This window comes from Streptomyces sp. NPDC058326, assembly GCF_042879855.1.
GTDB lineage: Bacteria > Actinomycetota > Actinomycetes > Streptomycetales > Streptomycetaceae > Streptomyces.
Genome location: NZ_JBHVZO010000001.1, coordinates 114,311 through 170,584 on the forward strand (window position 1 = coordinate 114,311; position 56,274 = coordinate 170,584).

The window sequence follows — 56,274 nt, forward strand, 5'->3', positions numbered from 1 at the left end:
GACGCACCTGTCTTGAGACCGGCAGCGGTGGCAGCGCTGTATCGGCAGCTGCGCAAGTCACTGGAGGATGGTAAGAACGAGCCGGACGCCGCCGACTTCTACTACGGCGAATGCGAGATGCGCCGCCGCGACACCACCCGGCCCCGCGGCGAGCGGGTCCTGCTTACTCTCTACTGGGCCCTGTCCGGTTACGGACTGCGCGCCACGCGCGCCCTGGCTTGGCTGGGAGCGGCCATAACTGCCACGATGGCGGTGATGATGCTGTGGGGCCTGCCCGTGGACGATCCGAAACCGACTACCACCGGCCGCCAGGTCGCCATCGGGCAGCAGATCACTCTCACCACCGACACCCCTGAACCGGTCAACCCCGCTAACCGGCTGGCCGACCGCGTCACTACTAAGCGGTTCGAGAAGAGCCTGCGCGTGGTGATCAACTCGGTAATCTTCCGTTCCTCCGGGCAAGGTCTCACCACCATCGGCACCTACACCGAGATGACTTCCCGCTTGGCCGAACCCGTCCTCCTCGGCCTGGCCGCCCTCGCTGTCCGCAGCCGCGTCAAACGCTGACCATGCCCTCGTTGGCCGAGACACGTGACGTCTCAGCCAATCGCCGAAGCGGCCAGTGCGGGCGTGGAACCGCCCGCGCTGGTCTCGCTCGGCTCCTCTTGAGGTGGAGGTGACGTCGCCGAGCGCGGATCCCTCACCGGCACCGAACGCCGACGGCGGTCGTCCGACGTAAGCCCTGTGACGAAGGCACCGAGCCCGGGCTCTGTTCCTGCTCGCGGCCACGAACATCCCCCGGCTGGCTTCTGCCGAGCACCCCGAGAAGGTCGCCCTGATCGGCGAACCGTCACCGGCCCTGCCCTCACACGGAGGACGCTCAGCGACCCGTGACCCCGACTCGGAGCTCTTACCAGGCACCGGTGCTGATCGCCTCGGCCTGCTCGACAAGGGTCGACGGCCGTGAACCCGAAGAGCGCGTCGTCGGAGCGGCCGAGCGCAGGAGCGGGAGGATCCCAGCGGCCGACCGCCCATGGTGCGTGTGGCTGCAAGGCGGACGAACGCCTGCTGGCAGGGCGCGTCGTAGGTGCTCGCGCTACCGGCGAAGAGGTGGCTGATCTCGCCCGCCCTGACGGTGATCTCACACGTGGCCGGCTCCCGCACACCATGCCGGGGCCGGGGCCTTCGCGGCTCCCATGCCGACGACGCTAGGAGCCACCACGGACGCCGGTACCGGGGCTCAGTCAGTACGGATTTACGCCGCCTTGGCTAGGCCCTTCGGGTTCGCAGTGCTCATCGCCCACTCGACGGCTGCCACGACCTCGTCATCCGAGGACTCCAGGAGATGTCCGTACCGGTCGACGGTCGTCGTGATCGACTCGTGGCCGAGGCGGGCCTGGATCACCGGCAGCGGGACCTTGCCGGCGATGAGCCAGGAAGCGTGGGTGTGACGAAGGTCGTGGATGCGCGGGCGCTTGGTGAGGCCGGCGGCGTTGGCTCCGTCCAGCGCGGGCTTCCAGCGGTGCGCGTGGAACACGCCAGAGTGCCAGGCTCCGCCCTCCGGGGCGGTGAACACCAGGTCGGTCGGCTTCTTCCCCTGACAGAGCCGCTGGAACAGCTGCACCTGCTCTGGGGTGAGCACGAGGGTTCGACGCGACTTCTTCGTCTTGGGGGCGCCGAGGAAGGTCCCGCCCTCGCCTCGCCGCTTCCAGGCGCGCTGCACACGGAGCGTCGGCCGCTTGGAGACCAAGGTGAAGTCCCGGGGCTGGAGTGCCGTCACCTCGCCCCACCGGAGGCCGGTACTCACCAGCACGTCGATGATGTCGACGGCATCAGCACGTACGTGCTCGCGCAGGAGGGCGTACTCCTCGGGCTCCAGGAAGACCTCGTCATCCTCCGTGTCGTTCCCTTTAGGCAGCTTGGTGTGCGCGCAGGGGTTCGAGTCACGGAGGGACGGGTCGGCGTCCACGGCGGACTGGAGGATGCTGTAGAGCAGGCCGTGGAGGTTGGCGATCTTCTTCGCCGCGTACTTGCGGCGCTCCGTGCCCGGAGGATGAAGGGGGCCCGGCCTCCCGTCCTGGAGGTCCAGGATCCACCGGCTGACGTGATCGCGGGTGAGCTTGTCCCCTCGGTCGGAGACGGACAGCTCTCCGAACCACGGGATCATGTGGTTGTCGATGAACCTCGTGTAGTTGATCTTGGTGTGGTCGGATATGTCCGTCAGCAGCCCTACGTAGGCGTGGGCGTAGGCCCTGAACTTCTCCACGTCTGGCGCCGGCGACTCGTCGATCTCGACAAAGCCCACACCCTTGACCCACCCCGGCGGCCATTGCTGTCCGTGACCGTTGACCAGGTCGCGGAAACGTTCCGCCTGCGCCTCATCGTCGAACGTCTCACGGCACGTGCGCCCCGTTCGACTCCCGCCCGCCCGCCACATGACGGTGCAGGAGGGGTCTCCGGACAGGCGGGAATTGGTCTTGATGTACGCCATGAGAGTGATCGTACGGCGGGTCCGTGCAGCGTTCGTGCAGCGGACGCCACCGCCGAGCTAGCGTGAAACCCACGTTCTTGCAGGTCACGACGATTCTGCTGTGGTGGGGCGGGTGGGACTCGAACCCACGGCCGACGGATTATGAGTCCGCTGCTCTAACCGGCTGAGCTACCGCCCCGATCGGTGAGGCGCGTACATGTGTGCGCGCCGTCTGCCGCAGCATAGCCGCTCATACGATCTCCTGCTCCGGAAGATCGGCTCTGCTGACCATCAAGACCGCGGCGCGCTCCGCATGGTTCCCGCAGACGCGAAAAAGGACCCCGAAGGGTCCTCTTCCGTCTCGCTCCCCCGGCTGGACTCGAACCAGCAACCCTCCGGTTAACAGCCGAATGCTCTGCCAATTGAGCTACAGGGGATCGCGCTCCCCCGACTGGACTCGAACCAGTAACCTGCCGGTTAACAGCCGGCTGCTCTGCCAATTGAGCTACAGGGGATTGCTGCGTTGCACCGAACGTACCCACTCCGGATGCTCCGGGCGGGCGGTTGCTCGCTGCGACACATACATTAGCGCAAGCAGGGGGGTGCTCCGCCAATCGGTATCGCCGTGGGCACCAGCGATGCATCAGGGAAGCTCTCCAGGGAAGGTGGTGGCCATGCGATACAAGCTGACGTTCGCCATGGGACTCGCCCTCGGTTACGTGGTCGGCACACGAGCCGGACGCGAGCGCTACGAACAGTTGAAGAAGTCCGCCCAGGGGTTCGCCCGGAACCCAGCCGTGCGCAACGCCGCCGAGTCCGCCGCCCAGACCGGGCGTCAGGTCGCGGGCAAGGCCATGCACGTCGTGGGCGACAGGGTGGGCGACCGCCTGCCGTCCTCCGTGACCGACCGGGTCCACGCGATGCGCGAGCGGAGCATGGGCAACGGGAAGGTCGAGGAGGACGAGTGGGGCACCAGCAACACCTGAACCGCCCCGCGTGCGGCAGAATCATGTGTCATGGGGATAGTCGCCGGACTCGACAGCTCAGCGGAGTTCACACGCATCGTCGTCTGTGACACGGACACGGGTGCCGTACTGCGGCAGGGATACGCCCCTCACCCGGGTGAACCCAAGGCCGTCGACGTCGACCCGCAGACCTGGCTGCTCTCCCTCGGGGAGGCCGCGACCGGCGGTCTCCTGGAGGGCGTGCAGGCCATCGGTGTGTCCGCGCAGCAGCACGGACTCGTACCGCTCGACGCGCAGGGCGGCCTCGTGCGGCCCGCGCTCGTCCGCAACGACAAGCGGGCCCAGGTGGCCGCCGCCGATCTCGTCGAGTCGCTGGGCGGCCGCCAGGCCTGGGCCGAGGCCGTCGGCTCCGTGCCGGGCGCCGGGCAGCCCGTCGCCAAGCTGCGGTGGCTCGCCCGGACCGAGCCCGAGCACGCCCGGCGGATCGCGATGGTCCTCCAGCCGCACGACTGGCTGGTCTGGCAGCTCCTCGGCCGGCCCGCCCGCCGCACCACCGACCGCGGCGCCGCCTCCGGCACCGGCTACTGGTCGGCGCGCACCGGCGCGTACCGCCCCGACCTGGTCGAGCTGGCCCTCGGCCACCAGGCCGCGCTGCCCGAGGTCCTCGGGCCCGCCGGTGCCGCCGGCACCACGCCCGAGGGGCTGCTCATCTCCGCCGGCACCGGCGAGACGATGGCCGCCGCGCTCGGTCTCGGTCTCGGTCCCGGCGACGCGGTGGTCTCGCTCGGCGCCTCCGGCTCCGTGATGGCCGTCCACCACGAGGCGCTCGCCGACCCCCACGGCATGATCACCTCCTTCGCCGACGCCACTGGCATGCACCTGCCCGTCGTCCACACCTCGAACGCGGTACGGGCCCTGCGCGGCGCCGCCGAGATGCTGGGTGCCGAGTCCCTCGACGAGCTGTCCGCGCTCGCCCTGAAGTCCACTCCCGGCGCCTCCGGGCTCGTCCTGCTGCCCTATCTGGAGGGCGAGCGGACCCCGAGCCTGCCGCACTCCGCGGGCACGCTCAGCGGGCTGCGGCGCGAGTCGATGAAGCCGGAGCACCTGGCGCGGGCCGCGTTCGAGGGGATGCTCTGCGCGCTCACCGACGCCATGGACGTGCTGCGCGGCCGGGGCGTGGAGGTGCGGCGGGTGTTCCTGCTCGGCGCCGCCGCGGCGCTGCCGGCGGTGCAGGCCCTCGCGCCCGCGCTGTTCGGCGCGCAGGTCGTCGTCCCCCAGCCGGCCGACTACGCGGCGCTCGGCGCCGCCCGGCAGGCCGCCTGGGCCCTCGGGGTGGCGCGGGGCACGCTGTCGCCCTCCGCTCCCCCGGCCTGGCAGGGCGCCGCCGCGCAGATCCTGGAGCCGGGCGATGACCTGGCGGTCGGACAGTCGGTGCGGCAGCAGTACACGGCGACGCGGGAGCAGATCCACCCGGGCGCGTTCGCTTCGTAAGCCCCGCGCGAAGCCACGGTTGGGGAAGACCCGGTGCGCGAGACCCCGGTGCGCGACTCGGTTCGCGAAGACCCGGTGCGCCACTCTGTTCGCGCCCCGATCCGCGAAGACCCGGTTCGTAAAGTCTTTGCCAGGGCTCGCCGCGCCCCCTAAACGAGTCGTAACGTCTCGGGGGCGCGGGCGATAGTAGGAGCCGTGCTCATAAGACTTCTCCGAGCCCACCTCGGGCCCTATCGAAAACCCATCGCCCTGCTCGTGCTGCTTCAGTTCCTGCAGACCTGCGCGAGCCTCTACCTGCCCACTCTGAACGCGGACATCATCGACAACGGTGTCGTCGAGGGGGACACCGGCTACATCCTGCGGTTCGGCGCCCTGATGGTCGGCGTCTCCGTCGTCCAGGTCGTCTGCAACATCGGTGCCGTGTTCTACGGCGCCCGGACGGCCTCCGCCCTGGGCCGGGACGTGCGCGGCGCGGTCTTCGACCGGGTGCAGTCGTTCTCCGCGCGGGAGCTGGGGCAGTTCGGGGCGCCGTCGCTGATCACCCGTACGACCAATGACGTGCAGCAGATCCAGATGCTGGTCCTGATGGCGTTCACCCTGATGGTCTCCGCGCCCATCATGTGTGTCGGCGGCATCGTGATGGCCCTCGGCCAGGACGTGCCGCTCTCGGGTGTGCTGCTCGCCGTGGTGCCGGTCCTCGGGATCTCCGTCTCGCTGATCGTGCGGCGGATGCGGCCGCTCTTCCGGACGATGCAGGAGCGTCTCGACACGGTGAACCGGGTGCTGCGCGAGCAGATCACCGGCAACCGGGTGATCCGGGCGTTCGTGAAGGACACGTACGAGGAGGAGCGGTTCCGCGGGGCCAACGCCGAGCTGACCGACGTGTCGATGGCGACCGGCCGGCTGATGGCGCTGATGTTCCCGACGGTGATGACCGTCGTGAACATCTCCAGCGTGGCCGTCGTCTGGTTCGGTGCGCACCGCATCGACAGCGGCGGGATGCAGATCGGCGCGCTGACCGCGTTCCTCGCCTATCTGATGCAGATCGTGATGGCGGTCATGATGGCCACCTTCATGTTCATGATGGTGCCGCGGGCCGAGGTCTGCGCGGAGCGCATCGAGGAGGTCCTCGGGACCGAGTCGAGCGTGGTGCCGCCGGCCGATCCGGTGCGGACGCTGGACCGGCGCGGGCACCTGGAGGTCAGGGGCGCGGACTTCCGGTACCCGGGTGCGGAGGAGTCGGTCCTGAAGGACGTCGCTCTGGTGGCCCGGCCCGGTGAGACGACCGCGATCATCGGCTCGACGGGCAGCGGGAAGTCGACCCTGCTCGGGCTCGTGCCCCGGCTCTTCGACGCGACCGGCGGAGAGGTCCTCGTCGACGGGGTGGACGTGCGCAGGCTCGACCCCGGACTGATGGCCAGGACCGTGGGACTCGTCCCGCAGAAGCCCTACCTCTTCTCCGGGACCGTCGCCACCAACCTCCGCTACGGCAAACCCGACGCGACCGACGAGGAACTCTGGCACGCCCTTGAAGTCGCCCAGGCCGCCGACTTCGTACGGAGGCTGGAGAACGGTCTGAACGCCCCCGTCGCGCAGGGCGGCACCAACGTCTCCGGTGGGCAGCGGCAGCGTCTCGCCATCGCGCGGACGCTGGTCCAGCGGCCTGAGATCTATCTGTTCGACGACTCGTTCTCGGCGCTCGACTACGAGACGGACGCCCTGCTCCGGGCCGCGCTCGCCGAGGAGACGGCCGACTCGACCGTCGTGATCGTCGCCCAGCGGGTCTCCACCATCCGGGACGCCGACCGGATCGTCGTCCTCGACGAGGGCCGGGTCGTCGGCACCGGACGGCACCAGGAGCTGATGGCGGACAACGAGACGTACCGGGAGATCGTGCTCTCCCAGCTCACCGAGGCGGAGGCAGCCTGATGGCCGGTCCTGGCGGACGCATGATGGCCGGTGGCGGCCCCGACCAGCGGTCGATGGACTTCAAGGGCTCGGGAAAGCGGCTGCTGAAGCAGCTGATGCCGGAGCGCGGTGCGCTGTGGCTGATGCTGGTCGCGGGTGTGCTGTCGGTGGCGGCTTCCGTGGTCGGCCCGAAGATCCTCGGCAAGGCGACCGACCTCGTCTTCGCCGGTGTCATCGGGAACCAGATCGAGGGCGGCACGAAGGCGGAGGCCATCGCGGGGCTGCGCGCCGCGGGCGACTCCGGCATGGCGGACATGCTGACCGGCGTCGACTTCACCCCGGGGCAGGGGATCGACTTCTCCGCCGTCGGCGAGGTGCTGCTCGTGGTCCTCGGCGTCTATGTGGCGGCGGGCCTGCTCATGCTGGTCTCCACCCGTATGTCGATCAAGGTGATCAACCGGACGGTCTACCGCATGCGGGAGGACGTCCAGACGAAGCTGGCGCGGCTTCCCCTGTCGTACTTCGACAAGGCGAAGCGCGGCGAGGTGCTGTCCCGGGCGACCAACGACATCGACAACATCTCGCAGACGCTCCAGCAGTCGATGGGCCAGCTGATCAACTCGCTGCTCACGATCGTCGGCGTGCTCGCGATGATGTTCTGGATCTCGCCGCTGCTCGCACTCGTGGCCCTTGTGACGGTGCCGGTCTCGGTCTTCGTCGCGGCGAGGATCGGCAAGCGCTCACAGCCGCACTTCGTGCAGCAGTGGAAGTCCACGGGCGCGCTCAACGCGCACGTGGAGGAGATGTACAGCGGGCACGCCCTGGTGAAGGTCTTCGGCCGGCAGGAGGAGTCCGCGGCGGACTTCCGCGAGCAGAACGAGGCCCTCTACGAGGCCGGCTTCAAGGCGCAGTTCAACAGCGGTGTGATGCAGCCGGTGATGTTCTTCGTCTCGAACATCAACTACGTCCTGGTGGCCGTCGTCGGCGGTCTCCGGGTGGCGAGCGGCACGCTGTCCATCGGTGACGTGCAGGCCTTCATCCAGTACTCGCGCCAGTTCTCCATGCCGCTGACGCAGGTCGCGTCGATGGCGAACCTCCTGCAGTCCGGTGTCGCATCGGCCGAGCGAATCTTCGAGCTGCTCGACGCCGAGGAGCAGGAGCCGGACGCCCCGAAGAGCGAGAGCGAGACGCCTGCGGACCTCAAGGGCAAGGTCGCCCTCGAGGGCGTCTCCTTCCGGTACGAGGCCGACAAGCCGCTCATCGAGAACCTGTCGCTCACGGTGGAGCCGGGGCAGACGGTCGCGATCGTCGGCCCGACGGGCGCCGGCAAGACAACCCTGGTGAACCTGCTCATGCGGTTCTACGAGGTGACGGGCGGCCGGATCACCCTGGACGGGGCGGACATCGCGAAGATGTCCCGGGAGGAGCTGCGGTCCGGGATCGGCATGGTCCTCCAGGACACCTGGCTGTTCGGCGGCACCATCGCCGACAACATCGCGTACGGCGCCACGCGCGCGGTGACCCGGGCGGAGATCGAGGAGGCGGCGCGGGCCGCGCACGCCGACCGGTTCGTCCGCACCCTGCCCGAGGGGTACGACACGGTCATCGACGACGACGGGGTGGGGGTCAGCGCGGGCGAGAAGCAGCTGATCACCATCGCGCGGGCGTTCCTGTCCGATCCGGTGATCCTCGTCCTCGACGAGGCCACCAGTTCGGTCGACACCCGTACCGAGGTCCTCATCCAGAAGGCGATGGCGCGCCTGGCCCACGGGCGCACCTCGTTCGTGATCGCGCACCGGCTCTCCACGATCCGGGACGCGGACGTGATCCTGGTGATGGAGAACGGTTCGATCGTGGAACAGGGCACGCACGAGGAGCTGTTGGCGTCCGGCGGGGCCTACGCCCGGCTGTACGCGGCGCAGTTCGCGCAGGCGGTCGCCGAGGTCGACTGAACGGGCATGTGACCTGTGACCCGTGCCGCATGATGTGCGGCACGGGTCACATGGCCCGGGGTCGAGGTGGCGGAGGAGGAGCCGGTCACCCGAGGGCCGTCCCCTGCGTATGCGTCTCCAGGCCGGCAACGAGTGGACCCTGCGGGTGAGGCCCGTCGCCGCCGCCCGCCGGCTGGAGGGCATGATCCAGGGGTACTGCTGCGAGGCTCTGCTGTACACGGGCGGACCGGCCGGCCTCCAGGTGGACTTCGAGGGCGACCCGGAGATGAACGGCAGCGGCTACATCGGCATCAACGGCTACGAGGTCGCCGGGCAGACGGACATGACCGGGCCGCGCACCCTGGTCCTGAACTCGCCCGAGGGCAAGGGTCGGCACACCGTCCCGATCCCGGCGGGCCCCCTGCTGCTGCTCCTGCAGGCGGACGGCCCCTGGACGCTCACCGTCCGCGAGGTGGGGTTCAAGACACTCCCTAGTCCAGATAGCCCCGCAGCTGGTCCGCGTAGGCGTGGTCGCGGAGTTTGCCGAGGGTCTTGGACTCGATCTGGCGGATGCGTTCGCGGGTCACGCCGAAGAGGCGTCCTATCTCCTCCAGCGTGCGGGGCCTGCCGTCGTCGAGGCCGTAGCGCAGCTGGACGACCTTCCGTTCGCGTTCGCCGAGGGTGGAGAGGACGTCCTCCAGGTGGCGGCGGAGCAGCAGGAAGGCGGCGGACTCGACGGGTGAGGCGGCGTCGCCGTCCTCGATGAGGTCGCCGAGGGCGACGTCGTCCTCCTCTCCGACGGGGGCGTGCAGCGAGACCGGTTCCTGGGCGAGGCGGAGGACCTCGCCGACCCGCTCGGGGGCCACGTCCAGCTGGGCGGCGACCTCTTCGGCGGTGGGTTCGTAGCCGCGCTCCTGGAGCATGCGGCGCTGGACGCGGATGACCCGGTTGATGAGTTCGACGACGTGCACGGGGACGCGGATGGTCCGGGCCTGGTCGGCGAGGGCCCGGGACATCGCCTGGCGGATCCACCAGGTGGCGTACGTGGAGAACTTGTAGCCGCGCGCGTAGTCGAACTTCTCGACGGCCCGGATGAGGCCGAGGTTCCCCTCCTGGACGAGGTCGAGCATGGTCAGGCCGCGGCCCACGTACCGTTTGGCGACGGAGACGACGAGGCGGAGGTTGGCCTCGATCAGCCTGCGTTTGGCGATGCGGCCGAGGACGACGAGCCGGTCCAGGTCGTGCGCGAGCCGGGAGTCCAGGTCGGGCGTGGTGGCGAGTTTCTCCTCGGCGAAGAGGCCGGCCTCGACGCGGCGGGCCAGTTCGACCTCCTCCTCGGCGGTGAGCAGCGGGATGCGGCCGATCTCGCGGAGGTACTGGCGGAACAGGTCGGAGGAGGGGCCGTTGCCGCCGGGGTCGGGGCGGCGGCGCGGAACGTCCGGCGGCCCGTCCGGTTCGTCGGGGGACGGCTCCTGCGACACGGTCCGGGTCTCGGTCTGCACGACGGGCGACCTCCAGGCGGGGCGGAACGGCACCGTCAACCAGTGTGGGGTACGACACATCGCCGCCACGAGGGGCGTGCGGTGACTTTTTGAGACCGGGGGGTGACGGACCGTACGTCAGAGGGCGGCGGCGCCGTTGTTCCTCAGGGACTGCCCGTACTGGGTGAGGACCCACAGTTCGTTCTGGACGGCCGCGAGCTGCTCCGGATCGCCGTTCGCGCCGAGCCGGGCCAGGGTGCCCTGGACCTCGCGGATGCGGCGGTCGACGGCGCGGAGGCGGACGGTGACGAGCTGGTCGCCGGCGTAGGCCTCGTCGACGGTCTTGGCGAAGATCGTCTCGACGGCGAGTTCGGTGACGAGGGCGCGGACGGTGTCGTTGGGTGCGGCCTCGCGGACGGCGGCGAGGTAGTCGGAGGGGGCGCCGGTGGCGCCGCCCGCGTCCTGGACGCACTGGCGGACGGCCGCGTACGGAGGGGCGGTGAACTCGTCGGCGCCGTAGGCGTCGAAGGCCGGGGAGACGAGTTCGGGCCGCTGGAGGGCGAGCTTGAGGAGTTCGCGCTCGGTGCGGTGGGCGGGGCTGCGGAGGTTGAGCGCGGGGCCCGAGGGCCCGGCGGGTCCGGCGGGCGCCGGCTGGGTGTCGTAGCCGCGCTGGGGGGTCTGCTGCGCGGGGCCCTTGCCGCCGCGGTCACGGGCCCAGCGGGCGAGCTGGGCGACCCGCTTGACGACGAACTGGGTGTCGAGGATGCCGAGCATGCCGGCGAGCTGGACGGCGACCTCGTGCTGCGCGCCGATGTTCTTGATCCGGGCGACGACGGGGGCGGCCTCGTCGAGGGCGGCGGCCCGGCCGGCCGGGGTCTCCAGGTCGTACCGCTTGACGATCTGGCGGAGGGCGAACTCGAAGAGCGGGGTGCGGGGCTGGACGAGGTCGGCGACGGCCTCGTCACCCTTGGCGAGCCGCAGGTCGCAGGGGTCCATGCCGTCGGGGGCGATGGCGATGTACGTCTCGGCGGCGAACTTCTGGTCGTCCTCGAAGGCGCGCAGGGCGGCCTTCTGGCCGGCGGCGTCGCCGTCGAAGGTGAAGATGACCCGGGCCGAGCCGTTGTCCATGAGGAGCCGGCGGAGGATCTTGATGTGGTCGCCGCCGAAGGCGGTGCCGCAGGTGGCGATGGCGGTGGTGACGCCGGCGAGGTGGCAGGCCATGACGTCGGTGTAGCCCTCGACGACGACGGCCCGGCTGACCTTGGCGATGTCCTTCTTGGCCAGGTCGATGCCGTAGAGCACCTGGGACTTCTTGTAGATCGGGGTCTCGGGGGTGTTGAGGTACTTGGGCCCGTTGTCGTCGTCGCGGAGCTTGCGCGCGCCGAAGCCGACGATCTCGCCGCCGACGTCCTTGATCGGCCACATGAGGCGGCCGCGGAAGCGGTCGATGGGGCCGCGGCGGCCGTCCTGGGAGAGGCCGGAGAGGATCAGTTCCTTGTCGGAGAAGCCCTTGCCGCGCAGGAAGCGGGTGAGGTGGTCCCAGCCGGCCGGGGAGTAGCCGACGCCGAAGTGGCCGGCGGCGGCCTGGTCGAAGCCGCGCTCGGCGAGGAACTTCCGGCCGATCTCGGCCTCGGGCGAGTCGAGTTGGTCGATGTAGAACTGGGCGGCGACCTTGTGCGCCTCGACCAGGCGGATGCGTTCGCCGCGCTGGTGGCCGGGGTTGTAGCCGCCTTCCTCGTACCGCAGGGTGATGCCCGCCTTGGCGGCGAGGCGCTCGACCGTCTCCGAGAAGGAGAGGTGGTCGATCTTCATCACGAAGGCGATGGTGTCGCCGCCTTCCTGGCAGCCGAAGCAGTGGAAGAGTCCCTTGCTGGGGCTGACCTGGAAGGAGGGCGACTTCTCGTCGTGGAAGGGGCAGAGGCCCTTGAGGTTGCCGCCGCCCGCGTTGCGGAGCTGGAGGTACTCGGACACGACGGCGTCGATCGGGACCGCGTCCCGGACCGCCTTCACGTCGTCATCGTTGATCCTGCCTGCCACGTGTGAAGTCTACGTGGGGGCGGAGGTGATCAGATCAGGCTCTCCAGGGGTACGGAGGGGTCGGCGAGGGCGTCCGTGTCCACGGCTTTGCGGGCGCGGATCAGCTTCTGGATCGGGTCTGTGACGTCCCACACATTCACGTTCATGCCGGCGAGGATCCGGCCCTCCTTGAGCCAGAAGGCGATGAACTCGCGCTTGCCGGTGTCCCCGCGGACCACGACCTGGTCGTACGAGCCGGGGGGCGCCCAGCCGGAGTACTCCATGCCCAGGTCGTACTGGTCGGTGAAGAAGTAGGGGACGCGGTCGTACGAGACGTGCTGCCCGAGCATGCCGCGGGCGGCGGCCGGGCCGCCGTGGAGGGCGTTGGCCCAGTGCTCGACGCGGAGCCGGGTGTGGAGGAGCGGGTGGTGGGCGGCGGCCACGTCCCCTGCGGCGTAGATCTCCGGGTCGGAGGTGCGAAGGGACTCGTCGACGGCGATGCCGCCGCCGTCGGCGCGGTCGACGAGGGCGAGCCCGGAGTTCTCGGCGAGGGCGGTGCGGGGGGCGGCGCCGATCGCGGCGAGCACGGCGTGCGCCGGGTGCTCCTCGCCGTCGTCGGTGCGGACGGCGAGGACCATGCCGTCCTGGCCGACGATCTCGGTGAGCCGGGCGCCGAAGTGGAAGCGGACGCCGTGGTCGGTGTGGAGGTCGGCGAAGAGCTGGCCGAGCTCGGGGCCGAGGACCCGGTGGAGCGGGGTGGGGTCGGATTCGACGACGGTGACCTCGGCTCCGTAGCCGCGGGCGGCGGCGGCGACTTCGAGGCCGATCCAGCCGGCGCCCGCGATGACCAGGTGACCGTTGTCCCGGCCGAGGCCGGCGAGGACCTGGCGGAGCCGGTCGGCGTGGGCGAGCCGGCGCAGGTGGTGGACACCGGCGAGCTCGGTGCCGGGGACGTCGAGGCGGCGCGGCTCGGAGCCGGTGGCGAGGAGCAGCTTGTCGTAGCGGATGACGGTGCCGTCGCCGAGGCGGACGGTGCGGGCCTCGCGGTCGACGGCGATGACGGGCTGCCCGAGGTGCAGCTCGATGTCGTTCGCCGCGTACCAGGCGGCCTCGTGGACGAAGGCGCTGTCACGTTCCTTGGCGCCCGTGAGGTAGCCCTTGGAGAGGGGTGGGCGCTCGTAGGGGTGGTCGCGCTCGTCGCCGATGAGGATCACCCGGCCGTTGAACCCCTCGGAGCGGAGGGTCTCCGCCGCCTTGGCGCCGGCCAGGCCCCCTCCGACGATGACAAAGGTCTGATCCGCGTCGACCACGTCGTTTCCTCCTCGTTGCGACCGATTCCAACCTACGCCCCCGGGCGTTCGTCCGGCCGTACCGCCCCGGGGCGTGCATGCGAGCGTCCCGCACGGAGGGTGGCGGGGGAAGAGGGCCGTTACGAGGAACGGGGGTGGCGGAGGCGGGCGTGGAGCGCGCGGGCGGAGGCGTCGGTGAGGGAGGCGATCTGGTCGACGATGACGCGCTTGCGGGCCCGGTCGTCGCGCGCGGCGTCGAACAGGGACCGGAACTGCGGTTCGAGTCCGTCGGGGGCGCGGGCGACGAGGGCCTCGGCGAGTTCGGCGACGACGACACGCTGGTCGGCGCGGAGGGCCTCCTGCTGGGGGCGCTGCATCACGTACCGGTCGGCGACGGCCTTGAGGACCGCGCACTCGTTGCGGGCCTCGCGGGGGACGACGAGCTCGGCGCCGTAGCGCGTGAGACGGCCCGAACCGTACGCCTGCCGGGTCGCCCCCTCGGCGGCGAGGCAGAAGCGGCCGATGAGCTGGCTCGTGGCGTCCTTGAGGCGGGCCTGGGCGACGGCCGAGCCGTCGTAGCCGTGCGGCCACCACTCCTGGTCGACGAGCCGGTCGAGGGCCTCGGCGAGCTCCCGCGGGTCGGTGTCCTCGGGTACGTAGCGGCCGACGGCGACGGAGAAGATGTCGGCGCGCTCGGGCTCGGCGAGCAGGAGGTTGGGGTCGATGTGCCCGGCGTGCAGGCCGTCCTCGAAGTCGTGCACGGAGTAGGCCACGTCGTCGGACCAGTCCATGACCTGGGCCTCGAAGCACTTGCGGTCGGCGGGGGCGCCCTGCCGGATCCACGCGAAGACGGGTACGTCGTCCTCGTACACGCCGAACTTGGGCGAGCCGGGGTCCTCGGGGTGGCCGCCGCGCGGCCACGGGTACTTGGTGGCGGCGTCGAGGGTGGCCCGGGTGAGGTTGAGTCCGACGCTGACGAGCTCCCCGTCGGCGTCCTTCACGAAGCGCTTGGGCTCGATGCGGGTGAGGAGGCGGAGCGACTGGGCGTTCCCCTCGAAGCCGCCGCAGTCCTTGGCCACGTCGTTGAGCGCCTGCTCGCCGTTGTGCCCGAAGGGCGGGTGGCCCATGTCGTGGGAGAGGCAGGCGGCCTCGACGAGGTCGGGGTCGCAGCCGAGGGCGGCGCCGAGCTCACGGCCGACCTGGGCGCACTCCAGGGAGTGGGTGAGCCGGGTGCGGGGGCTGGCGTCCCAGGCGTGGCCGCGGGTGCCGGGGGTGACGACCTGGGTCTTGCCGGCGAGCCTGCGGAGCGCGGCGGAGTGCAGCACGCGGGCGCGGTCGCGCTGGAAGGCGGTGCGTCCGGGGCGCTTGTCGGGCTCGGCGGCCCAGCGGTCGGTCGCGGCGGAGTCGTAGCCGGGGGTGTCGGTGAGGTCGCTGATGCCGTCGGTGCCTTCGATGCCTTCCATCTCTCGAAGGTAACCGGAGGGACCGACAGAAGGGCTCAGACGGCGGCGAGTTCCCGCCTGGGGGTGGCCGTGGTGGTGAGGGCCCGGTCGTAGCGGTGGAGGACGAGACGGGCGAGGGCGGGGCGGGCGCCGAGCGGGGCGGCGGCTATCCAGGGGGCGTCGGCGGTGGCGCGGGTGGCGAAGAGACCGGGGGCGGTGAAGCAGGAGGCGACGGCGACCCGGTGGCGTCCCCGGGCGGCGAGGGCGCGGACGGCCTCGGCGACGGTGGGCGCGGCGGCGGAGGCGTAGGCGGGGACGACGGGGGCGCCCCCGAGGCGCTCGCCGAGGAGCGCGGCGATACGGCGGATCTCGGCGCCGGAGCGGGGGTCGCGGGATCCGGCGGAGGCGAGGACGACGCCGGTACCGGGGGCGGCCCCGTCCTCGGGGGCCCAGCCCGCCTGCGCGAGCCGGTCGGCGAGGGCCTCGACGAGGAGCGGGTGCGCGCCGAGCGGTTCGGCGACCCGGGCCCGGAGGGCGGGCACGGCGGCGACGGCGGCGGGCAGGTCGTGGGTGACGTGGTACCCGGGGGCGAAGAGCAGGGGTACGAGCACGGCGTCCCGGTTCTCGGCGGCGAGCTCGGCGAGGACGGTGTCGAGGAGCGGGGCGTTCAGCTCGATGTGCGCGAGCCGTACGTCGAGCCCGGGGCGCAGCTCGCGGACCCGGTCGAGGAGACGGCTCAGGGTCGCCCGTGCGCGGGGGTCGCGGCTGCCGTGGCCGACGGCGACGAGGGTGGGGGCGGGGGGCGGTGCGACGAGGGTGGTGACGTTCATGGGCGGGCGGGCCTCCTCGTCGTGCTTCCGTGGCCGACGGCCGTACGGACGCACGTGGCCGAGCTGGGTCCCGAGCTGCTCGGTGATCCTGCCGAGCAGCTCGGCGGCGCTGTCGAACGTGCTGTCCGGCTCCGTCATGGACCGATCCTGCCGGGGGCGCGTTGCCTGGCCGTTTCGGGCGGGTGACGGGTCTTTGCCGTGACCTCACAGCGCCCGGGCCCGCCCCGCCGGGACGGCGCCTCCCGCCGGGCCCGGGCTTCCGCGCCCGAACCCGGTGCGCGCCGCACAGTTCATGCCGCCCGGCCCCGCACCCCGGGTGCACCGCACAAGTGGGTGCGGGTCCAGGCACAAGGGGCGCAGGCGCCCGCATGGGGCGCCGTCCCGTGTGCCCACCCGTCCCGCCCCAGCGGGACGAATGCCCACACGGGGAGGGTGGGCGGGCCCGGGGCGGATGCCCACACGGAGGTGGGGCGGGCGCGGGTGGGTGCCCGCACGGCGGGCGCGGGGCACGTGCCCTCGCGGGGGGCCGCGTGGGGGTGGGTCAGGTGCTCAGCCAGATCCGCAGTGGGGCGAGGTCCTCGAAGCCGGCGGCGAGGGCGGGGGGCAGGTCGCCGCCGGACTCGTAGCCGACGACCGGGCGGTCCTCGGGGGCGGCGGCGAGGGCGCCCGCCCAGGTGTAGGACGGGTCGGTGTCCCCCGTGGCGAAGAGGTTGGAGAGGCCGGTGACACGGGCGCTCGCGGTGAGGACCGCGCCTCCGAGGATCCGGCCGTCGTCGGCGTACCCGGCGACGATCGTCGTCGCCGGGTCGGCGAGGAGCTCGGGGCGGAACAGCGCCGCGTCCTCGGCGTCGTCACCGCTCCAGGCGAGGGCCCAGGCGGCGAGTTCCTCCGGGGTGCGGACGGGGCGCCAGCCGGGCGCGGCCGGGGGGCGCGGAAGTCCCGCCGCCCGGTGGATCCAGCGGGCCTCGAAGAGGAGGCGGAAGCCCTCGGCGGCCAGGTCGAGGCGGGCGAAGCTGTCCTTCACCGAGGCGCCGGGGGCGGTGCGGTCGATGCCGGCGAGGACGTCCTTCGCGTCCGCGTCCTCCCTGAGCGTCACCGCGTCCGGGTAGTAGAGCGGGGTCCGGTCGGCGCTGGTCCAGGCGCGGGGGGCGAAAGTGCCGGTGAGTCCGTGGGCGGCGCACATGGCCTGGCACCACTCGGCGTTGTTGCGGACCGCGTCCGCGAGGACTGCATCGGTGATCATGCGCGGATCGTACGGGGGCCACGCCCCTCTCCTCCCCTCTTTTTTCCTTCCGAATCACGGAATATCTTTTCCGTTATGAGAATGTCCCCGCCCGCGCTCCCCCGGCGCGCCGCCGCCGAGTTCATCGGCACCTGCGCCCTCGTCGCCGTGATCGTCGGCTCCGGCATCCGTGCCGACTCCCTGAGCCAGGACATCGGCGTCCGGCTGATCGCCAACGCCGCCGCCTCCGCCCTCGGTCTCGGGCTGCTCATCGCCCTCATCGGGCCGCTCTCCGGGGCCCACTTCAACCCCGTCGTGACCCTGTCGGAGTGGTGGTCCCGGCGGCCGCGCCACGAGCGCGGAGGCCGTGAGGCCCTCGCCTACATCGGCGCCCAGCTCGCCGGAGCCGTCGCGGGGGCCCTGCTCGCCGAGGCGATGTTCGGGCGGACGCCCGGCGCCTGGGCCACCGAGTCGCGCTCGGCACTGCACCTGCTGCTCGGCGAGGCCGTCGCGACCGCCGGGCTCGTCCTCGTCGTGCAGGGGCTGCGCCACATCGGCCGGCCCGGACTCGCCCCCGTCGCGGTCGCCGGGTACATCGGCGCGGCGATCTGGTTCACCTCCTCCGGCTCCTTCGCCAACCCGGCCGCCACCGTCGGCCGGGCGTTCTCCGACTCCTTCACCGGGATCGCCCCCTCCTCGGTGCCCGCGTTCGCCGCCGCCCAGCTGCTCGGCATGCTGCTCGGGATGGTCCTGGCCGGTGTGTTGTACGGAACAGACCGGGGCGCCGGCGAACCGAACCCCGCCGATGCGCGTCGGACGGGGTGACAGACCGACACCCGCCCACGCCCACGGAGGTTCCCGCATGCCGGCACGGCTCACCCGGCTGATTCCCCGCACCACCCGGGCCCGCCGCCGTACCGTCCAGGCCGTGGTGGCGGGCGCCGTCCTCGCCCTCCTCCCCTCCACCTGGATGCACACCGCCGCCGCCGGGAAGCTCCGTACCACCGCCGACGTGCCCGCCCGGGACGTCGCCGTCGTCTTCGGCGCCGGCCTGTGGAACGGGCGCCCCACCCCGTACCTCGCGCACCGGCTCGACACGGCCGCCGAGCTGTACCGGACGGGCAAGGTCCGGGTCCTCCTCGTCACCGGGGACAACAGCAGGACCGCGTACGACGAACCCAGCGCCATGCGCGCCTACCTGACCGCGCGCGGGGTGCCGGACGGGCGCATCGTCAGCGACTACGCGGGCTTCGACACCTGGGACTCCTGCGTCCGGGCCCGGAAGGTCTTCGGGGTCGACCGGGCCGTGCTCGTCACCCAGGACTTCCACATCAAGCGGGCCGTCGCGCTGTGCGGCCGCGCGGGCGTCGACGCGTACGGCGTCGGGGTCCCCGAACCCCACGACGGCACCTGGTACTACGGCACCACCCGAGAGCTGTTCGCCGCGGGCAAGGCCTCCCTCGACGCCGCCCTGCGGCCGGATCCGCAGTTCCTCGGGCCGACGGAGAAGGGCGTCACCGAGGCGCTCGCCTCCCCCCACGACCGGCCGTGACCCGGCGCACGCCTCACCTCCCCCGCCGCCGTGAGCTGAGCGGAGAGCACCGCGCCCGTAATACGCGGCGCCGCCCCGCGTAACACGTCTGACGCACGCTTGCGGCATGTCCGAGGTCACCGCCGTACCCACCCACTGCCCCTACTGCGCCCTGCAGTGCGGCATGTCGCTCCGCCCCACCGGCGACCCGGAGCTGCCCGCCGAGGTGGTCGACCGGACCGACTTCCCCGTCAACCGGGGCGCCCTGTGCGGCAAGGGCCGCACCGCCCCCTCCGTACTCTCCTCCCGGGTCAGGCTCACCGAGCCCCTGGTCCGATGCCCTGACACGGGGGCCCTGGCGCCCGCGACCTGGGAGGAGGCACTCGCCGCCGTCGCCGACGGGCTGCGCCGGACCCGCGCCGACCACGGTCCCGATGCCGTGGGGGTCTTCGGCGGCGGCGGCCTCACCAACGAGAAGGCGTACACGCTCGGGAAGTTCGCCCGGCTCGTCCTCGGCACCTCGCAGATCGACTACAACGGCCGCTTCTGCATGTCGTCGGCCGCGGCCGCGCACGGCAGGGCCTTCGGCCTCGACCGGGGGCTCCCCTTCCCCCTGGAGGACATCCCGAAGACCGGGTGCGTCATCCTCGTCGGCTCCAACCTCGCCGAGACCATGCCGCCCGCCCTGCGCTACCTCACCGAGCTGAGGGAGAACGGCGGCAAGCTGGTCGTCATCGACCCGCGCCGCACCCGCACCGCCGAACAGGCCGATCTGCACCTCGCTCCGCGCCCCGGCACCGACCTCGCGCTCGCCCTCGGCATGCTGCACCTCGTCGTCGCCGAGGGCCGGGTCGACGAGGAGTTCGTCGCCGGGCGCACCACCGGCTGGGAGGCCGCGCGCGCCGGGGCCATGTCCCACTGGCCCGAGCAGGTCGAGCGGATCACCGGCGTGTCCGTGCCGCAGCTCCGTGAGGCCGTCGCGATGTTCTCCGACGCGCCCACCGGCATGGTGCTGACCGCGCGCGGCCCCGAGCAGCAGTCCAAGGGGACGGACACCGTCGGCGCCTGGATCAACCTCTGCCTCGCCACCGGCAAGGCGGGCCGACCGCTCAGCGGCTACGGCTGCCTCACCGGCCAGGGCAACGGCCAGGGCGGCCGCGAGCACGGCCAGAAGGCCGACCAGCTGCCCGGCTACCGCAAGCTCGACGACCCGGCCGCACGCGCGCACGTGGCCGGGGTGTGGGGGGTCCCGCCCGAGTCGCTGCCCGGCCCCGGGCGGAGCGCGTACGAACTCCTCGACGCGCTCGGCGGCGACGTGAAGGCCCTGCTCCTCATGGGCTCCAACCCGGTGGTCTCCGCGCCGCGCGCCGCGCACGTCGAGGAGCGGCTGCGCCTCCTCGACTTCCTCGCCGTCGCGGACGTCGTCCTCTCCGAGACCGCCGCGCTCGCCGATGTCGTGCTGCCCGTCACCCAGTGGGCGGAGGAGACCGGCACCATGACCAACCTGGAAGGCCGGGTACTGCTCCGCCGCCGCGCCCTCACCCCGCCCGCCGGGGTCCGCAGCGACCTGGAGGTGCTGCACGCGCTGGCCGGGCTCCTCGGCTGGGAGAAGGGTTTCTCCGCAGACCCGGAGGAGGTCTTCGAGGAGCTGCGGCGCGCCTCGGCCGGCGGCCCCGCCGACTACGCGGGCATCAGCTACCGGCGGATCGAGGAGGAGCAGGGAGTGTTCTGGCCCTGCCCCACGCCCGAGCACGAGGGGACGCCCCGGCTGTTCCTCGACCGGTTCTCGACGCCCGACGGGCGGGCCCGGTTCGTGCCGGTGGTGCACCGGGCGGCGGCCGAGGAGACGGACGCCGAGTACCCGGTCGTCCTCACCACCGGCCGGGTCGTGTCCCAGTACCAGTCGGGCGCGCAGACCCGGCGGGTCGACGAGCTGAACGCGGCGGCGCCCGGCCCCTTCGTGGAGCTCCACCCCCGGGTCGCCGAGCGGCTCGGGGTGGCCGAGGGCGAGCGGGTCGCGGTGGTGTCGCGGCGCGGCCGGGCCGTCGCCCCGGCCCGGATCACCACGGCGATCCGGCCGGACACGGTCTTCATGCCGTTCCACTGGTACGGCGAGGGCCGGGCGAACACCCTGGTGAACCCGGCGCTCGACCCGGTCTCCCGGATGCCCGAGTTCAAGGTGTGCGCGGTACGCCTCGAACGGCTCGCTCCGGAGGAGACTACGGCCGGCTGAACCAGTCGCCGCCCTCGATGACCGGGCCGAGGGGCGCGTCCGGCGCCGCGAGGAACACCCAGGCGGACACCCGCGCCCCGTCCCGTAGCCGTACGACGTCCATCGCCACCCGCTCGTACCCGACTGGCAGCTCAAGGCGGTCGAGCAGCCCGAACAGTTCGCCGTAGGCGCCGGGCGCGGGCGTGAGCAGGGTGCCGGCCACCTGGCCCCCCTCCGCCGGGACGACGTACGGATAGCCGGGGCCGTCGTGCAGGACCGCCCCGTACAGCACGCCGTCCGCCTCGTCGCCGATCCGGCCGCGGAGGAACCGGTCGTGGTTGTACCCGCCGGGGCGGAGCGTCCCGTACACGAAGAACGGCCGCTCGTCGTGCGTCGGCACGAGGCCCTCGATCGCCGGGGCGGGCGCGGTCTCCCGCTCGACCCAGCGGGCGTAGTCCTCGCTGACCCGGGTCACCCGGGTGGCGACGACCTCGGGCGTCTCGTAGTCGTGGGCGGCGAGGAGGTGCGCCTCCAGGGCCGGATAGCGGGCCTCGGTGGTCTTGAGGACCACCTGCCACTCCTCCGCGGACTCGATCGCGCCCCGCCAGTGGTAGACGGAGGTGACGGGCCCCGAGATCTGCGCACAGGCGGCGAGCCGGCTCTCGACGGCGCCGCGCGCCAGGGCCTCGGCCTTGGCGCGCGCGTCGGTGGTGGTGAGGACGGTGACGATCACGCCTCCACCGTACGGGCGAACTGGGCGGCGTGCAGCCGGGCGTACGCCCCTCCGGCGGCGAGCAGTTCCTCGTGGGTGCCCTGTTCGGCGATCGAGCCGCTCTCCATCACCAGGATCGTGTCGGCGTCCCGGATCGTGGAGAGCCGGTGGGCGACGACGAAGCTGGTCCGCCCGGCGCGCAGGGAGGCCATGGCCTGCTGCACGAGGAGTTCGGTGCGGGTGTCGACGGAGCTGGTGGCCTCGTCGAGGACGAGGATCACCGGGTCGGAGAGGAAGGCGCGGGCCAGCGTGATCAGCTGCTTCTCGCCGGCGCTGAGGCCTCCGCCGTCCTCGTCGAGGACGGTGTCGTACCCGGCGGGCAGGGTGCGGACGAACCGGTCGGCGTGCGCGGCCCGGGCCGCCGCCACGATCTGCTCCCTGGAGACCTCGCCGGGCACCCCGTAGGCGATGTTGTCGGCGATGGTGCCGCCGAAGAGCCAGGTGTCCTGGAGGACCATGCCCGTGTGGGAGCGCAGTTCCTCCCGGGTCATCGTCGCCGTGTCGACGCCGTCGAGGGTGATCCGGCCGCCGGTGACCTCGTGGAAGCGCAGGAGCAGGTTGACCAGGGTGGTCTTGCCGGCCCCCGTGGGGCCGACGATGGCGACGGTACGGCCGGGTTCGACGGTGAGGGACAGGTCCTCGATGAGGGGCTTGCCGTCCTCGTAGCGGAAGGCGACCTTCTCGAAGGAGACCTTGCCGCGGAGCTCGGCGGGCCGCTGCGGCTCGGCCGGGTCCGGGGACTCCTCCTCGGCGTCGAGGAGGTCGAAGACCCGCTCGGCGGAGGCCACTCCGGACTGGAGGAGGTTGGCCATCGCGGCGACCTGGGTGATCGGGCCGTTGAACTCGTACGAGTACTGGATGAAGGCCTGCACGTCGCCTACGGACAGCGTGCCGCTCGCCACCCGCAGTCCGCCGACGACGGCGATGGCGACGTAGTTCAGATTGCCGACGACGGTCAGCGCGGGCTGGATGAACCCGGACACGAACTGGGCGCGGAAGCTCGACCGGTACAGCTGCTCGCCCAGCTCGTCGAAGCGGCGGACGGCCTCGTCGCGGCGGCCGAAGGCGACGACCTCGGTGTGACCGGTGATCATCTCCTCGACATGGCTGCCGAGCCTGCCGGTGACCGCCCACTGCTTCACGAACTGGGGCTGGGCGCGCCGCCCGACGAAGGCGGCGACGGTGACCGAGACGGGCACGGTGACGAGGGCGACGAGGGCGAGCAGCGGCGAGATCCAGAACATCATCGCGAGGACGCCCAGCAGGGTCAGCACGGCCCTGATCATCTGGCTGAGGGCCTGCTGGAGGGTCTGGACGATGTTGTCGATGTCGTTGGTGGTGCGGGAGAGGACCTCGCCGCGTGACTGCCGGTCGAGATAGGTGAGGGGCAGCTTCGCCAGCTTGTGCTGGGCCCGCTCGCGGAGCCGGTGTCCGGCCCGCTGGACGACGGTGGTGGCGATGCGGAGCTGGATCCAGGTGAAGAGGGCCGAGCCGGCGACGACCGCGGCGGAGAGGGCGAGGATCCGGCCGACGGCCGCGAAGTCGACTCCGGCGGGGCCGGTGGCGCCGGTGACGACGAGGTCGGTGGCGCGGCCGAGGAGGAGCGGGCCGAGGACGGAGAGGGAGACGGCGGTGACACCGGCGGCGAGGACGGCGAGGAGGAGGGGCTTGTCGGGGGCGAGGGTGCGCAGGAGGCGGAGTCCGGAGGTGCGGAAGGAGAGGGAGCGTTCGAGGACGGCGGCGGCGGGGAGGCCGGGACCGCGCTCCTTGGGGGCTCCTTCGGTGCGGGCGGGGGCGGTGGGCGGTCCCTCCGTGGTGCCGGTGCTTCCGGTGCCGCCGGGGCGGCTCGCCGTGGCGGTACTCATGCCGCTTCCTCCTCGGTGAGCTGGGAGAGGACGATCTCCCGGTAGGTGGCGTTGTCCCGCATCAGCGAGGTGTGGGTGCCGGTGCCGACGTTCCGGCCCCGGTCGAGGACGACGATCCGGTCGGCGTGCCGGATGGTGGAGACCCGCTGGGCGACGATCACGACGGTCGAGTCGGCCGTCTCCTCCCGGAGGGCCTCGCGGAGCCGGGCTTCCGTGCGGGGGTCGAGCGCGGAGAAGGAGTCGTCGAAGAGGTAGAGACGGGGGCGGGCGACGAGGACCCGGGCGATGGCGAGACGCTGCCGCTGGCCGCCGGAGACGTTGGTGCCGCCCTGCTCGATGGGGGCGTCGAGCCCCTTCTCCAGGTCGCGTACGAAGTCGGCGGCCTGGGCGACTTCAAGGGCGTGCCAGAGTTCCTCGTCGGTCGCGTCGGGTTTGCCGTAGCGGAGGTTGGTGGCGACGGTCCCGGAGAAGAGGTAGGGCTTCTGCGGGACGAGTCCCACGGTCCTGGCCATCAGTCCGGGGTCGAGCCTGCGCACGTCCACCCCGTCGACGAGGACCTCTCCGCCGGTCGCGTCGAAGAGCCGGGGCACGAGCCCGAGCAGGGTCGACTTCCCGCTGCCCGTCGAGCCGATGATCGCGGTCGTCTCACCGGGCCGGGCCACCAGAGCGACGTCCTTCAGGACCGACTCCTCCGCACCCGGGTACCGGAAGTCAGCGCCCCTGACCTCCAGGTGCCCGCGCCGGTCCAGCGTCCGCACCGGATCGGCCGGCGGGACGACCGAGGAGCGGGTGTCGAGGACTTCGCGGACACGCTCGGCGCCCGCCTCGGCCCGGGGCATGTGCATGGCCAGGAAGAGGACCATCATCACGGACATGGCGGTCTGGAGCAGGTAGCCGAGGAAGGCGACGAGGCCGCCCGGCTGGAGGGTGCCGGAGTCGATCCGGTGGGCGCCGACGTACACCAGGGCGACGGTGGTGAGCTCCCAGACGATGAGCACCGTCGGGTACATCAGGGCCTGGAGCCGGCCGGCCCGGAGGCCGACCGACAGCAGCTCGTCGTTGGCGGCGCCGAACCGTTCCCGCTCGTGCCGGTCGCGGACGAAGGCACGGACCACCCGGACGCCGGTGATCTGCTCGCGGAGCACCCGGTTGGCGCCGTCGACCTGCTCCTGCATGCCCCGGAACAGCGGCCGCATCCGCAGCACGATCAGGCCGACGGCGCCGGTCATCACGGGCACGAAGAGCAGCAGGACCAGGGCGAGCGGCACGTCCTGGCGCAGGGCCATGGCGATTCCGCCGACGCAGAGGAGCGGCGCGGCGACCAGCATGGTCAGGACGAGGACGGTGAACGTCTGGATCTGCTGGACGTCGTTGGTCGTACGGGTGATGAGGGAGGCGGCGCCGAACCGGCCCCGCTCCCGGGCGGAGAAGTCCTGGACGCGGCGGAACACCTCGGAGCGCAGGTCACGGGCGACGCCCATGGCGATCCTCGCGCCGGTGTAGGTGGCGGCGGCCGCGACCACGCCCTGGAGGAGGGTGACGGCGATCATCACGGCGCCGCCGCGGAGGACCCGGCCGGTGTCGCCCCGCAGGACGCCCTCGTCGATGACGCCGGCGTTGAGAGTGGGCAGGGCCAGGGAGGCCAGGGACTGGACGAGCTGGAGGGCGACGAGGAGGACGAGGAGGGCCCGGTAGGGCCTGAGGCGGGGGGCGAGGAGTCGCAGCAGCATGATGACGGTTCCTCACGCGCCGTAGGGGCGGACCGTCTTGGCGTCCTTGAGGGCCCTGCCCCACCAGCCGAGCTGGTCGAGGAGCACCTTGGCGGCGCCGTCGGCGGGGGCGGGGTCCTTGTGCCGGCCCTCGTCGTCGAACTGTCCGTGGGCGTGGTGGAAGGAGACGGTCTCGCGGACGGTGACGGCGTGCAGTTCGGCGTAGATCTGGCGGAGCTGTTCGACGGCCCGCAGACCGCCGGAGATCCCGCCGTAGGAGACGAAGCCGACGGGCTTGGCCTGCCATTCGGTGTAGTGCCGGTCGATCAGGTTCTTGAGGGAGGCGGGGAAGGAGTGGTTGTACTCGGGGGTGATGACGACGTAGGCGTCGGCGGCGGCGAGGACCGGGGAGACCTTGGCGAGTTCGGCGCGGACGGCCGGGGAGGGGGCGTGGGAGAGGGAGGTGGGGAGGTCGAGTTCGGCGAGGTCGACGACGGAGACGGTGAAGTCCTCGCGCTCGGCGAGGCGGGAGCGGAACCAGTCGGTGATGACGGGGGCGAAGCGGCCTTCGCGGTCGCTCGCGACGACGAGGACGAGGTGCAGGGGCAGGGGCAGGGTCTGGGCGGAGTTCGTGGTGTCCATGTCGACGATCCTGATACCTCAAGTTTGGTTGAGATCAAGCGGTGCTCCGCGTCCGCTCCTCAATGCCCTTTCGCGGCACGTACGGTGAGGGCATGACCACCCCGCCCCACCACATCGAGATCGACGGCGTCCCCGCGGCCGACCCGGCGCTCCTCGCCGCCCTGATGAGCGGCTTCGGCCACTTCACGGCGATGCAGGTACGGGACGGGCGCGTGCGGGGCCTCGGCCTGCACCTGGCCCGCCTCGACCGCTCCACCCACGAGCTCTTCGGCGGGGAACTGGACGGGAAGCGGGTCCGCGGCCTCGTCGCCGGAGCCCTGGAGACGGCCGGGGTCCGGGACGCCTCGGTGCGGGTGTACGGGTACGAGGGCGCCCGCCTCGCGGTGACCGTCGCCCCGCCGGCCCCCGAAGGCCCCGGCGCCCCGCAGCGCCTGACGAGCGTCGAGTACTGGCGCCCCGCGCCCCACATCAAGCACCTGGGCGGCTTCGGCCAGAGCTACCACCGCGAGGCGGCCCGGCGGGCCGGCTACGACGAGGCCCTGCTGACCTCCCCGTACGGTGAGATCGCCGAGGGCGCGATCACCAACATCGCCTTCTGGGACGGGGCCTCCCTGGTCTGGCCGTCCGCGCCCTGCCTGGAGGGGATCACCATGACCCTCCTGACGGCCCGCCTCGCCTCGGTCCGGCGCCCGGTGACCCTGGCCGACCTGTCCGGCTACCGGGCCGCCCTGGTGACCAACTCACGGACCATCGCGCCCGTGACATCGATCGACGAGGTCACCTTCGCGATGGACGAGGAACTCATGGAACGGGTGCGCTCGGCGTACGAAGCGGTGGAGTGGGACGAGCTGTAGGGCGCCTGATCACCCGTTCGGCACGGGGAGTCACCTGACGCCATGAAACCCGCTCTGACCTGCGTAAACATCCGGAACCCAGGCGACACGCCGTATCGGACGGCCCAATCCTGATGCCTCATCAGCAGGCGCCGGGCGCGCGACGGCTCTTATCTCGGTCACAGAAGGCCGTTCCGGGAAGTCCCTCCCGGGAGGCCGATCCGCTCGACCGCTCGCGCGCCCCGGAGGCCCCCATGCGCACCACTGTCCGCCTGTTCACCGGTACCGCGCTGACGGTCGCCGCGATCGGAGCCCTCGCCGCCCCCTCGGCGTACGCCGGGAACTCCGAGGCGCTGGAGATCTACCCGGCCGAGGCCTCCCCCGGCACCACCGTCACCGTCAACACCCTCGCCTGCGGCAAGCACGGCCGCGGTGTCGGCGACGCGAACTCGCTGGGCGCGGGTGAGTTCCATCTGAGCCCGAGCACGCACAAGGAGGTCGTGGTCGGTCAGTTCACCGTGCCGGAACACGCCAAGCCGGGCACCTACGGCATCAGCGTGGCCTGCGACAACGGCAAGACCGCCCGGGGAGACCTGACGGTCAAGCACCGGCGTCCCAGCGGCCACGTCCAGACCGGTGTCGGGGGCAGCGTGGGCCCCGACACCGCCCAGGTCACGGCGGGCGCGGCGGTGCTGGCCGCGGCTGCCGTGGGCGGAGTCCTGCTCCTGCGCCGCCGGGCGAGCGGCGCGCGGGGGCACTGAGACCACCCGCCTGTCCTGCCCCCGCCGCGCGCCCGTTCACGGCCCGGCGGGGGCAGGGCCACACCCCAGCAGCAGGGAAAGCGAACCGACCGAGGGAACCCAGTGAGCAACAGGAGCAAGGGCTGGGGCATAGCCGTGGCCGCCTGCGTCGGCCTCTGGCTCGTCCAGAACGGCTCGGAGCACGTCACCCCTCCCGTACCGTCGGCCGCGCAGGCCTTCGCCGCCGGGCCGAGCGTGCACACGGACGCGGCCGCCGACCCGCTGCCGCCCTCGGCGCCGGTCAGGCTGCGCATCCCCGAGACCGACGTGGACACGCCGATGATGCGGCTCGGCCTGGCCGCGGACGGTTCGCTCGACGTACCGCCGGCCGGGAACCGGAACATGGCCGGCTGGTACGCGGACGGCACCCCGCCCGGCGCCAAGGGAACGGCGATCGTCGCGGGCCACGTCGACAACGCCGAGGGGCCCGCCGTCTTCTACACGCTCGGCGCGCTGAGGAAGGGCCACCGGATCGAGGTGGACCGGCAGGACGGCAGGACCGCCGTGTTCACGGTCGACGCGGTCGAGGTGTACGAGAACAAGGACTTCCCGGACCGGAAGGTGTACGACGAGGCCGACCGGGCCGAGATCCGGGTGATCACCTGCGGCGGCGGCTTCTCGAAGAAGAACGGCTACCAGGGGAACGTGGTCGCCTTCGGCCACCTCATCGGCGTCCGGTAGACGGTCACGCCCACTGGTCGAAGCCCAGCTTCGCGACCAGCGAGAAGACCACGACGAGCAGCACCCCGCGCACGAACTCGGTGCCCTTGCTCAGCGCCATCCTGGCCCCGAGCATCCCGCCCGCCAGATTGAATACGGCCATGACGGCCGCGAGCTGCCAGTACACGCTGCCCTGGTACGCGAACATCGCGAGGGCGCCGGCGTTGGTGCAGACGTTGACGATCTTGGCGGTGGCGGAGGCCGTCACCAGGTCGAGGTGGAGCACGGCGGTCAGGGCGAGGACCAGGAAGGTGCCCGTGCCGGGCCCGAACATGCCGTCGTAGAAGCCGATCCCGCCGCCCACGACGACGATCGCGGTGACGATCCGCGCACGGGTGAGCGGCGCCCGGTCCGCCCCTTCGGGCCGTGCCCCGAAGGAGGGCCGCAGGATGACGAAGGCCGCCACCGCCACGAGCACCACCATGATCACGGGGCGGAGGACGGCGTCGCTGATCCCGGCCGCGAAGAAGGCCCCGCCCATGGAGCCGGCGAGGGCCGCGAGCCCGACCCGTACCGCCGTCCAGACCTGGACGGGTGCCTTGCGGACGAAGGTGACGGCCGCGCCGGTGGTGCCGACGATCGCGACGGCCTTGTTGGTGCCGAGGGCGTAGGTGTGCGGGACGTTCGGCAGCCCGAGCAGCAGGGCGGGCAGCAGGAGCAGTCCACCGCCGCCGACCACGGCGTCGATCCAGCCCGCCACCAGCGCGGCGAGGCAGAGCAGGACAAGAGTGGTCAGGGTGATCTCCGGCATGATCGCGAGCCTAGGGAGGGGATCGTTGCCCCGTCCATCGATCTCCTGAACGTTGAGCAATCTCTGAGGTTGCGGCCCGTCGGCCGCCCCTGGCCCTCACAGCGGACCCGGGCCGTGGCGGAGATCAGCGTTCCGTACGGGAAACAGTCGGGATGCCGTCGGGTAACACCGGCCGCGCACGCTTCCCGGTATGAGTACACGGATCGTGGTGGTCGGGGGCGGGACGGCGGGCGCCCGGCTCGCCCAGCGCCTGCCCGTCACCCTCCTCGGCGAGGAGCCGCACGCCCCCTACAACAGGGTGCTGCTCGCCGACGTCCTCGCCGGGCGGTACGCCCCCGAGGTCATCGCCCTGCCCGAGCCCCGGGAGCCGGTACGGCTCGGGGTGCGGGCCGTGCGGATCGACCGGGCGGCGCGGACGGTGGAGTGCGCGGACGGCTCGCTCGTCGGCTACGACCGGCTGGTCCTCGCCACGGGCTCCAACCCGGTGCTGCCGCCGCTGCGCGGACTGCGCGGCGCGGAGCTGCCTGAGGGCGTCCACGCCTTCCGTACGCTCGACGACTGCCTGGCACTGCGCGACCGGGTCCGGCCCGGGACGCGGGCGGTGGTCATCGGCGGCGGGCTCCTCGGGGTCTCGGCGGCGCGGGCCCTCGCGGCCCTCGGCGCGGAGGTGGTCCTCACGCAGCAGGGCGAGCGCCTGATGGAACGCCAGCTCGACGCGCACGCCTCGGCCCTGCTGCGGGAGCACGTCGAGGACCTCGGGGTCGAGGTGCACACCGAGTGCCGGGTGAGCGGCCTCCGGCAGCGGGACGGGGCGGTGACGGCGGTCGAGCTGGCCGACGGCTTCGTGCTCGACGCCCAGGTCGTGGTCCTGGCCTGCGGGGTGCGGCCGCGGGTCGCCCTCGCCCGGGAGGCGGGGCTCGACGTCGGCCGGGGCGTCCTCGTCGACGACGAGCTGCGGACGTCCGATCCGTACATCCACGCGGTCGGGGACTGCGCGGAGCACGCGGGCCGGGTGTACGGCCTCGCGGGGCCGGCGCTCGAACAGGCCGACGTCCTGGCGGACCTGCTCACCCACGTCACGCCCACCACGGGGTACACCGGCACCCGCGCCCTCACCCGGCTCACCCTCGGCGGTGCCCGCCCCCTCGACCTCGCCGCGTTCGGCGAGGCCACCCCCCGGCCGGGCGACGACGTCGTCCAGCTCACCGACGCCACGCGCAGCGCGTACCGCAAGGTCGTCGTCCGCGGTGACCGGCTCGTCGGGGGCGTCCTCCTCGGCGATCTGGCCGCGGTCGGCTCGCTCGCCCAGGCGTGGGAGGGCGACGAGGCCCTCCCCGACGCCCCCCTGCTCCACCTGCTCACCCACGACGGAGGCTCCTGACATGAGCGCTGACATGACCGCGCACACCCCGACGATCGTCCTGGTCGGCCACGGAATGGTCGGCCAGCGGTTCCTGGAGTCGCTCGCCGACCGTGGGGTCACCGAGCGGGCCAGGATCGTGGTCCTCTGCGAGGAACCGCGCCCGGCGTACGACCGTGTGCAGCTGACCTCGTACTTCTCCGGCAAGACCCCCGACGACCTGTCGATGGTCGAGGCGGGCTTCATGGAGAAGCACGGCATCGAGCTGTACGTCGGCGATCCGGCGGAGTCGGTGGACCGGGAGGCCCGTACGGTCACCGCCCGCTCCGGGCAGGTCTTCGCGTACGACTCGCTCGTCCTGGCCACCGGCTCGTACCCGTTCGTCCCGCCGGTGCCCGGCAAGGACGCCCGCGGCTGTTTCGTCTACCGCACGATCGAGGACCTCCTCGCGATCGAGGAGTACGCGAAGACGGCGACGACCGGTGCGGTCGTCGGCGGCGGTCTGCTCGGCCTCGAGGCGGCGGGCGCCCTGAAGGGGCTCGGCCTCGACACCCACGTGGTGGAGTTCGCGCCGCGTCTCATGCCGGTGCAGGTCGACGAGGGCGGCGGCGCCGCCCTGCTCCGTACGATCGAGCGGATGGGTCTGACCGTCCACACCGGGACGGGCACGCAGGAGGTCGTGACGGCGGACGGCGCCGTGACCGGCATGAAGCTCTCGGACGGTTCCGAGGTCGCCACCGACATGGTGGTGTTCTCGGCCGGTGTACGCCCCCGGGACCAGCTGGCCCGCGACTGCGGCCTCACCGTCGGGGAGCGCGGCGGCATCGCGGTCGACGAGCTGTGCCGGACGTCCGACCCCGCCGTGTTCGCGATCGGCGAGTGCGCGCTGGCCTCCGACGGCCGGGTGTACGGCCTGGTGGCGCCGGGCTACGAGATGGCGCAGACGGTGGCCGCGACCCTGGCGGACGAGGTCGGGACCGGTTTCACCGGGGCCGACATGTCGACGAAGCTGAAGCTGCTCGGTGTGGACGTCGCCTCCTTCGGTGACGCGCACGGCGCGGCCGAGGGCTGCCTCGACGTCGTCTACTCGGACTCCCGCTCGGGTGTCTACAAGAAGCTGGTGATCTCCGGTGACGGGGTGCTGCTCGGCGGTGTCCTCGTCGGGGACGCCGAGCAGTACGGGCTGCTTCGCCCGCTGACCGGTTCCGTGCCGCCCGTCTCCCCCGAGCAGCTGGTGCTTCCGGCCGGTGTCGGCGCGCCGGTGGCGCTCGGCCCCTCGGCGCTGCCGGACGACGCGGTGATCTGCTCCTGCCACAACGTGACGAAGCACGCGATCGGCCAGTGCGAGTCGCTGGCCGAGGTGAAGAAGTGCACCAAGGCGGGTACCGGCTGCGGCAGTTGCGTGAAGGTGATCGAGAAGCTGCTGCCTGCGCCCAAGGACAAGGGCCTCTGCGGCTGCTTCTCGTACACCCGGAGCGAGCTCTACGAGATCGCCCGCACCCTGCGGATCACCTCGTTCGCCGCGCTGCTCGACTCGCACGGCCGGGACGGGGCGAAGGGCGGTGAGGGCTGCGAGGTCTGCAAGCCGACCGTCGGATCGATCCTCGCGTCCCTGAACAACGGTTACATCCTGGACGGCGAGCAGGCCTCGCTCCAGGACACCAACGACCACTTCCTCGCCAACATGCAGCGCAACGGCTCCTACTCGGTCGTGCCGCGCATCCCCGGCGGTGAGATCACCCCGGACAAGCTGATCGTGATCGGCGAGGTGGCCCGGGACTTCGGCCTCTACACGAAGATCACCGGCGGCCAGCGCATCGACCTCTTCGGCGCCCGGGTGGACCAGCTCCCGGCGATCTGGACCCGCCTGGTGGACGCGGGCTTCGAGTCGGGGCACGCGTACGGCAAGTCGCTGCGCACGGTGAAGTCCTGCGTCGGGCAGACCTGGTGCCGCTACGGCGTCCAGGACTCGGTGAAGATGGCGATCCAGCTGGAGCTGCGCTACCGGGGCCTGCGCGCCCCGCACAAGCTGAAGTCGGCGGTCTCGGGCTGCGCCCGCGAGTGCGCCGAGGCCCAGTCGAAGGACTTCGGGATCATCGCGACGGCCAACGGCTGGAACCTGTACGTCGGCGGGAACGGCGGCGCGACCCCGCGCCACGCGGACCTGCTCGCGCAGGACCTGTCGGACGCCGAACTGGTGCGGCTCATCGACCGGTTCCTGATGTTCTACATCCGGACGGCGGACCGTCTTGAGCGGACGTCGACGTGGCTGGAGCGCCTGGAGGGCGGACTCGGCCACCTCAAGGACGTGGTGGTGCACGACTCGCTCGGGCTCTGCGACGAGCTGGAGGCGCTGATGGCCGCGCACGTCGACGACTACCAGGACGAGTGGGCGCAGACCCTGGACGACCCGGAGCGGCTGCGGCGGTTCGTCTCCTTCGTGAACGCGCCCGACGCGCCGGACCCGTCGGTCCGGTTCGTGCCGGAGCGCGACCAGATCAAGCCGGACCTCACGATCCTGACGCTCGGCAGGACGAACAGCACGCTGGAAGGGGCTTCCTCCCGATGACGACGACTCTCACCTCCCTCACCACCACGACGACGCTCGAAGTCTCCCCCGCCCCCGACGCGTGGGTGACGGTCTGCGAGGAGTCCCGGCTGACCCCCGGCCGGGGTGTGGCGGCACTGCTGCCCGACGGCCGGCAGGCGGCGGTCTTCCGGGACCGGTCGGGGCGGGTCTACGCGATCGACAACCGCGACCCCTTCACGGGGGCGCAGGTGCTCTCCCGGGGGCTCGTCGGCTCCGTCGACGGCCGGCCGTTCGTGGCCTCGCCGCTTCTGAAGCAGCGCTTCGACCTGGAGACGGGGCGGTGCCTGGACGACGACGAGGTGGCGGTCGCGGTCTATCCGGTACGCGGCAAGTAACTTGACCGTTCGTTCCGGATAGTCGTACGGTCCTCCTGTGGCCAGGACCAAGGAATTCGATCCGGACGCCGCGCTCGACGCAGCCCTCGGGCTGTTCTGGGCGCGGGGTTACGAGGCGACGACCCTGTCGGACCTCGTGGAGCACCTCGGCATCGGCCGGGCCAGCCTCTACGCGACCTTCGGGAACAAGCACGAGCTGTACCTGAAGGCGATGGACCGCTACCTGGAGACCCGCGACCCGGCGATCGTCGAGGAACTGTCGGCGCCGGGCCCGGCCCTGCCGGCCGTCCGCGCGCTCGTCCGCCGCTTCGCCGCCCAGGCGTCGGCGGACGAGGAGCGCCTGAACGGCTGCTTCGTCACCAACTCGGCGGCGGAACTGGGGCCGCACGACACCACCGTCGCGCGCCGGGTCGATCTGAGCTGGGAGCTGATCGAGACGCTCCTGTACGCCGCGCTCACCCGGGCCCGCGCCGGGGGCGAACTCCCGGCGGACCGGGACCCCCGGGCCCTGGCCCGGATGCTGCTCGTCCTGATGCAGGGCATCCGGGTGGTCGGCAAGGTGTCGAGCGACCCGGGCCGGGTGCGGGACGCGACGGAACAGGCGCTGAGCCTGCTGGACTGAGGAAGAGGCGCCCTCATGGGCGCCCTTTCTTCGGCCTCATATTGGAACGTACGGTCAAATAAAGCACTGCCCAGGGGGGATGGACCGATGCAAGAGGCGCAGGCGCGCGAGCGCGACGGAACCACCGGCCACCATCGGCCCGACGCCCGCGACCGAGGGTCCCGCGCCCGCGGCGGGTTCATCCTCCTCGGCGGCGTCCAGATGGCGCTCATCTTCACGCTCGCCGCCCTCGCCGTCCCCCTCCCCCGCATCGGCGCCGAGTTCCGGCTCGACCGCGCCGACCTGATCCTGCTGAGCGCCGCCTACGGGCTGACCTTCGCCGGGCTGCTCCTGCTCGGCGGCCGGCTCGCCGACCGGTTCGGCGGACGCCGGACCCTCACCGCCGGGCTCCTGACCTTCGGCGCCGCCTCCGCCCTCGCGCCGCTCGCCCCCGGGTACGAGGCCCTGCTCGCCGCGCGCTTCGGGCAGGGCATCGGCGCGGCGCTCGTCGCCCCGGCCGCGATGGCCGTACTCCGGGCACTGTTCCCCGCACCGGTCGCGTACGGCCGGGCGATGGCCACCTGGGGCGGGCTCTCCGTGCTCGGCGCGACCGCGGGAAACCTGCTCTCCGGGGTGATCGCGGCCGCCTCCTCCTGGCGCGGCACCTTCGCCGTACCGGTCGCCGTGACCCTCGCCGCACTGCTCCTCGCACCCCGGCTGCTGCCCGCGACCCCGCCCGGCACGGGCCGGGCCCTGGACCTGCCCGGCGCGCTGCTCGCGACCGCCGGGATCACGCTCGCCAGCTTCGGACTCGTCCTCACCGACGCCCACTCGTGGGGATCGGCCCCCGTCCTCGTACCGCTGGTCACCGGAGTGGCGCTCCTCGCGGCCTTCGCGGCCCTGGAGCGGCGGACGGCCGACCCTCTCCTGCCGCCGGACTTCCTGCGCGACGGCCGCCGCGCCCTGGGCCTCGCGGCGATCGGGCTCACGGCGGCCGGAACGGCCACGGTCTTCGTGCTGCTGTCCCTCGCCCTCCAGGAGGGGCGCGGCTGGTCCGCGCCGCTCACCTCCGCCGCCTTCGCCCCCTTCGCGGCCGCGCTGCTCGGCTCGGGCCGGCTCGCGGGCCCGCTGATCGGGCGGTACGGCCCCGGGCGGGTGACCGGAGCCGGGCTCGGCACGGCCGCCGCCGGGCTCGGTCTGCTCGCCGCGACCGGCTTCGACGGCTCCGTCCCGTACGCGTACGGGCTACTGCCCGGCCTCCTGCTCCTGCCGGCCGGTGGCGCCCTGTCCTTCGCGGGCGCGGCCGTCCTCGCCGTCGAGGGCGTCCCGACGGACCGCGCGGGACTCGCGGGCGGCGTCCTGAACACGGCGATGGAGCTCGGGCCGACCGTGCTCTTCGCCGCACTGCTCACCCTCGGCGGCGACGCGGTGTCGCTGGCGGCCGCGGCCGCCCTGTTCACCGCTCTCGCGGCCGTCACGATCCGCACCACGTAGCAGCACGGGCTTCCAACCGGAAGCCGACACAGGGGAGTTGACTCATATGTCCGCATCATCCGCACGCTTCGCCGACCGCACCGTCCTCGTCACCGGCGGCGGCTCCGGTCTCGGCCGGGCCATCGCGCTCGCCTTCGCCGCCGAGGGCGCGAAGGTCGTCGTGGCCGGCCGCTCCGCAGGACCCCTCGAAGAGACGGGCTGATCGAGGCCGCCGGGGGCACCGCGGCCGCGGTCACGGCCGACGTGTCCGGCGCCGAGTCGACGCGGGCGCTGGTCCGGCGCACGGTCGAGCTCTTCGGGGGGCTCGATGTCGCCGTGAACAACGCCGGCGTCTTCCGGGGCGGTTACAGCGCGGCCGATTTCCCCCTGGAGGACTGGCAGACGCTGCTCGACATCAACGTGACGGGGGTGCTGCACGCCCTGCAGGCCGAGGTGGCGCACATGCGGGCGCACGGCGGCGGGGCGATCGTGAACATCTCGTCCAACCTGGGCCCTCACGTCCGGATCCCCGGAGTCTTCGGCTACCAGGTCTCGAAGGCGGCCGTCTCGGCCCTCACCAGGGCCGCGGCCCTGGACCACATCGCCGACGGGGTCCGGATCAACGCGGTCAGCCCGGGGGCCGCGGAGTCCACGATGTCGCTGCTGCCCGGCGAGACCGAGGCGGAGCGGGCGGTCCGGATGAAGGAGCAGTCCCCGCTCGGCCGGATCTCGTCGGCCGACGAGATCGCGGAGGCCGTGCTGTATCTCGCCTCCGACGCGGCGGGCTCCGCCGTCGGCACCGACCTGGTGATCGACGGCGGGGTCTCCGCCTGACGCACGCCGGGGGCCGGGACCGGGGGATCGCCGTGGGCGGCCGCACCGGACCTGGAGGGCTCGGCCCTGGGTGCCGCCGGGGGGCCCAGGGGGCTCGGTCTTGGGTGGGCCGCCGGGGCCCAGGAGGCTCGGCCCTGGGTGGCCGCCGGGACCCAGGAGGCTCGGCCTTGGGTGGCCGCCGGGGCCCAGGGCTCTCAGCCCTGGGTGGCCGCCGGGTCCATCCAGAAGACCTCCCAGTGGTGGCCGTCCAGGTCGGCGAAGGAGCGGCCGTACATGAAGCCCATGTCCATCGGCTCCTTCGCCGGGCTGCCGCCGGCGGCGAGGGCCGCGTCGGCCAGCTCGTCGGCCTTCGCGCGGCTCTCGGCGCTCAGGGTGATGAGCACCTCGGTGGCCTTCGTGGCGTCGGCGATGTCCTTGCCCGGGGCGGTGAAGCTCTTGAACTTCTCCTCGGTGAGCAGCATCACGAAGATCGTGTCGCTGATGACCACACACGCGGCGGTCTCATCGCTGAACTGCGGGTTGATGGAGTAGCCGAGCTTCTCGTAGAACGCCTTGCTGGCGTCGAGGTCCTTCACGGGCAGGTTCACGAAGATCATCTGCGGGGCCATGACGTTCTCTCTCTTCCTTCGGTCCGGCCCGCTCGGTGCGTTCCGGCGCTCTCAGGAGGTAAGACGGGCGTCCCGCCCGGAACTCATCGCTCTTCCGGCGATTCCCCGAAGTTCCTCCGTTCAGGCCACCGAACGCAGCCGCAGTGCCGCCAGCGGGACGAACCCCCCGGTGCCGCCGCCGGTCTCCGCCGCGGGCCCGGCGAGCCGCCGCAGCATGGCGAGGGCGATCCGCTCGCCCTGCGCCTTGGCCCGCTCGGCCCGCGGCCCGGCGTGAAGGCCGTCGACGGTGGCGTGCCAGAGCTGCACCCAGCGGCCGAAGTGGGCGGCGGTGAGCGGCCTCGCGGAGTGGAGGGCGGCGTGCGGGGCGAAGGCGTCGTGCCCGTAGGCGGCGGTACGGAGGAGGGCGCGCTCCCAGAAGTCGGTGATGCGCGGCAGGTGGGCCTCCAGGTCGGTGCCGGCGATCTCGGTGAAGAACGGCCCGATGAGCGGGTCGGCGAAGGCCGCGGCGTAGAAGCGGCGCAGCAGTACGTCGAGGTCGTCGCGGTCGCGGATGTCCCGGGTGGCACGCATGCGTCCAGTGTGCCCACGAGCCGGCCACCCCCCAAGTGCCGAAGGTCCCCCGACCCCCCGCTCGTACGAGGGCCGCCCGCGGACTCAGCCCCCCGCCACGGTCCAGCGGCTCAGCGTCTCGCTCCGCTCGTCGTACGTGAGCCAGCTGCCGTCCCCGAGAGGACGGACCAGGCTGTCGGCGGGGCCGGAGGGGTAGGTGACGATTCCGCGTATCTCCAGGCCGGGGGCGTCGAGGAGCCAGTGGCGGGGGTCCTCGCGGGCCACGGCACCGGGAAGGCGGCCGTCGGCGCCCGCTCGCCGGCGAGCAGGGCCTCCAGGTCGTGGACCTCCAGGTCGTCGCCGTGGAGCAGCAGGGCGCGGCGGGCGCCGTCGCGGCGGCTCTCGAAGCCTTCGCCGCTGACCAGGGGCGCGGCCTCCGGGGAGCTTCGCCGAGGCGAGAAGACGCGCCTCGAACGTGCGGGCGACATGGCTCGAAAATAGCGGCCGTCACCGACAGCGCGGCCCTTTGCCCGATGCCCGCCGCTTCCCCTTCACCGCTTGTTGATGCACAGTCAATTCGGTACTCCTAGGTTCCGGAAGCGCGCGACCCCGCCGCCGACCGGCATGGCGGGGCGGTTCACCACCCTTCTCAGGAGTGAGACGTGGAGCGACGCAGTTTCCTGCGTGGAGCGGTCATCGGCACGTCGGCGGCGGCCTTCGGCGGCACCCTGATGCGCGGGGCCGCCTACGCGGCCCCCGCCCAGCCGGGCGCGGGCCCGTACGGGGCGCTCGGCGCCGCCAACGCCAACGGCATCCAGCTGCCCGCCGGGTTCACCAGCCGGATCATCGCCCGGTCCGGCCAGACCGTGGCCGGCACCTCGTACACCTGGCACAACGCCCCTGACGGCGGCGCCTGCTTCGCCGACGGCACCGGCTGGATCTACGTCTCCAACTCGGAGATCTCCAGCACCGGCGGCGCGAGCGCGCTGAAGTTCAACTCCTCGGGCACCGTCACCTCGGCCTACCGCATCCTCGGGAACACCAACCGCAACTGCGCGGGCGGCAAGACCCCGTGGAACACCTGGCTCTCCTGCGAGGAGGTCGACACGGGCTACGTCTACGAGACCGACCCGTGGGGTGTGAACGCCGCCGTCCGCCGGGCCGCGATGGGCCGGTTCAACCACGAGGCCGCGGCGGCCGACCCGGTCCGCCGGGCGGTCTACCTGACCGAGGACAAGTCCGACGGCTGCTTCTACCGCTTCGTCCCGTCCACCTGGGGCAACCTCTCCTCCGGCACCCTCCAGGTGCTTGTGGCGGGCACCGCCACCTCCGGCTCGTTCACCTGGCAGAACGTGCCCGACGCGGACGGCTCCCCCACCGCCACCCGCTACCAGGTCTCGGCCGCCAAGAAGTTCAACGGCGGCGAGGGCTGCCACTACGCCAACGACACGGTCTGGTTCACCACCAAGGGCGACAACCGGCTGTGGCAGCTCAACCTGGCGGCCGGCACCTACGAACTGGCCTACGACGACTCCCTGGTGGTCGGCGGCGCCCCGCTGACCGGCGTCGACAACGTCACCGGCTCCTCCTCCGGTGACCTCTTCGTCGCCGAGGACGGCGGCAACATGGAGATCTGCGTCATCACCCCGGACGACGTCGTGGCGCCCTTCCTGCGGATCGGCGGCCAGTCCTCCTCCGAGATCTGCGGCCCCGCCTTCTCCCCCGACGGCAAGCGGCTGTACTTCTCCAGCCAGCGGGGCACGAGCGGCAGCTCGTCGGGCGGCATCACCTACGAGGTGACCGGCCCGTTCCGCGCGTAGCGCCCCGCGTGGCACCGTAGGTCCACCGTCCGTTGGGCGCCGCCGAGCAGGGCGGCGCCCAACGGCGTGAGCGTGTGCAGGACCGCGTTGCCGTGGCGCAGGGTCGCGATGAGCCCGGCCTCGCGGAGCACGCCCGCGTGCTGGCTCGCCGAGGCCAGCGACACCCCGGCCCGGCGGGCGAGTTCGCTCGTCGTGCCGCCGTCGCCGATGGCGTGCAGGACGGCCGAGCGGGTGTGGCCGACCAGCTTGGCGAGCGAGGAGCCGCCCGGTGCCCGGACGGTCGGCGCCTCGCCGTGGGTGACGGGGTAGACGAGGACCGGCGGCAGCGCGGGGTCGCGCAGCACGACGGGGGTCCCCCGGCAGAAGTACGAGGGCTGGAGCAGCAGTCCCCGCCCGTCGAGGTGGACGTCCCGGTCGACCGGGTAGTCGGCCTCCAGGACGGGCGCACGCCAGCGCAGCATCGGCGGCAGCGAGGCGAGGAGCTCGTCGGCGCCGCCGTCCAGGAGGGCACGCCCGCGGCGGGCGCGGTCGGCCTCGACCCGGGCCCGGATGTGCGGCCAGTACGGCTCGACGGCCGCCCGGTGGTAGCTCCGCAGGGCCCCCACGAGCCGGTCGAAGGGCTCCGCGCCGCCGTCGGCGAGGGCACGGAGCGAGTGGGGTACGGTACGGCCGCCCGAGCGGTCGGCGGCGAGCAGGGAGAGCTCGGCGCGCAGCCGGCCGGAGTCGGTCGCGCGGATCGCCTGGAGGCCCTCGTCGAGCCCGTGGACGCCCTCGGCGGGCGTCAGGAAGTCGGGGAAATAGCCGCGGCTCGGCACGAGCGCCGCGAGGAGCCGGGTCTCACCGCCGAGCCGCCCCCGCGTTTCGGAGCGCCATTCTCCGTAGACCACGGAGCCGCGCCGGTCCCTTAAACGGTGAAAGCTCAGAATCGTTTCCCACAGAACGTCGGGCCGGGCGGCCGTCCGCACCCCCGCCAAGTCGTTTCCGGTGAAATGAATCCGCAGCATGACGTCCCCACCTGTGCACTCGCAACCACCCCCGACGACGAGTATGCACAGCATCACTGCCCGTTACCAGGGTGTTTCAGCCACAGTTGAAAAGCATCGCGGCAATCGGGGCGGAACCGAAAAGCTGTACGGGTCGGGCAGGAAACCTTCAGGACCGAGGTGACGTGGTGAAGACCGTGGGGGGCTTTGCCCGTCCGGCGGCGGTCGGCGAGGGTTGCGGCTCACCTGCCCGGCATCGGTAAAGGGCGCGACCTCCGGGTGGGGATCCGGGGGTCGCGCCCGCTCCGTTCTTTGCCGAAGAAACTGAAAGTTCAATGGCCAATAATTCAATCCGGCCCGATGGAACAGGAACTCACGTTCACCCAAAATCAAAACGACGGGACGGACACCTCCGCACAAAGGTGTCCGTCCCGTCCCTATTGGTTCCGGAGCCGCCGCCCGCCGGTGAGGGTGAGAGATGACCGGCGGCGGCCCCGGTGGATCCCGCGCCGCCGCTGCTGAACGGGGGTTCAGCAGGACCGGCGGCCGTTCCTGAACCCCGGTTCAGGAGGGCCCGACCGCCACTCCTGAACCGGGGAGCCGGCGGGGTCAGCGGCTGTCGCTGCCCTTGGACTCGGCGGCCGCGCGGCCCGCCTCCAGACGCGCCACCGGAATCCGGAAGGGCGAGCAGGAGACGTAGTCGAGGCCGACCTCGTGGAAGAAGTGCACCGACTCGGGGTCGCCGCCGTGCTCACCGCAGACACCGAGCTTGATGTCGGGGCGGGTGGCCCGGCCGGCCTCGACGGCGCTGCGCACGAGCGCGCCGACACCGTCCTTGTCGATGGTCTCGAAGGGGCTGACGCCGAAGATGCCCTTCTCCAGGTACGCGGTGAAGAACGAGGCCTCCACGTCGTCGCGGGAGAAGCCCCACACCGTCTGGGTCAGGTCGTTGGTGCCGAAGGAGAAGAACTCGGCGGCCTCGGCGATCTGACCGGCGGTCACGGCGGCGCGCGGCAGCTCGATCATGGTGCCGAGCGCGAGCTTGAGCTCCACGCCGGTGCGGGCCTGGACCTCGGCGATGACCGTCTCGGCCTCCTCGCGGACGATCTCCAGCTCCTGGACGGTGCCGACGAGCGGGATCATGATCTCGACGCGCGGGTCGCCCTTGGCGTCGATGCGCTGGGCCGCGGCCTCGGCGATCGCCCGGACCTGCATGGTGAACAGGCCGGGGATGACCAGGCCGAGGCGGACACCGCGCAGACCCAGCATCGGGTTCTGCTCGTGCAGCCGGTGCACGGCCTGGAGCAGGCGCAGGTCGTTCTCGTGCGGCTCCTTGCGGGACTCGGCGAGGGCGACGCGCACCGAGAGCTCGGTGATGTCGGGCAGGAACTCGTGCAGCGGCGGGTCGAGCAGCCGGACCGTGACGGGCAGCCCGTCCATGGCCTCGAAGAGCTCGACGAAGTCCGTCTTCTGCAGCGGGAGGAGGGCTTCGAGGGCCTGGTCGCGCTCGGCGTCCGTGTCCGCGAGGATCAGCCGCTCGACGAACTGGCGGCGCTCACCGAGGAACATGTGCTCGGTGCGGCAGAGGCCGATGCCCTGGGCGCCGAAGCGGCGGGCACGGTTGGCGTCCTCGGCGTTGTCGGCGTTGGCGCGGACCCGGAGGCGGCGGACGCGGTCCGCGTAGGCCATGACCCGGTGGACGGCGGCGACGAGCTCGTCGGCGTCGTCGGCGCCGGCGTGCATCCGGCCCTCGAAGTACTCGACGACCGGGGACGGTACGACGGGTACCTCACCAAGGTAGACCTTGCCGGTGGAGCCGTCGATGGAGACGACGTCACCCTCCTCGACGACCTGGCCGTCGGCCGTGGTCATCCGGCGGCGCTTGGTGTCGACCTCCAGCTCCTCGGCACCGCAGACACAGGTCTTGCCCATGCCGCGGGCGACGACGGCGGCGTGCGAGGTCTTGCCGCCGCGGGAGGTGAGGATGCCCTCGGCGGCGATCATGCCGTCCAGGTCGTCCGGGTTGGTCTCGCGGCGGATCAGGATGACCTTCTCGCCGGACCGGGACCACTTGACGGCGGTGTACGAGTCGAAGACGGCCTTGCCGACGGCGGCGCCAGGGGAGGCGGCGATGCCGCGCCCGATCTGGTCGACCTTCGCGTTCTCGTCGAACTTGGGGAACATCAGCTGGGCGAGCTGCGCGCCGGTGACGCGCTGGAGCGCCTCGGCCTCGTCGATCAGGCCCTGGTCCACGAGCTGGGTGGCGATGCGGAAGGCGGCACCGGCGGTGCGCTTGCCGACGCGGGTCTGCAGCATCCAGAGCTGGCCGCGCTCGATGGTGAACTCGATGTCGCAGAGATCCTTGTAGTGGGTCTCCAGGGTCTCCATGATGTGCATGAGCTGGTCGTACGACGTCTTGTCGATCGACTCGAGGTCGGCCAGCGGCACGGTGTTGCGGATACCGGCGACGACGTCCTCACCCTGCGCGTTCTGCAGGTAGTCGCCGTAGACGCCCTGGTGGCCGGAGGCGGGGTCGCGGGTGAAGGCGACACCGGTGCCGGAGTCCGGGCCGAGGTTGCCGAAGACCATCGAGCAGACGTTGACGGCGGTGCCGAGGTCGCCCGGGATGCGCTCCTGGCGGCGGTACAGCTTCGCGCGGTCCGTGTTCCAGGAGTTGAAGACCGCCTCGATGGCGAGGTCCATCTGCTCGCGCGGGTCCTGCGGGAAGTCGCGGCCGGTCTGGGCCTTCACGATCTTCTTGAAGTGCTTGACGACCTTCTTGAGGTCGGCGGCGTCGAGGTCGGTGTCGCTGGCGACCTTCTTCGCGGACTTGGCCTCGTCGAGGGCCTCCTCGAAGAGCTCGCCGTCGACACCGAGGACGGTCTTGCCGAACATCTGGATGAGGCGCCGGTACGAGTCCCAGGCGAAGCGCTCGTTGTCGGCCTGGCGGGCGAGGCCGGCGACGGACTCGTCGGAGAGGCCGATGTTGAGGACCGTGTCCATCATGCCCGGCATGGAGAACTTGGCTCCGGAGCGGACGGAGACGAGCAGCGGGTCGTCGGCCTGGCCGAGCTTCTTGCCCATCTTCTTCTCGAGCGCGTCGAGGTGGGCGGACACCTCGTCGCGGAGCGCGACGGGCTCCGAGCCGCTCTCGAGGTAGACCTTGCACGCCTCGGTGGTGATCGTGAAGCCGGGGGGGACCGGCAGACCGAGGTTGGTCATCTCGGCCAGGTTCGCGCCCTTGCCACCGAGCAGGTCCTTCAGGTCCCTGTTGCCCTCGGTGAAGTCGTACACGAACTTCTGATCATTGTTTTCCGACACGGGTCCCGACTCCTCGATGACTCGGTTGGCTGCCCTGACGGCGAGGAACATACCCAGATCGAAGGCGTCTGGGGAGGTACGCCTAGCGGACATCCGGTCTTAACCACCCGTCCGCCAGCACTTCGAAAGTTACCGAGCGGAAGCTTCCGCTTTCACGGCCCGAAGGATCCTTGACCCAAACCAGCAGAACCGCGCTCACGTGAGCGCCCAATCGAGCATTTGCGTTCAACTCTTGAACGCAAAAGGGGTGGCACCCAGTGCCACCCCTTCAGGCGGTGCAGTCGACCGCAACATGCTCATGTGAGCGCCACCCCCCTCAGGGGTGGCGAGGATCACTCCCCCGGAAAGGCCGAATCTCAGCCGCCGGACGTGTCCAGCTCGGCATCCTCGCTCACTCCGGCGCAGTCGTACGGGTCCTTCAACCAGCCGTCCGGCAGGACAACACGGTTGTTTCCGGACGTACGGCCCCGAGGGCCGTCCGCGCCCACCGGCCAGGGCTGATCCAGGTCCAGCTCGCTCAACTGAGCGCGGAGCTCGTCCAGAGACGAGGTGATCGCGAGCTTCTTCCGCATCTCGGAGCCCACCGAGAAGCCCTTCAGGTACCAGGCCACATGCTTGCGGAAGTCGATGACACCGCGTGCCTCGTCGCCCAGCCACTCGCCGAGCAGCCGCGCGTGCCGCACCATTGCGTCCGCGACCACCCGCAGCCCCGGCGCCGCGTAGGCGCCCGTGCCCTCGAAACCCGCCACCAGGTCCGCGAAGAGCCAGGGGCGGCCGAGGCAGCCGCGTCCGACCACCACACCGTCGCAGCCCGTCTCGCGCATCATCCGCAGGGCGTCGTCGGCCGACCAGATGTCGCCGTTGCCGAGCACCGGGATCTCGGGCACGTGCTCCTTGAGACGCGCGATCGCGTCCCAGTCGGCCGTACCGCCGTAGTGCTGGGCGGCGGTCCGCCCGTGCAGGGCGATCGCCGTGACGCCCTCCTCCACGGCGATCCGGCCGGCGTCCAGGAAGGTGATGTGGTCGTCGTCGATGCCCTTGCGCATCTTCATCGTGACCGGCAGGTCGCCCGCGTTGGTCACGGCCTCGTGCAGGATCGCGCGCAGCAGCGGCCGCTTGTAGGGCAGGGCCGAGCCGCCGCCCTTCCGCGTCACCTTGGGGACCGGGCAGCCGAAGTTCAGGTCGATGTGGTCGGCCAGGTCCTCGTCGACGATCATCCGCACGGCCTTGCCGACCGTCACGGGGTCCACCCCGTACAGCTGGATCGAGCGCGGCTTCTCGGTCTCGTCGAAGCGGATGAGCTGCATTGTCTTCTCGTTGCGCTCGACCAGGGCGCGCGTCGTGATCATCTCGCTCACGAACAGCCCCTTGCCGCCGGAGAACTCGCGGCAGAGGGTACGGAAGGGGGCGTTGGTGATGCCGGCCATGGGGGCGAGCACCACCGGCGGCTGCACGATGTGCGGGCCGATGGCGAGAGGGGTGAACGCGGTCATGGGGCCCATTGTCGCGCACCGCGGAGGTCTTTAGTTAGCCGTACTATCCGCGCATGGCGGAGCTCACACGGCCAGGACCGCCCGCGGTCCGTGTTCCCCGGTCACCAGGGCGAGGAGCCTTTCGACGCCGGCCCGGGTCTCGTCGTCGAGGGGGATGTACGTGACGAGGTGGGGTCCGGCGGCCGGGCCGAGCCAGAGGTTGGTGTGCTCGAACCTGAGCAGGCCCACATGGGCGTTGCTGATGACCTTGGTGCGCCCGCCGGGGGCGACCACGTCGTGCCGGGCCCAGATCTCCCGGAACTCCGGCGAGGCCGCTTCGAGCCGCCGCACCAGCGCCTTCCAGGCGGGTTCGGCCAGGTGCTCGGCCATGGAGGCGCGGAGCTTCCCGGCGAGGAGGGGCAGGAGCTCCGGCAGATCGGTGGCCGCCGCCCGGAAGTCCTCGTTCGTGAAGGCCAGCCAGAGGGAGTTGCGGTCCTCACGGGGCAGGGCGTCGAGGTCGCAGAAGAGCCGCCCGAAGGTCCGGTTGTGGGCGAGGAAGTCGAAGCGGCTGTTCTGGACGGCGGCGGGGACGGGCTCCAGCTGCTCCAGGAGCGCGCGCAGGGCGGGGGTGACGGCCGGGCAGGGTGCGCCGGGGTGGGGGTCGGCCTGTCCGGCGAGGGCGAAGAGGTGGCCGCGCTCGGTCGGGTCGAGGAGCAGCGCGTCGGCGAGGGCGTCGAGGACCTGGGGGGAGACCTGGATGTCCCGGGCCTGCTCGAGCCAGGTGTACCAGGTGACGCCGACGGCGGAGAGGTGGGCGACCTCCTCGCGGCGCAGGCCGGGGGTGCGGCGCCGGCGCCCCCGGGGCAGGCCGACCTGCTCGGGGCTGATGCGCTCGCGCCGGCTGCGCAGGAAGGCGGCGAGCTCGTGCCGCCGGGTCTCGGGTTCGGCGGTCATCGCTGTCGTCACGCTCCCAGAGTGCCGGGCCGGCCGGCCCTGTGCCAGGTAGTGGTTGTACCAGGATAAAGAGGCTCTGGTACCAGGCTGAGCGGCGGCGGATCGTCTGGGGGTGACCACGACACCGCCTTCCGTGCCATCCGCTGCCGCGCCACCCGCTCCCGCCCGTACGGCGGCCCCGAGCGGCCCTGCGGGCCCCGCAGCCCCCGCACTCGGCCCGCTCGGCCTGTTCACCGTGCTCCTCGGCGCCTCGCTGCCGCTGATCGACTTCTCCGTCGTCAACGTCGCCCTGCCGTCCATCGACCACGATCTCGCCGCGGGCCCGGCCCTGCTCGAACTGGTCGTCGCCGGATACGGCCTGTCGTACGCCGTGCTGCTCGTCCTCGGCGGCCGGCTCGGCGACCTCTTCGGCCGTCGGCGGCTCTTCCTCGCCGGCATGGCGGCCTTCGGCCTCACCTCCCTCGCCTGTGGGCTCGCGCCGGACGCCTGGACTCTGGTCGGGGCCCGGGTGGCACAGGGCGCCGCGGCGGCGTTGATGCTGCCGCAGGTCCTGGCGACCATCCACGCCTCGACGTCGGGCCCGCGGCGTGCGAAGGCGCTCAGCCTGTACGGGGCGACCGTCGGCCTCTCGATGATGGTGGGCCAGATCCTGGGCGGGGTGCTCGTCGCCGCCGATCTCGCGGGCTCGGGCTGGCGGGCGGTGTTCCTGGTGAACGTGCCGGTGGCGGTGGCGGGTCTGGTCCTCGCCCTCCGTACCGTCCCGGAGACCCGGTCCGACCGCCCGGCGCCGGTGGACGTGCCGGGCACGCTGCTGCTGGGCCTGGCGCTGCTCGCCCTGCTCGCCCCGCTGACGGAGGGCAGGGCGGCCGGCTGGCCGCTGTGGACCTGGATCGCCCTGGCGGTGTTCCCGTTCGCGGTGTGGGCGTTCTGGCGGGTGGAGCTGCGGGCGGACCGCGCGGGGCGCACTCCCCTGGTCCCGCCGAGCCTGCTCGACCTGGCCTCGCTGCGGCGCGGACTCCTGCTGATCCTGCCGCTGTCGATGGGCTTCGGCGGCTTCGTCTTCGTGATCGCGGTGGCGCTCCAGCAGGGCCTGGGGCTGAGCGCGGTGGTGTCGGGCCTGGCGCTCGCCCCGATGGCAGTGGCCTTCTTCGCGGCCTCCCTCGCGGGGCCCCGCCTCGTACGGCGCTGGGGCACGCGCGTGGTGACGGTGGGCGGCCTGGTCCAGGCCCTCGGCCTCGGGCTGCTCGCCCTGACGGCCTGGCGCGCCTGGCCGGACCTCTCGGTCTGGCTCCTGCTCCCGGGGATGGCCGTCGCGGGCCTGGGCCAGGGCCTCCAGCTGCCGGTGCTCTTCCGGCTGGTGCTCTCGGAGGTCCCGCCGGAGCGCGCGGGGGTGGGCAGCGGCGTCATGGTGACAGCCCAGCAGTCCGCCCTGGCCCTCGGCGTGGCCACGCTCGGCTCGCTCTTCCTGAGCCTGGCCGCGTCCGGCCCCGCGGGCTCGGGGACGGCCCTGACGGTGACGCTCCTCCTCCAGCTGGCGATGATCCTGCTGACGGCGGCGCTGTCGCTGCGTCTGCCGAGGACGGTGGCGTAGCCGGCCTCGTACGGCGAAGGGCCCGGGGCGGCGCACGCCCCGGGCCCTCTGTCGTGCGGGTGACCGCTACTTCTGGCCGGCCTCGCCGGTCGTGGCACTCTCGGCGCCTTCGGTGTTCTCGGCTCCCTGGGCGCGCTCGCGCATCTTCTTCAGGAGCTCCTGCTTCTGCTCGTCGGCCGTGCGGCGGGCGGCGCCGGCGCTCTGGACGGCGCCGTGCCGGTCGTCGCGGGACAGTTTCTTGCGCTGTCCGCCGACGCCGAGGAGGTTGTTGCGCTTGGCCATGGGGTTCTCCCGTGCGGTGAGGTGGGCGATGGTCGAGCTCGAATCAGCTGGGCTGGGCGCTCACTCGTAGATCTGGAAGAACGAAGACATGCCGGTGACGCTACCCCGGCCACCGGCCGTCGAGCACACCGATTTCCTCCGGCGCTTCCGCGTGCACCACTCCCCCTCCGCACGTAATGACAGATATTGAAATCCGTCATCGGTCATGTCATGGTTGTTCTGTCACCCTGTCCGTCCCCTCCCCGGGAGACCGCCATGACCACCACCCGCCCCGTCCCCACCCGCCCCCTCGGCGCCACCGGCCCCCGTGTCTCCGCCCTCGGCCTGGGCTGCATGGGCATGTCCACGTTCTACGGCGATGCCGACCGCGCCGAGTCGATCGCGACCCTCCACGCCGCCCTGGACGCGGGCGTGACCCTGCTCGACACGGGCGACTTCTACGGGATGGGGCACAACGAGCTGCTGATCGCCGAGGCGCTCAGGACCGCCCCCGCCGCCGCCCGCGAACAGGCGCTGACCAGCGTCAAGTTCGGCGCGCTCCGCACCGTCGAGGGCGGGTTCACGGGATACGACGGCCGGCCGGCCGCCGTGAAGAACTTCGCGGCGTACTCGCTCCAGCGCCTCGGCACCGACCACATCGACATCTACCGGATCGCCCGCGTCGACCCCGACGTACCGATCGAGGAGACCGTCGGCGCCATCGCCGAGCTGGTCGAGGCGGGCCACGTGCGGCACATCGGCCTCTCCGAGGTCGGCGCGGACACCCTGCGCCGGGCGGCGGCCGTGGCCCCGATCGCCGACCTCCAGATCGAGTACTCGCTGATCTCCCGCTCCATCGAGGAGAAGATCCTCCCGGCCGCCCGTGAGCTCGGCATCGGGATCACGGCGTACGGAGTCCTGTCGCGCGGCCTGATCAGCGGCCACTTCACCCGGGACCACGAGCTGGCGCCCGGCGACTTCCGGGGCATGAGCCCGCGCTTCCAGGGCGAGAACCTCCAGCGCAACCTGGACCTGGTGGACCGGCTGCGGGCACTCGCCGGCTCGAAGGGCGTCTCGGTCGCGCAGACCGCCATCGCCTGGGTCCTCGCCCAGGCCGGCCGGCAGGGCGTGGACATCGTCCCGCTGATCGGCGCCCGGCGCAGGGACCGGCTCGCGGAGGCGCTCGGCGCCCTCGACGTGACGCTCGACGCCGCCGACCTGGCCGCGATCGAGGAGGCCGTCCCGGCGGGCGCGGCAGCGGGCGAGCGCTACCCGGCGGCACAGATGGCGCACCTGGACAGCGAGCGCTGAGCGGCCCCTCCGGGTTCGCAGCTGACAGGTACTGTCATTCCATGGCCGCCACCGAGACCCTGACCGCCGAGCGCATCCTCGAAGCCACCGAGGAGGTGCTGCGGCGTTACGGCCCGGCGAAGGCGACCGTCGTGGACGTGGCCCGGGTGCTCGGCGTCAGCCACGGCAGCGTCTACCGCCACTTCCGCACCAAGGCGGCGTTGCGCGAGGCGGTCACGGAACGGTGGCTGGAGCGGACGGTCGTGGAGCTCCGGCCGTACGCCGAGGGCCCGGGCCCCGCCGACGAGCGGCTCACCGGCTGGCTGACCGCCCTCTTCGGACTCAAGCGCCACAAGGCCGGCGGCGATCCCGAGCTGATGGCCACCTTCCTGGTCCTCATCGGCGAGAACAGCGCGGTCGTCGACCGGCACGTGGAGCACCTCGTGGGCCAGATCGCCCGGATCGTCGAGGACGGGCACCGGGAGGGCCTGTTCGCCGCTCCGGAGCGGGACTTCGCGACGACGGCCCGCGCGGTCTTCGACGCGACGGACCGCTTCCACGACCCGGCACACGCCACGGACTGGTCCGCCCCCGACATCGCGGACGCGTTCGCGGCGGTCGTCTCCCTCGTGCAGCGCGCGCTGCGGGCCTGACCGCGTACGGGAAAGCCCCCGGTTCCGTGAGGAACCGGGGGCTTTCCCGTGGAGGCGAACCGACTCAGCAGCCGAGCAGACGGCTGCCCAGGTAGCCCTGGATCTGGTCGAGGGAGACACGCTCCTGCTTCATGGTGTCGCGCTCGCGCACGGTCACCGCGTTGTCGTCGAGGGTGTCGAAGTCGACGGTGACGCAGAACGGGGTGCCGATCTCGTCCTGGCGACGGTAGCGGCGGCCGATGGCGCCGGCGTCGTCGAACTCGATGTTCCAGTTCTGCCGCAGGTCCGCCGCGAGGCCCTTGGCCTTCGGGGAGAGCTGCGGGTTGCGGGACAGCGGCAGGACGGCGACCTTGACCGGCGCGAGGCGCGGGTCGAGGCGCATCACGACGCGCTTCTCCATGACGCCCTTGGCGTTGGGGGCCTCGTCCTCGTTGTACGCGTCGAGGAGGAAGGCCAGCATCGCGCGGCCGACACCGGCGGCGGGCTCGATGACGTACGGCGTGTAACGCTCGCCGGACTCCTGGTCCAGGAAGGTGAGGTTGGCGCCGGAGGCCTTGGAGTGCGCGTTCAGGTCGTAGTCGGTGCGGTTCGCGACACCCTCGAGCTCGCCCCACTCGCTGCCGCCGAACTGGAAGCGGTACTCGATGTCGGCGGTGCGCTTGGAGTAGTGGGAGAGCTTCTCCTTCGGGTGCTCGTACCAGCGCATGTTCTCCTCACGGAGACCCAGGCCGGTGTACCAGTTCCAGCGCTGCTCCATCCAGTACTCCTGCCACTGCTCGTCCTCGCCCGGCTTGACGAAGAACTCCATCTCCATCTGCTCGAACTCGCGGGTGCGGAAGATGAAGTTGCCCGGAGTGATCTCGTTCCGGAAGGACTTGCCCATCTGGCCGATGCCGAACGGCGGCTTCTTGCGCGAGGTCTGCAGGACCTGGCCGAAGTTGGTGAAGATGCCCTGGGCGGTCTCGGGACGCAGGTACGCGACGGAGCCGGTGTCCTGGGTCGGGCCGAGGTGCGTGGAGAGCAGGCCGGAGAACTGCTTGGGCTCGGTGAAGGTGCCCTTGTTGCCGCAGTTCGGGCAGTTGAGGTCGGCGAAGCCGTTCTCGGGGAGACGGCCGTGCTTCTCCTCGTACGCCTCCTCCAGGTGGTCCGCCCGGAAGCGCTTGTGGCAGGAGGTGCACTCGGTCAGCGGGTCGGTGAAGGTCGCGACGTGGCCGGAGGCCTCCCAGACCTCGGTGGCCAGGATGACCGACGAGTCGATACCGACAACGTCCTCGCGCGCGGTGACCATGTAACGCCACCACTGACGCTTCAGGTTCTCCTTGAGTTCGACACCCAGCGGTCCGTAGTCCCAGGCGGCACGCTGGCCGCCGTAGATCTCGCTGCACGGGTAGACGAAGCCACGGCGCTTGCTCAGGCTGACGATGGTGTCGATCTTGTCGGCGGCCACGGTGCTCTCTTCATTACGACGACGAAGTGCGAATGCCACAGGTTACCGGCGCCCACGCCCCCCGTATCAAATCGGTTCGGCGAGGGGATCGTGTGAAGGGATCGCGCGGGGGCGCGCGAGGGGCCGCGAGGGGGCGCGCGGAGGTTCGCGTGGGCGGGACCACAGACCGGACAATTGACAATCGTTTCCAATTTTGTTGAAAATGAGTGTCATGAACGTACGTCGCCTGATACCCAGCACCGCCCTCGCCGGAGCCGTCGCGCTCGGCATCGTCGCCCTCTCCGCCTGCGCCGGAACCTCCGACGCGGCCGACGGCGGAAACGAGGGCAAGCTGGACGTCGTGGCGTCCTTCTACCCCATGCAGTACCTGGCCGAGCAGATAGGCGGCGGCCACGTCGCCGTCAACACGCTCACCAAGCCCGGCGTCGAACCCCACGACCTGGAGCTCAAGCCGAAGCAGATCGGCGAGCTCGGCGAGGCCGACGTCATCCTCTACCTCAAGGGCATCCAGCCCGCCGTCGACGAGGCGATCGCCCAGGCCGGCGTCAAGAACACCGTCGACGCCGCCACCCTCACCACGCTCGAAGCCCACGGCACCGCGGTCGGCGGCCACGAGGGCGAGTCCGCCGAGGAGCACGCCGCGCACGCCGGCGAGGAGCACGCGGAAGAGGAAGCGGGCCACGACCACGGCTCCGAGGCCGGCGCCGACCCGCACATCTGGCTCGACCCCGTGAAGTACGCCGAGGTCGCCAAGGGAGTCGGCAGCGCCCTGGAGAAGGCCGACCCGGCCCACGCCGCCGACTACAAGAAGAACACCGACACCCTGGTGAAGAAGCTCGGCGACCTGAACACCGACTTCGCGAACGGTCTGAAGAACACCGGGACGAAGACCTTCATCACCACCCACTCCGCCTTCGGCTACCTCGCCGAGCGGTACGGCCTGGACCAGGAGGGCATCTCCGGCATCGACCCCGAGTCCGAGCCGAGCCCCGCCCGGATCAAGGAACTCCAGGACAAGGCGAAGAAGGAGAAGGTCACCACCGTCTTCTTCGAGACCCTCGCGAGCGACAAGACCGCCAGGACCCTCGCCTCCGACACCGGCCTCAAGACCGACGTGCTGGACCCCCTCGAGGGAATCACGGACGCCTCCAAGGGCGATGACTACATCGAGGTCATGCGGTCCAACCTCACCGCGCTGCAGAAGGCCCTCGGCGCGAAGTGATCACAGCACAGCAGGAGGTACGAGCCATGGCAGCCCAGACACCGGCAGCCCCGGAACCGGAATCCGTCATCTCCGTCCGCGGAGCCACGGCGGCGCTCGGCGCCCGGCCCGTCCTCCGCGGCGTCGACCTGACCGTCCACCGCGGTGAGGTCGTCGCCCTGCTCGGCGCCAACGGCTCCGGCAAGTCCACCGCGGTCCGCGCGGTCATCGGCCAGGTGCCGCTGACCGGCGGCACGATCGAGCTGTTCGGCACCGAGCGGAAGCGGTTCCGCGACTGGGCCCGCGTCGGCTACGTACCGCAGCGCACCACCGCCGCGAGCGGCGTCCCCGCCACCGTCCGCGAGGTCGTCGCCTCAGGCCGGCTCTCCCGCCGCAGGTTCGGCCTGCTCACCAAGGCCGACAAGGCCGCCGTCGAACGGGCCGTCGAGCTCGTCGGCCTCGCCGACCGCGCCAGGGACTCCGTCTCCGCGCTCTCCGGCGGACAGCACCAGCGCGTCCTGATCGCCCGCGCGCTCGCCGCGGAACCCGAACTCCTGATCATGGACGAGCCGATGGCCGGCGTCGACCTCGCGAGCCAGGAGATCCTGGCGTCGACCCTGCGCGAGCAGGTCGCGGGCGGCACCTCCGTGCTCCTCGTCCTCCACGAGCTGGGCCCCCTGGAGCCGCTGATCGACCGCGCGGTCGTCCTCCGCGACGGCTGCGTCGTCCACGACGGCCCGCCGCCCGAGGCCCTCGGCCAGCACGCGCTGCCCGGCCACGACCACGTCCACCCCCACGCGGCCGACGAGCCGATCCGCACCGGATTGCTGACCTGATCATGGACATCCTCCAGCTCGCCTTCATGCAGCGCGCGCTCCTCGCCGCCGTCCTCGTCGGCATCACCGCGCCCGCCGTCGGCATCTACCTCGTCCAGCGCCGCCAGGCGCTGATGGGCGACGGCATCGGCCATGTCGCCATGACCGGTGTCGGTCTCGGCTTCCTCCTGAACTCCAGCCCGGTCTGGATGGCGACCGCCGTCGCCGTCGCCGGCTCGGTCGCGATGGAGCTGATCAGGGCGTACGGGAAGACCCGCGGCGACCTCGCGCTCGCCCTGCTCTTCTACGGCGGCATGGCCGGCGGCGTCATGCTGACCAGCCTCTCGACGACCGGCTCCAACGCCAACCTGACCTCGTACCTCTTCGGCTCGCTCTCCACGGTCTCCAGCGAGGACATCACCGCGATCGCCGTCCTGGCCGCCTTCGTGATCCTCGTCACGGTCGGCCTGCGCCGGCAGCTCTTCGCGGTCAGCCAGGACGAGGAGTTCGCCCGGGTCACCGGCCTCCCGGTGCGCGCCCTGAACCTGCTGATCGCCGTCACGGCCGCGGTGACCGTCACCGTCGCCATGCGGGTCGTCGGCCTGCTGCTCGTCAGCGCGCTCATGGTGGTGCCGGTGGCGGCCGCCCAGCAGCTGTCGAAGTCCTTCCGCGCGACCTTCGTCCTCGCCGTGGTGACCGGTATCACGGTCACCCTCGCGGGCACCGTCACCTCGTACTACCAGGACGTGCCGCCCGGCGCGACGATCGTCCTGTACGCGATCGGGGTGTTCATCCTCCTGACCCTGCTCGCCACCCCCCTCGCGAAACGGCGGGCGCGGGCGGCCGAGAAGGGCGCCGAGAGCTGTGACGCACCGGTTCCGGGCACCAGGCGGCCGACGGACGACGTGAAGGTCTGATCCCGTCCGATCCGGTCAGCTCGGGGTGACACGGGGGACTGGCAGAATGGCGGGGGCAGACAAGCATCCAAGGAGGCCCCCGTGGTGACGGCAGGACCCCCCGTACGAGGGCGCTCGACCAAGCAGCGGGCCGCCGTGTCGGCGGCGCTGAACGAGGTGGACGAGTTCCGCAGCGCTCAGGAGCTGCACGACATGCTGAAGCACCGCGGTGACTCGGTCGGCCTCACCACCGTCTACCGCACGCTCCAGTCCCTCGCGGACGCGGGCGAGGTCGACGCGCTGCGCACCAGCGACGGCGAGACGGTGTACCGCCGCTGCTCGACCGGCGACCACCACCACCATCTGGTCTGCCGCGTCTGCGGCAAGGCCGTCGAGGTGGAGGGACCGATGGTGGAGCAGTGGGCCGAGACGGTCGCGTCGGAGCACGGCTTCGTGAACGTGGCGCACACGGTCGAGATCTTCGGCACGTGCGCGGAGTGCGCGGCGAAGTGACCTGACATACGAGGGGCCCGCACCGGAGCGATCCGGTGCGGGCCCCTCGTATGTCGCTTCACATGCGGGTGAGGTTCCTGTCCAGAACCTCTCGCAGCCGGTCGACCCCGGCGGGGTCGACGAGGCCGCGCTTGGGCAGGGCGGCCACTCCGACACCGCTCTTGTCGGCGGTGAGCAGCACGAACTGCGTGGGCGTCTCGGCGTACCGGGAGAGCAGCTGCCAGCGGTGGACGACCTCGCTGTCGCGGGTGGTCCAGCGCACGCCGTCCTCGTCCACGAGGGCCCGGTGCTCCCCCTGCCGCCCGATCATGGCGTACATCAGCCGGGCGGTGCCCCACCGCACGAGTGGCCCGAGCACCACGAGCACAAGCGCGATCCCCACCATGCGCAGGACGGGCCATGCCTCCGGGTCGCCGGGCCCGAACAGCTCCAGGGCCGCCACAAGGGCGGTCAGGGCGGCGACGAGCCACAGCGCCCGTGGCAGCCACCGGAACAGGCCGTGCCTCATCTGTACGCGTACGGCATCGGCCACGTCGGCGCGCGTCGGCGTGTACAGCAGCTCCATCGTCCCCCCCTCTTCCCGGCCGGAGGCCTACGCCTTGTCGAGGACGGCCATGTCGGCCGGGTCGACGCCGCCGAAGCGGCGGTCACGCTGCGCGTACTCGACGCAGGCGCGCCACAGGTCGCGGCGGTCGAAGTCCGGCCACAGCACGTCCTGGAAGACCATCTCGGCGTACGCGCTCTGCCAGATCAGGTAGTTGGAGGTGCGCTGCTCACCGCTGGGCCGCAGGAAGAGGTCCACGTCCGGCATGTCCGGGTAGTAGAGGTACTTCTGGACGGTCTTCTCGGTGATCTTCGCCGGGTCGAGCCGGCCGGCCTTCACGTCCTCCGCGAGGGCCTGCGCCGCGTCCGTGAGCTCCGCGCGTCCGCCGTAGTTCATGCAGAAGTACAGCGTCAGCTTCGTGTTGTCCTTGGTCTGCTCCTGCGCGACCTGGAGCTCCTTGGCCACGGACTTCCACAGCTTGGGCATCCGGCCGACCCAGCGCACCCGGATGCCGAGCTCGTCGAGCTGGTCGCGGGTCTTGCGGATGAAGTCGCGGTTGAAGTTCATCAGGAAGCGCACCTCCTCGGGCGAGCGCTTCCAGTTCTCGGTGGAGAAGGCGTACAGCGAGATCGCCCCGACGCCCATCTCGAGGGCGCCCTGGAGCACGTCGAGCACCTGCTCGGCGCCGACCTTGTGCCCCTCGGTGCGGGGCAGGCCGCGCTCCTTGGCCCAGCGGCCGTTGCCGTCCATGACGATCGCGACGTGCTCCGGGACGAACTCGGGCTGCAGCTTCGGCGGCCGGGCACCGGACGGATGCGGCTCGGGGGTCCGGTACTCGCGTCGCTGACGCCCGAGGAGTCGTGCGATGGCCATGGATGGTCTCTCCTAGCTTTTCTCTACATACCGCAGGGAGCGCAGGCCGCGCTCCAGGTGCCAGTGCAGATAGGCGGACACGAGGCCGCTGCCCTCCCTGACATGACGCGGCTCGCACGCGTCCGCCGTCGCCCAGTCGCCGGTGAGCAGCGCGCTGAGCAGGCCGATGGCCTCCGCAGAGGGTACGACGCTTCCGGGCACCCGGCAGTCCCCGCAGATGACTCCGCCCGCACCGACCGAGAAGAACCGGTTGGGGCCGTGGAGGCCGCACCTGGCACAGTCGTCGAAGCTGGGCGCGTAGCCGTTCACGGCGAGCGAGCGGAGGAGGAAGGCGTCCAGGATGAGGTGGGGCGCGTGCTCGCCGCGGGCGAGGGTCCGCAGGCCGCCCACGAGCAGCAGGTACTGCTGCA

Annotated in this window: 48 protein-coding genes, 3 tRNA genes and 1 pseudogene (2 of these 52 only partly in view); 25 read left to right on the top strand and 27 right to left on the bottom strand. The window is 71.9% G+C overall.

From position 1 onward, the window contains the following. Positions 1–567, top strand: the final stretch of a protein-coding gene (locus tag ACFVYX_RS00490; protein WP_389679056.1) for a pentapeptide repeat-containing protein. 1,428 nt of this gene lie to the left of the window's left edge; 567 of the gene's 1,995 nt are visible here — the last part of the coding sequence; its start codon lies off the left edge, out of view; the stop codon is at positions 565–567. A gap of 688 nt (positions 568–1,255) precedes the next feature. Here the strand turns inward: ACFVYX_RS00490 and ACFVYX_RS00495 are convergent. From ACFVYX_RS00495 to ACFVYX_RS00510, 4 genes are all read right to left on the bottom strand, one after another. Then, positions 1,256–2,491, bottom strand: coding sequence for a tyrosine-type recombinase/integrase (locus ACFVYX_RS00495; RefSeq protein WP_389679057.1), 1,236 nt, complete (start codon positions 2,489–2,491; stop codon positions 1,256–1,258). A gap of 101 nt (positions 2,492–2,592) precedes the next feature. Further along, a tRNA-Ile gene (locus ACFVYX_RS00500) sits at positions 2,593–2,669 on the bottom strand. Between the two features lie 165 nt (positions 2,670–2,834). Then, a tRNA-Asn gene (locus tag ACFVYX_RS00505) sits at positions 2,835–2,907 on the bottom strand. A 5-nt stretch (positions 2,908–2,912) separates the two neighbouring features. Then, positions 2,913–2,985 (bottom strand) — tRNA-Asn (locus ACFVYX_RS00510). A 159-nt stretch (positions 2,986–3,144) separates the two neighbouring features. On the opposite strand from ACFVYX_RS00510, the gene ACFVYX_RS00515 reads away from it, so the two are divergent. From ACFVYX_RS00515 to ACFVYX_RS00530, 4 genes are all read left to right on the top strand, one after another. Further along, entirely contained in the window at positions 3,145–3,456 is a 312-nt protein-coding gene (locus ACFVYX_RS00515) for a YtxH domain-containing protein (RefSeq protein WP_389679058.1), read from the top strand. Between the two features lie 30 nt (positions 3,457–3,486). Beyond that, positions 3,487–4,926: an FGGY family carbohydrate kinase gene (locus ACFVYX_RS00520; RefSeq protein WP_389679059.1), complete on the top strand. Its 1,440-nt coding sequence runs from the start codon at positions 3,487–3,489 to the stop codon at positions 4,924–4,926. Positions 4,927–5,121: 195 nt separating this feature from the next. Beyond that, positions 5,122–6,855, top strand: coding sequence for an ABC transporter ATP-binding protein (locus tag ACFVYX_RS00525; protein ID WP_389679060.1), 1,734 nt, complete (start codon positions 5,122–5,124; stop codon positions 6,853–6,855). Continuing rightward, the gene (locus ACFVYX_RS00530; protein ID WP_389679061.1) at positions 6,855–8,786 is read left to right on the top strand and encodes an ABC transporter ATP-binding protein; all 1,932 of its coding nucleotides are present in this window, start codon (positions 6,855–6,857) and stop codon (positions 8,784–8,786) included. Before ACFVYX_RS00525 ends, ACFVYX_RS00530 begins: the two co-directional genes overlap by 1 nt. Positions 8,787–9,256: 470 nt before the next feature. Here ACFVYX_RS00530 and ACFVYX_RS00535 read toward each other — a convergent pair whose 3' ends face one another. The 6 genes from ACFVYX_RS00535 to ACFVYX_RS00560 all read right to left on the bottom strand — a co-directional run bounded on the left by ACFVYX_RS00535 (position 9,257) and on the right by ACFVYX_RS00560 (position 17,066). After that, complete coding sequence (locus ACFVYX_RS00535) at positions 9,257–10,327, bottom strand: RNA polymerase sigma factor (RefSeq protein ID WP_389679062.1); 1,071 nt, start codon at positions 10,325–10,327, stop codon at positions 9,257–9,259. A 57-nt stretch (positions 10,328–10,384) separates the two neighbouring features. Then, positions 10,385–12,283, bottom strand: coding sequence for a DNA primase (dnaG, locus tag ACFVYX_RS00540; protein WP_389679063.1), 1,899 nt, complete (start codon positions 12,281–12,283; stop codon positions 10,385–10,387). Positions 12,284–12,312: 29 nt separating this feature from the next. Continuing rightward, positions 12,313–13,572: an NAD(P)/FAD-dependent oxidoreductase gene (locus ACFVYX_RS00545; RefSeq protein WP_389679064.1), complete on the bottom strand. Its 1,260-nt coding sequence runs from the start codon at positions 13,570–13,572 to the stop codon at positions 12,313–12,315. 119 nt (positions 13,573–13,691) lie between these two features. Then, positions 13,692–15,014: a deoxyguanosinetriphosphate triphosphohydrolase gene (locus tag ACFVYX_RS00550; protein WP_389679065.1), complete on the bottom strand. Its 1,323-nt coding sequence runs from the start codon at positions 15,012–15,014 to the stop codon at positions 13,692–13,694. Between the two features lie 35 nt (positions 15,015–15,049). Beyond that, positions 15,050–15,961, bottom strand: coding sequence for a sirohydrochlorin chelatase (locus ACFVYX_RS00555; protein ID WP_389679066.1), 912 nt, complete (start codon positions 15,959–15,961; stop codon positions 15,050–15,052). A gap of 403 nt (positions 15,962–16,364) precedes the next feature. After that, positions 16,365–17,066, bottom strand: coding sequence for a hypothetical protein (locus ACFVYX_RS00560; protein WP_389679067.1), 702 nt, complete (start codon positions 17,064–17,066; stop codon positions 16,365–16,367). Between the two features lie 75 nt (positions 17,067–17,141). Here ACFVYX_RS00560 and ACFVYX_RS00565 point away from each other — a divergent pair, with 75 nt between their 5' ends. The 3 genes from ACFVYX_RS00565 to ACFVYX_RS00575 all read left to right on the top strand — a co-directional run bounded on the left by ACFVYX_RS00565 (position 17,142) and on the right by ACFVYX_RS00575 (position 20,809). Then, positions 17,142–17,870, top strand: a complete 729-nt coding sequence (locus ACFVYX_RS00565; protein WP_389679068.1) for an aquaporin — start codon at positions 17,142–17,144, stop codon at positions 17,868–17,870. A 37-nt stretch (positions 17,871–17,907) separates the two neighbouring features. Beyond that, positions 17,908–18,597, top strand: coding sequence for a vancomycin high temperature exclusion protein (locus tag ACFVYX_RS00570; RefSeq protein WP_389679069.1), 690 nt, complete (start codon positions 17,908–17,910; stop codon positions 18,595–18,597). A 106-nt stretch (positions 18,598–18,703) separates the two neighbouring features. Then, positions 18,704–20,809: a molybdopterin oxidoreductase family protein gene (locus ACFVYX_RS00575; protein WP_389679070.1), complete on the top strand. Its 2,106-nt coding sequence runs from the start codon at positions 18,704–18,706 to the stop codon at positions 20,807–20,809. Here the strand turns inward: ACFVYX_RS00575 and cutA are convergent. From cutA to ACFVYX_RS00595, 4 genes are read right to left on the bottom strand one after another with little or no spacing between them, the layout of a single operon-like run. Then, positions 20,796–21,521, bottom strand: a complete 726-nt coding sequence (gene cutA / locus ACFVYX_RS00580; protein WP_389679071.1) for a divalent cation tolerance protein CutA — start codon at positions 21,519–21,521, stop codon at positions 20,796–20,798. The genes ACFVYX_RS00575 and cutA overlap by 14 nt on opposite strands. Next, a complete protein-coding gene (locus ACFVYX_RS00585) occupies positions 21,518–23,425 on the bottom strand; it encodes an ABC transporter ATP-binding protein (protein ID WP_389679072.1) in 1,908 nt (635 codons plus the stop codon). Before ACFVYX_RS00585 ends, cutA begins: the two co-directional genes overlap by 4 nt. Further along, the gene (locus ACFVYX_RS00590) at positions 23,422–25,155 is read right to left on the bottom strand and encodes an ABC transporter ATP-binding protein (protein WP_389679073.1); all 1,734 of its coding nucleotides are present in this window, start codon (positions 25,153–25,155) and stop codon (positions 23,422–23,424) included. Before ACFVYX_RS00590 ends, ACFVYX_RS00585 begins: the two co-directional genes overlap by 4 nt. A 12-nt stretch (positions 25,156–25,167) precedes the next feature. Further along, positions 25,168–25,776, bottom strand: a complete 609-nt coding sequence (locus ACFVYX_RS00595) for an NADPH-dependent FMN reductase (RefSeq protein WP_389679074.1) — start codon at positions 25,774–25,776, stop codon at positions 25,168–25,170. 92 nt (positions 25,777–25,868) lie between these two features. Between ACFVYX_RS00595 and ACFVYX_RS00600 the strand changes: the two genes are divergently transcribed. From ACFVYX_RS00600 to ACFVYX_RS00610, 3 genes are all read left to right on the top strand, one after another. After that, positions 25,869–26,630, top strand: a complete 762-nt coding sequence (locus ACFVYX_RS00600; RefSeq protein WP_389679075.1) for an aminotransferase class IV — start codon at positions 25,869–25,871, stop codon at positions 26,628–26,630. Positions 26,631–26,863: 233 nt separating this feature from the next. After that, the gene (locus tag ACFVYX_RS00605; protein WP_389679076.1) at positions 26,864–27,370 is read left to right on the top strand and encodes a hypothetical protein; all 507 of its coding nucleotides are present in this window, start codon (positions 26,864–26,866) and stop codon (positions 27,368–27,370) included. Between the two features lie 102 nt (positions 27,371–27,472). Continuing rightward, positions 27,473–28,090 (top strand): class F sortase, encoded by a 618-nt coding sequence (locus tag ACFVYX_RS00610; RefSeq protein ID WP_389679077.1) that lies wholly within the window; start codon positions 27,473–27,475, stop codon positions 28,088–28,090. A gap of 4 nt (positions 28,091–28,094) precedes the next feature. Here ACFVYX_RS00610 and ACFVYX_RS00615 read toward each other — a convergent pair whose 3' ends face one another. Further along, positions 28,095–28,880 carry a sulfite exporter TauE/SafE family protein gene (locus ACFVYX_RS00615; RefSeq protein WP_389679078.1) on the bottom strand — a complete coding sequence of 262 codons (786 nt, stop codon included), beginning with the start codon at positions 28,878–28,880 and terminating at the stop codon, positions 28,095–28,097. Between the two features lie 190 nt (positions 28,881–29,070). Here ACFVYX_RS00615 and ACFVYX_RS00620 point away from each other — a divergent pair, with 190 nt between their 5' ends. The 6 genes and pseudogenes from ACFVYX_RS00620 to ACFVYX_RS00645 all read left to right on the top strand — a co-directional run bounded on the left by ACFVYX_RS00620 (position 29,071) and on the right by ACFVYX_RS00645 (position 36,073). Further along, positions 29,071–30,261 carry an NAD(P)/FAD-dependent oxidoreductase gene (locus tag ACFVYX_RS00620; protein WP_389679079.1) on the top strand — a complete coding sequence of 397 codons (1,191 nt, stop codon included), beginning with the start codon at positions 29,071–29,073 and terminating at the stop codon, positions 30,259–30,261. 1 nt (position 30,262) lies between these two features. Next, a complete protein-coding gene (gene nirB / locus ACFVYX_RS00625) occupies positions 30,263–32,809 on the top strand; it encodes a nitrite reductase large subunit NirB (protein ID WP_389679080.1) in 2,547 nt (848 codons plus the stop codon). Beyond that, the gene (nirD, locus tag ACFVYX_RS00630) at positions 32,806–33,165 is read left to right on the top strand and encodes a nitrite reductase small subunit NirD (RefSeq protein ID WP_389679081.1); all 360 of its coding nucleotides are present in this window, start codon (positions 32,806–32,808) and stop codon (positions 33,163–33,165) included. The genes nirB and nirD overlap by 4 nt, the downstream gene beginning before the upstream one ends. A gap of 37 nt (positions 33,166–33,202) precedes the next feature. Next, complete coding sequence (locus ACFVYX_RS00635) at positions 33,203–33,787, top strand: TetR/AcrR family transcriptional regulator (protein ID WP_389679082.1); 585 nt, start codon at positions 33,203–33,205, stop codon at positions 33,785–33,787. Positions 33,788–33,874: 87 nt separating this feature from the next. After that, positions 33,875–35,260, top strand: coding sequence for an MFS transporter (locus ACFVYX_RS00640; RefSeq protein WP_389679083.1), 1,386 nt, complete (start codon positions 33,875–33,877; stop codon positions 35,258–35,260). A gap of 46 nt (positions 35,261–35,306) precedes the next feature. After that, positions 35,307–36,073 (top strand): annotated as a pseudogene (locus ACFVYX_RS00645) (SDR family NAD(P)-dependent oxidoreductase). Between the two features lie 194 nt (positions 36,074–36,267). Here ACFVYX_RS00645 and ACFVYX_RS00650 read toward each other — a convergent pair. The 3 genes from ACFVYX_RS00650 to ACFVYX_RS00660 all read right to left on the bottom strand — a co-directional run bounded on the left by ACFVYX_RS00650 (position 36,268) and on the right by ACFVYX_RS00660 (position 37,515). Beyond that, positions 36,268–36,681, bottom strand: coding sequence for a VOC family protein (locus ACFVYX_RS00650; protein ID WP_389679084.1), 414 nt, complete (start codon positions 36,679–36,681; stop codon positions 36,268–36,270). A 120-nt stretch (positions 36,682–36,801) separates the two neighbouring features. Continuing rightward, a complete protein-coding gene (locus ACFVYX_RS00655; protein WP_389679085.1) occupies positions 36,802–37,251 on the bottom strand; it encodes a group III truncated hemoglobin in 450 nt (149 codons plus the stop codon). An 84-nt stretch (positions 37,252–37,335) separates the two neighbouring features. Then, complete coding sequence (locus ACFVYX_RS00660; protein WP_389679086.1) at positions 37,336–37,515, bottom strand: hypothetical protein; 180 nt, start codon at positions 37,513–37,515, stop codon at positions 37,336–37,338. Between the two features lie 377 nt (positions 37,516–37,892). Here ACFVYX_RS00660 and ACFVYX_RS00665 point away from each other — a divergent pair, with 377 nt between their 5' ends. After that, positions 37,893–39,050 (top strand): alkaline phosphatase PhoX, encoded by a 1,158-nt coding sequence (locus ACFVYX_RS00665; RefSeq protein WP_389679087.1) that lies wholly within the window; start codon positions 37,893–37,895, stop codon positions 39,048–39,050. On the opposite strand, the gene ACFVYX_RS00670 is transcribed toward ACFVYX_RS00665, so the two are convergent. The 4 genes from ACFVYX_RS00670 to ACFVYX_RS00685 form a co-directional block, all read right to left on the bottom strand. Continuing rightward, entirely contained in the window at positions 39,020–40,054 is a 1,035-nt protein-coding gene (locus tag ACFVYX_RS00670; protein WP_389679088.1) for a helix-turn-helix domain-containing protein, read from the bottom strand. The genes ACFVYX_RS00665 and ACFVYX_RS00670 overlap by 31 nt on opposite strands. A gap of 588 nt (positions 40,055–40,642) precedes the next feature. Then, the gene (gene ppdK / locus ACFVYX_RS00675; RefSeq protein WP_389679089.1) at positions 40,643–43,354 is read right to left on the bottom strand and encodes a pyruvate, phosphate dikinase; all 2,712 of its coding nucleotides are present in this window, start codon (positions 43,352–43,354) and stop codon (positions 40,643–40,645) included. A 356-nt stretch (positions 43,355–43,710) separates the two neighbouring features. Then, positions 43,711–44,847 (bottom strand): tRNA dihydrouridine synthase DusB, encoded by a 1,137-nt coding sequence (gene dusB / locus ACFVYX_RS00680; protein ID WP_389679090.1) that lies wholly within the window; start codon positions 44,845–44,847, stop codon positions 43,711–43,713. Positions 44,848–44,910: 63 nt separating this feature from the next. Then, on the bottom strand, positions 44,911–45,780 hold the full coding sequence (locus ACFVYX_RS00685) for a helix-turn-helix domain-containing protein (protein ID WP_389679483.1): 870 nt from the start codon (positions 45,778–45,780) through the stop codon (positions 44,911–44,913). Between the two features lie 133 nt (positions 45,781–45,913). Between ACFVYX_RS00685 and ACFVYX_RS00690 the strand changes: the two genes are divergently transcribed. Continuing rightward, positions 45,914–47,371: an MFS transporter gene (locus tag ACFVYX_RS00690; RefSeq protein ID WP_389679091.1), complete on the top strand. Its 1,458-nt coding sequence runs from the start codon at positions 45,914–45,916 to the stop codon at positions 47,369–47,371. Positions 47,372–47,437: 66 nt separating this feature from the next. On the opposite strand, the gene ACFVYX_RS00695 is transcribed toward ACFVYX_RS00690, so the two are convergent. Then, positions 47,438–47,653 (bottom strand): DUF6243 family protein, encoded by a 216-nt coding sequence (locus ACFVYX_RS00695; RefSeq protein ID WP_389679092.1) that lies wholly within the window; start codon positions 47,651–47,653, stop codon positions 47,438–47,440. A 255-nt stretch (positions 47,654–47,908) separates the two neighbouring features. Here ACFVYX_RS00695 and ACFVYX_RS00700 point away from each other — a divergent pair, with 255 nt between their 5' ends. Beyond that, on the top strand, positions 47,909–48,943 hold the full coding sequence (locus ACFVYX_RS00700; RefSeq protein ID WP_389679093.1) for an aldo/keto reductase: 1,035 nt from the start codon (positions 47,909–47,911) through the stop codon (positions 48,941–48,943). A gap of 41 nt (positions 48,944–48,984) precedes the next feature. Further along, positions 48,985–49,575, top strand: a complete 591-nt coding sequence (locus ACFVYX_RS00705) for a TetR family transcriptional regulator (protein ID WP_389679094.1) — start codon at positions 48,985–48,987, stop codon at positions 49,573–49,575. A gap of 64 nt (positions 49,576–49,639) precedes the next feature. On the opposite strand, the gene ACFVYX_RS00710 is transcribed toward ACFVYX_RS00705, so the two are convergent. Next, positions 49,640–51,022, bottom strand: a complete 1,383-nt coding sequence (locus ACFVYX_RS00710; protein WP_389679095.1) for a glycine--tRNA ligase — start codon at positions 51,020–51,022, stop codon at positions 49,640–49,642. 211 nt (positions 51,023–51,233) lie between these two features. Here ACFVYX_RS00710 and ACFVYX_RS00715 point away from each other — a divergent pair, with 211 nt between their 5' ends. The 4 genes from ACFVYX_RS00715 (at position 51,234) to ACFVYX_RS00730 (ending at position 54,447) form a co-directional block, all read left to right on the top strand. Then, positions 51,234–52,244 (top strand): metal ABC transporter substrate-binding protein, encoded by a 1,011-nt coding sequence (locus ACFVYX_RS00715; protein ID WP_389679096.1) that lies wholly within the window; start codon positions 51,234–51,236, stop codon positions 52,242–52,244. A gap of 26 nt (positions 52,245–52,270) precedes the next feature. Then, positions 52,271–53,059: a metal ABC transporter ATP-binding protein gene (locus ACFVYX_RS00720; RefSeq protein WP_389679097.1), complete on the top strand. Its 789-nt coding sequence runs from the start codon at positions 52,271–52,273 to the stop codon at positions 53,057–53,059. Between the two features lie 2 nt (positions 53,060–53,061). Beyond that, entirely contained in the window at positions 53,062–53,955 is an 894-nt protein-coding gene (locus ACFVYX_RS00725; protein ID WP_389679098.1) for a metal ABC transporter permease, read from the top strand. A gap of 81 nt (positions 53,956–54,036) precedes the next feature. Continuing rightward, the gene (locus ACFVYX_RS00730) at positions 54,037–54,447 is read left to right on the top strand and encodes a Fur family transcriptional regulator (RefSeq protein ID WP_389679099.1); all 411 of its coding nucleotides are present in this window, start codon (positions 54,037–54,039) and stop codon (positions 54,445–54,447) included. A 58-nt stretch (positions 54,448–54,505) separates the two neighbouring features. On the opposite strand, the gene ACFVYX_RS00735 is transcribed toward ACFVYX_RS00730, so the two are convergent. The 3 genes in view from ACFVYX_RS00735 to recO are tightly spaced (at most 27 nt apart) and all read right to left on the bottom strand, a layout consistent with a single transcriptional unit that may run on beyond the window. Beyond that, a complete protein-coding gene (locus ACFVYX_RS00735; RefSeq protein WP_389679100.1) occupies positions 54,506–55,012 on the bottom strand; it encodes a YcxB family protein in 507 nt (168 codons plus the stop codon). Between the two features lie 27 nt (positions 55,013–55,039). Then, the gene (locus ACFVYX_RS00740; RefSeq protein WP_389679101.1) at positions 55,040–55,864 is read right to left on the bottom strand and encodes an isoprenyl transferase; all 825 of its coding nucleotides are present in this window, start codon (positions 55,862–55,864) and stop codon (positions 55,040–55,042) included. A 12-nt stretch (positions 55,865–55,876) separates the two neighbouring features. Next, positions 55,877–56,274: the 3' portion of a DNA repair protein RecO gene (gene recO, locus ACFVYX_RS00745; protein ID WP_389679102.1), read on the bottom strand. The gene runs 352 nt beyond the window's last position; 398 of the gene's 750 nt are visible here — the last part of the coding sequence; the start codon falls outside the window, past its right edge; the stop codon is at positions 55,877–55,879.

Coding starts and splice junctions, on each gene's coding strand:
- ACFVYX_RS00495 (WP_389679057.1), bottom strand. CDS start 2,491: ATGGCGTACATCAAGACCAATTCCCGCCTGTCCGGAGACCCCTCCTGC.
- ACFVYX_RS00515 (WP_389679058.1), top strand. CDS start 3,145: ATGCGATACAAGCTGACGTTCGCCATGGGACTCGCCCTCGGTTACGTG.
- ACFVYX_RS00520 (WP_389679059.1), top strand. CDS start 3,487: ATGGGGATAGTCGCCGGACTCGACAGCTCAGCGGAGTTCACACGCATC.
- ACFVYX_RS00530 (WP_389679061.1), top strand. CDS start 6,855: ATGGCCGGTCCTGGCGGACGCATGATGGCCGGTGGCGGCCCCGACCAG.
- ACFVYX_RS00535 (WP_389679062.1), bottom strand. CDS start 10,327: ATGTGTCGTACCCCACACTGGTTGACGGTGCCGTTCCGCCCCGCCTGG.
- ACFVYX_RS00550 (WP_389679065.1), bottom strand. CDS start 15,014: ATGGAAGGCATCGAAGGCACCGACGGCATCAGCGACCTCACCGACACC.
- ACFVYX_RS00555 (WP_389679066.1), bottom strand. CDS start 15,961: ATGACGGAGCCGGACAGCACGTTCGACAGCGCCGCCGAGCTGCTCGGC.
- ACFVYX_RS00560 (WP_389679067.1), bottom strand. CDS start 17,066: ATGATCACCGATGCAGTCCTCGCGGACGCGGTCCGCAACAACGCCGAG.
- ACFVYX_RS00565 (WP_389679068.1), top strand. CDS start 17,142: ATGAGAATGTCCCCGCCCGCGCTCCCCCGGCGCGCCGCCGCCGAGTTC.
- ACFVYX_RS00570 (WP_389679069.1), top strand. CDS start 17,908: ATGCCGGCACGGCTCACCCGGCTGATTCCCCGCACCACCCGGGCCCGC.
- ACFVYX_RS00575 (WP_389679070.1), top strand. CDS start 18,704: ATGTCCGAGGTCACCGCCGTACCCACCCACTGCCCCTACTGCGCCCTG.
- ACFVYX_RS00585 (WP_389679072.1), bottom strand. CDS start 23,425: ATGAGTACCGCCACGGCGAGCCGCCCCGGCGGCACCGGAAGCACCGGC.
- ACFVYX_RS00590 (WP_389679073.1), bottom strand. CDS start 25,155: ATGCTGCTGCGACTCCTCGCCCCCCGCCTCAGGCCCTACCGGGCCCTC.
- ACFVYX_RS00595 (WP_389679074.1), bottom strand. CDS start 25,776: ATGGACACCACGAACTCCGCCCAGACCCTGCCCCTGCCCCTGCACCTC.
- ACFVYX_RS00600 (WP_389679075.1), top strand. CDS start 25,869: ATGACCACCCCGCCCCACCACATCGAGATCGACGGCGTCCCCGCGGCC.
- ACFVYX_RS00605 (WP_389679076.1), top strand. CDS start 26,864: ATGCGCACCACTGTCCGCCTGTTCACCGGTACCGCGCTGACGGTCGCC.
- ACFVYX_RS00615 (WP_389679078.1), bottom strand. CDS start 28,880: ATGCCGGAGATCACCCTGACCACTCTTGTCCTGCTCTGCCTCGCCGCG.
- ACFVYX_RS00620 (WP_389679079.1), top strand. CDS start 29,071: ATGAGTACACGGATCGTGGTGGTCGGGGGCGGGACGGCGGGCGCCCGG.
- nirB (WP_389679080.1), top strand. CDS start 30,263: ATGAGCGCTGACATGACCGCGCACACCCCGACGATCGTCCTGGTCGGC.
- nirD (WP_389679081.1), top strand. CDS start 32,806: ATGACGACGACTCTCACCTCCCTCACCACCACGACGACGCTCGAAGTC.
- ACFVYX_RS00640 (WP_389679083.1), top strand. CDS start 33,875: ATGCAAGAGGCGCAGGCGCGCGAGCGCGACGGAACCACCGGCCACCAT.
- ACFVYX_RS00650 (WP_389679084.1), bottom strand. CDS start 36,681: ATGGCCCCGCAGATGATCTTCGTGAACCTGCCCGTGAAGGACCTCGAC.
- ACFVYX_RS00655 (WP_389679085.1), bottom strand. CDS start 37,251: ATGCGTGCCACCCGGGACATCCGCGACCGCGACGACCTCGACGTACTG.
- ACFVYX_RS00670 (WP_389679088.1), bottom strand. CDS start 40,054: ATGCTGCGGATTCATTTCACCGGAAACGACTTGGCGGGGGTGCGGACG.
- dusB (WP_389679090.1), bottom strand. CDS start 44,847: ATGACCGCGTTCACCCCTCTCGCCATCGGCCCGCACATCGTGCAGCCG.
- ACFVYX_RS00685 (WP_389679483.1), bottom strand. CDS start 45,780: ATGACCGCCGAACCCGAGACCCGGCGGCACGAGCTCGCCGCCTTCCTG.
- ACFVYX_RS00695 (WP_389679092.1), bottom strand. CDS start 47,653: ATGGCCAAGCGCAACAACCTCCTCGGCGTCGGCGGACAGCGCAAGAAA.
- ACFVYX_RS00700 (WP_389679093.1), top strand. CDS start 47,909: ATGACCACCACCCGCCCCGTCCCCACCCGCCCCCTCGGCGCCACCGGC.
- ACFVYX_RS00705 (WP_389679094.1), top strand. CDS start 48,985: ATGGCCGCCACCGAGACCCTGACCGCCGAGCGCATCCTCGAAGCCACC.
- ACFVYX_RS00715 (WP_389679096.1), top strand. CDS start 51,234: ATGAACGTACGTCGCCTGATACCCAGCACCGCCCTCGCCGGAGCCGTC.
- ACFVYX_RS00720 (WP_389679097.1), top strand. CDS start 52,271: ATGGCAGCCCAGACACCGGCAGCCCCGGAACCGGAATCCGTCATCTCC.
- ACFVYX_RS00725 (WP_389679098.1), top strand. CDS start 53,062: ATGGACATCCTCCAGCTCGCCTTCATGCAGCGCGCGCTCCTCGCCGCC.
- ACFVYX_RS00735 (WP_389679100.1), bottom strand. CDS start 55,012: ATGGAGCTGCTGTACACGCCGACGCGCGCCGACGTGGCCGATGCCGTA.
- ACFVYX_RS00740 (WP_389679101.1), bottom strand. CDS start 55,864: ATGGCCATCGCACGACTCCTCGGGCGTCAGCGACGCGAGTACCGGACC.